The following is a 54,033-nucleotide window of genomic DNA, read 5'->3' as shown; positions in this document are numbered from 1 at the left end:
CGGATCGCCTCTTCGGCCTACGCAAACGCGCCGCGACCGGAGCGCACGAGTTTGACAGACTCTGCGCCTCACTCGATATCGGCCATCGCCTGACCCCGCCAAAATCGCCCCAAACCAACGGGATGGTCGAGAGGTTCAATGGCCGCATCGAGGACGTGCTGCAAAGCCACCACTTCCAATCCGGCGAAGAGCTGGAAACGACGCTGCACCGCTACGTCTGGCTCTACAACCCGCAGCTCCCGCAATCAGCCCTGGGCAGCAATACGCCCTTGCAGGCCATGAAGGACGGGAACAAACTCAAGCCGGAGTTGTTCAAGAAGCAGCCATACTACCTGCCGGGATGTGACAGATACAGACTTTCGAGTCCAAAGGTGCGGATGGCAATTCGAACGATGCTATCAATAAGTAACGGCAAGGTGACGCGGACAATCTCAGACATTTGAGAGAGCCAAGATAAGAGAGACGATTAACTTGGTAGGTGTCGCGATACAACCGCCCCCCACCCTTGCACCTCAGCCCCCCAACGCTTAGGAAAACACCGCGCAACCTGCCACGGGAGGGCCTTTGACGATGCAAGACGACCCCAGGACGCTGGTCTCGACGGACTGGCTGGCCGCGCATCTCAGGGATCCGGACCTGCGCATCCTCGATGCCACCTGGCACATGCCGGGCTCGGGACGGGATCCTCGCCGCGAATACGACGCCGCCCATATTCCCGGCGCGCGGTTCTTCGATATCGACGATGTCAGCGATGCCCGCTCGGACCTGCCGCATATGGTCCCGCCGGTGGAAAAGTTCATGTCGCGGATGCGCGCACTTGGCGTTGGCGACGGGCACCAGATCGTGGTCTATGACAGCTACGGCCTGTTCAGCGCCGCCCGCGTCTGGTGGCTGTTCAAGCTGATGGGGCAGGATGACATCGCCGTGCTCGACGGGGGGCTGCCGAAATGGCAGGCCGAAGGACGGACCATCGAAGACATGCCCCCGGTGATCCGCGACCGCCACATGACCGTGCGCCGCCAGAACCAGATGGTGCGCGATGTCACGCAGGTCTCTGCCGCATCAAAGCTCAAAGACACCGAGATCATCGACTCCCGCGCCCCCGACCGGTTCCGCGGCGAGGTCGCCGAACCGCGCCCCGGCCTGCGCGCGGGCCATATCCCCGGCGCACGGAACGTGCCCTTCAAGGCTGTCCTCAACGACGACGGCACGATGAAATCCCCCGCCGACCTGCGCGCCACCTTCGAAGCCGCCGGCGTCGACCTGAAAAAGCCCGCGATCACCTCTTGCGGGTCGGGCGTCACCGCCGCCATCCTCAACCTTGCCCTGACCCGCACGGGCAAGTCCGACCATTCCCTCTATGACGGGTCCTGGACCGAGTGGGGGCAATTCCCCACCCTCCCCGTCGCCACCGGAGACGCATGATGTTCGAGTCCCTCAAGGAACAGCCCGCTGACAAGATCCTGGCCCTGATGCAGCTGTATCGCGAAGACCCGCGCGACACCAAGATCGACCTTGGCGTCGGTGTCTACAAGGACGCCAGCGGCAACACGCCCATCATGCGCGCCATCAAGGCCGCCGAGAAAATGCTGTGGGACGCCGAGACCACCAAAAGCTACACCGGTCTGGCGGGCGATCCCGGCTTCACCGAGGCGCTGTCGACCCTCGTGCTGGGTGACAGCGTGCCGCGCGCCAACATCGCCGCGGCGGCGACCCCCGGCGGCACCGGTGCCGTGCGCCAGGGCTTTGACCTTGTGCTTCAGGCGAACCCCAGGGCGCGGGTCTGGGTGTCCGATCCGACCTGGCCGAATCATCTGTCGATCCTGAAACACATGGGCATCGCCTTTACCCCATATCGGTATTTTGACGCCGAAACGCGGAGCGTGGATTTCACCCACATGATCGCGGACCTCACGCAGGCGATGCCCGGCGACGTGGTGCTGCTGCACGGCTGCTGCCACAATCCGACCGGCGCGAACCTGACCGGCGCCCAGTGGAAGGCGGTGATCGAGCTGCTGCTGGAAAAAGAGGCCGTGCCGATGATCGACATCGCCTACCAGGGCTTTGGCGACGGGCTGGAACAGGATGCCATGGGGGTGCGCATGGTCTGCGAAAAGATGCCCGAGGTGATCATCGCGGCGTCTTGCTCCAAGAACTTCGGCATTTATCGCGAACGCACCGGGCTGCTGATGGCCGTGGCCAAGGATGCCTCGCGCACCAAGCTGAACCAGGGCACGCTGAACTACCTCAACCGTCAGAACTACAGCTTTCCGCCGGACCACGGCGCGCGGCTGGTGACCATGGTGCTGAACGACCCCGACCTGCGCGCCGACTGGGCCGCCGAGCTGGAAGAGGTGCGCAATTCCATGCTGGGCCTGCGCCAGCAGCTGGCGGATGAACTCAAGCGGCTGACCAATTCGGACCGCTTCAATTTTCTTGCCCAGCACCGGGGCATGTTCTCGCGCCTTGGCGCAACGCCCGAACAGGTCGAAACGCTGCGCCGCGATCACGGCATCTACATGGTCGGCGATTCGCGCATGAACATCGCTGGCCTCAACAAAACCACGATCCCGATCCTGGCCAATGCCATCGTGAAATCGGGCATCTGACCTGAACAGCGGCGCCCCGCACGGGCGCCGCATCGCGTTTCAGCCATGGGTCGCAAGGCTGTCCCGCGGGGCCTCGTCGCGCTCGGACATGCCGTAGTCGCGCAGCACATGGCACACCCGCAGGCGGTAATCGGCAAAAATGCCCTCACGCCCGGCCCGTTGCGCGCCACGATGCGCCGGAAGCTGCCGCCAGCGTTCGACCGCTGCCTCGTCTTCGAAAAAGCTGATCGACAGCAGCTTGCCCGGATTGGTCAGGCTTTCGAAGCGCTCGACCGAGATAAACCCCTCGACCTCTTCGACCATCGGGCGCATCGCCGCGGCAATATCCAGATATTGGGCGCGCCGCCCCTCGGCGGGAATGACTTCGAAGATGATGGCGATCATGGGCTGTCCTTTGGTTTTGGCGATCCTGCGCCGGCCGGTACTGCCGCCGCAAGAGGCGCGGTCAGCACTGGCGCCGCAAGAGGCGCGGTCAGCACTGCCGCCGCAAGAGGCGCGGTCAGCACTGCCGCTGCAAGCGGCGCGGTCAGCACTGGCGCAAAACGTCCGGCGGCGGAACACCAAAAGATCAAACACAAGGGGTGCGCTCGTCCCGGCGTGCGCGTATCTCTAGCCAACGATCAAAGGAGCGCGCATGACACAGGTTTCAAGAGGCATCGTCTATGTCGCCTGGGGGCGCGATCACGTCGACGTGGCGCGCCGATCGGCGGCCAGCGTCAAACAATCCAACCCTTCGCTGGGTACCACGATCTGGTGCAAGCAAGGCGACGACACCAGCGGGTTTGACGCGGCGCGCATCGTGCCCGACGGGCTGAAACGCCCCAAGGTGAACCTGCTGGGCCAAAGCCCGTATGACGAAACGCTGTTCCTGGACAACGACACGCTCGTGCGCTCCGACCTTGGCTCGCTGTTCGATCTGCTGCGCAAATACGAGATCTGTGGCGCGCAGGTGATCCTGTGGCACCGGCCGCGCCACCAGAAACCGATCGCGCTGGAATTGCCGGAGACCTTCCCCGAGATCAACACCGGCGTGCTTTTGTATCGCAAGACCCCCGCCACGCTGGCGCTGTTCGACGATTGGGCCAGCAGCTTTGCCGCCTCGGGGATGAAGATCGACCAGCCCAGTTTCCGCGAGGCGCTGTGGCGCTCGGACGCGGCGTTCTACGTCCTGCCCCCGCAATTCAACAAACGCGTGTTCGAAGCGTCCGAGCTGATCTGGACCGATGCGCCGAAACCGCGAATCCTGCATCTGGAACTGCTGCGCCCACAAAAGAACCGCATCCTGCGCTGGTTGTCGAACCGGATTCGCTGATCCTGACGCCGCGCGCCGTATTGCGCCCGCCCGCCCGCCCGTGCGAACGTCCACCAAAGGACGCCCCGATGACCGAAGCCCAGACCACACAGACCCACCTGCCCCAGACCACGGACCCGCGCAATCCCGGCATGCCGCTGGATATGGACATGGTGATGCGCCGCACCGCCAACCGGTCCGCCATCGAACGGCGCGCGGCCACGCTGCCGGGGCGCCGGACGCTGAAAAAGGATCATCAGGCCGCCTGGCTGGCCCGTGCGATCAGCTGCATCGACCTGACGACGTTGGCGGGCGACGACACGCCGGGCCGTGTCGCGCGGCTGTGCGCCAAGGCGCGTCAGCCGGTGCGCGCCGATCTGCTGGCAGCCCTCGGGCTGGACGGGCTGACCGTCGGCGCGGTCTGCGTCTATCACGACATGATCGCACCGGCGGTGTCGGCCCTTGCGGGCACGAACATCCCGGTCGCCGCCGTCTCGACAGGCTTTCCGGCGGGGCTGTCGCCCTTTGGTCTGCGGGTGGCCGAGATCGGCGAAAGCGTCAGTGCGGGCGCGCGCGAGATCGACATCGTGATTTCCCGCCGCAAGGTGCTGACCGGCGACTGGCAGGGGCTGTACGACGAGGTGAAGACCTTTCGCGAGGCCTGCGGCGATGCCCACATCAAGGCGATCCTGGCCACGGGAGAGCTTGGCACGTTGCAAAACGTCGCGCGCGCGTCGATGGTCTGCATGATGGCCGGGGCGGATTTCATCAAGACCTCGACCGGCAAGGAAAGCGTCAACGCCACGCTTCCGGTCAGCCTCGTGATGATGCGGGCGATCCGCGACTATCACGGGGAAACCGGCTGTCGCGTTGGCTACAAACCCGCCGGCGGCATTTCCAGGGCCAAGGACGCGCTCGTGTACCTGAGCCTCGTCAAGGACGAGCTGGGCGACCGCTGGCTGCGCCCCGACCTGTTCCGCTTTGGCGCCTCGTCGCTGCTGGGTGACATCGAACGGCAGCTCGAACACCATGTGACAGGCGCGTATTCCGCCAGCTGGCGCCACGCGATCGGCTAGACGCATCCGCCCGTTTTTCGGGCACTATTTCGACGGCGCGACCGCACGATGCGATTCTGGCTTGTGGTTGCACGACCTGTTCCCTTACCGTTTGGTCAAAAATTAGACACCAACAGGGGATGGTCCAGATGACCGACAGAAAGACAATGCTTGCCCAGATGACGCGCCGCCGCATGCTGCTTGGCTCTGCCGGGCTGACCGTGGCCTTCGGGATGCTGCCCGGATCGCTGTTCGCCCAGGACCCGATTTCCGTGGCCGGGATTTATACCGTGCCAGTCGAACAGCAGTGGGTCAGCCGCATCCATGTCGCCGCCGAGGCTGCCGCCGAACAGGGGCTGATCACCTATACCTTCAGCGAAAACACCGCCAACACCGATTATCCGCGCGTCATGCGCGAATATGCCGAACAGGGCGTCCAGCTGATCGTGGGCGAGATTTTCGGGGTGGAACAGGAAGCGCGTGAAGTGGTGCTGGATTACCCCGATACCGCGTTCCTGCTGGGCTCGTCCTTCATGCCAGACCCCGAATATCCCAACCTCGCGGTGTTCGACAACTACATCCAGGATGCATCGTACCTGTCGGGCATCATCGCCGGCGCGATGAGCGAGACGGGCAACATCGGCATGGTCGGAGGCTTTCCCATCCCCGAGGTCAACCGCCTGATGCATGCCTTCATGGCGGGCGTGCGCGAAATCAAGCCCGAAGCGGAATTCCAGGTCAGCTTTATCGGGTCGTGGTTCGATCCGCCCAAGGCCAAGGAAACCGCGTTCGCGATGATCGAAAACGGCGCTGACATGCTGTATGCCGAACGCTTCGGCGTGTCCGACGCGGCCCAGGAAAAAGGCATCCTTGCCATTGGCAACGTCATCGACACGCAATCCGATTACCCCGACACGGTCGTCGCCTCGGCCCTGTGGGATTTCGGCCCGACGCTGGCGGCGGCACTGGCCAGGATTGGCGACGGCAGCTTTGCGGCCGACAATTACGGCCTTTACAGCTTCATGAAGGAAGGCGGCTGTTCGCTCGCCCCGCTCGGCACCTTCGACGGCAAGATCCCGCAAGACGCGCTGGATATGGTCGCTGCCAAGCAAGCCGCCATCACGTCGGGCGAATTCACGGTCGAGATCGACGACAGCGAGCCTACCTCGTCCTGATGCCCCCAGAAACGACGGCGCAGGGCCCTGTCCTGCGCCTTTCCGGCATTACCAAACGGTTCGGCCAGCTTACCGCCAACGACGGCATCTCGCTGTCACTGGCGCGCGGTGAAGTCGTCGCCCTGCTGGGCGAAAACGGCGCGGGCAAGACCACGCTGATGAACATCCTGTTCGGGCATTACACCGCCGACGCCGGCACGGTCGAAGTCATGGGCCAGACGCTGCCCCCCGGCCAGCCGGGGGCGGCGCTGAACGCGGGCGTCGGCATGGTGCACCAGCATTTCACGCTGGCCGACAACCTGACCGTTCTCGACAACGTGCTGCTGGGCACGCGCCCGCTGCTGTCGTTGTCGCCTGGACGGGGCGCGGCGCGGCGCAAACTGGCGCAACTGGCGCAGGATTTCGGACTTGCGGTCGACCCCGATGCCCGCATCGCGGCGCTGTCGGTGGGCGAACGCCAGCGGGTCGAGATTCTCAAGGCGCTGTTTCGCGATGCCCGAATCCTGATCCTGGATGAACCGACAGCCGTGCTGACCCCACAAGAGGCCGATGCCCTGTTCGACACGCTACGCCGGATGCTGGCGCAGGGGCTGTCGGTGATCTTTATCAGCCACAAGCTGCATGAGGTGATGGCGATTTCCAGCCGCGTTCTGGTGCTGCGGCATGGCAAGCTGGTGGGAGAAACCGCGACCGATGCGACCGACCGCCACCAACTTGCCACGATGATGGTCGGGGCCGAAATCACCGCCCCCGCCCCCGCCGAGGCCCGCCCCGGCGAAACCCTGTTGAAACTCGACAACGTCAGCACCGCGCGGCAGGGCAACCGCCCCGGCCTGCAAGACGTCGCGCTTGACCTGCGCGCGGGGCAGATCCTTGGTCTGGCAGGCGTGTCGGGCAACGGCCAGGGCGCGCTGGCCGACCTGTTGTCCGGCCTTGAAAGCCCCACCCAAGGCACTCTGACCCTTGCCGACAAACGCCCTGACGCGTGGTCCCCCCGCACCGCCGTTGCGCTTGGCATCGGGCGCATCCCCGAAGACCGGCACAAGACCGGCACCATCGCGGATTTCACCCTGACCGAAAACACGGTGCTGGAAAACTACGCCACAACCGCGCGCGGCGGCTGGATGAACTGGCGCGCCGCCCGCACCGCCACCGATGCCATCATCGACAAATACGATGTGCGCTGCCCCGGCCCCGACACACGCATCCGGCTGCTGTCGGGCGGCAACATGCAAAAGCTGATCCTGGGCCGCGTTCTGGAAGCCGCGCCGCGCATCATCCTGGCCAACCAGCCGGTGCGCGGACTCGATATCGGCGCGGTCACCTATGTGCAGGAACAGCTGATCGCCGCCCGCGACGCAGGCGCCGCCGTGCTGCTGATCTCGGAAGATCTGGATGAGATCCTGACCCTGTCCGACAGCATCCGCGTCATCTCCGAAGGTCGCCTGTCCCCGGAATTCCCACGCGGCACCAAGACGCCGACAGAGCTTGGCCAGTGGATGGCCGGACAAGGATTTGACCATGCGGCCTGACACCTGCCAGACACGCCCCGAAAGGATCGTCCGCTGATGCGGCTGGAACCCATCGCCGCCCCAAGCCATGCGCGCACGCTAGTGCCCCCGGCCATCGCCATCGCGGCCACCATTGCGGTGGCGGGGCTGCTGGCCGCGCTTGCGGGCGCCAACCCGTTGCAAACCTTCGGTCTGATCGTCAAAGGTGCCTTCGGGTCGAAATTCGCGGCGCTTGAAACGCTGAACCGCGCCACTCCGCTGGTCTTTACCGGCCTTGCCGTGGCCGTCGCCTTTCGTGCCCGGCTGTGGAACATCGGGGCCGAGGCGCAGCTATACGCGGGCGCGCTGATGACCGTGCTGATTGGCACGCAACTGGGCCTGCCCGGCCCGCTTGCCATACCGCTGATGGCGCTTGGCGCTGTCATGGCGGGCGCGCTGGTGCTGCTGGGGCCGGTGCTGCTCAAAACCCGTCTTGGCGTAGACGAGGTCGTCACGACCCTGCTGCTGAACTTTGTCATGGCGCTGTTCATTTCCTACCTTCTCGAAGGGCCGCTGAAGGATCCGATGGGTATGGGATGGCCGAAATCGCCGTCACTGCCGCGCGATGCGCGCCTGCCGCGCATCGTCGACGGGCTGCGCCTGCATTGGGGGTTTGGGCTGGCGCTGATCTGCGCCGCCGGGGTCTGGCTGATCCAGACCCGCACCACGCTTGGCTATGAAATCCGCGCGGTGGGCGCCAACCCGCAGGCCGCGCGCTTTGCCGGCATCCCGGTGACCAGGGTCTTGGTGAAGACCGCGCTGCTGTCCGGCGGACTTGCCGCGCTGGCGGGATTTTCCGAGGTGGCGGGCCTCAAGGGGAACCTGACCACCGATCTGTCGGCCAGTTTTGGCTATACCGGCATCGTGGTCGCCATGCTGGCGCTGCTGCACCCCATGGGCGTCGTGATTTCGGCGCTGTTCGTGGCGGGGATCTTTGTCGGCGCCGACAGCATGTCGCGCGCCGCGCAAGTGCCGACCTATATCGCTGACCTGTTGCTGGCCTGCGCGCTGCTGTTCATGGTGCTGGCGATCCTGCTCACAAGGTTCCGGGTGGTGCGCGGATGACCGAAATCGCCGACATCCTGATAAGCGCCAGCTTTTGGGCCGCCATCCTGCGCATCGCCTCTCCGCTGATCTTTGCCACGATGGGAGAGCTGATCTGCGAACGTGCCGGCGTGCTGAACCTCGGGATCGAGGGGATCATGGTCTTTGGCGCCTTTGCGGGCTGGATGGCCGTCTACGCCGGCCTGCCGTTGTGGGGCGGCGTCGCCGTGGCGATGCTGGGAGGCATGGCGTTCGGCGCCTTGCACGGGCTGCTGACCGTTCCCTTTGGCCTGTCGCAGCACGTTGTGGGGCTGGGCATCACCATGCTGGCCACGGCGGCGGCCTATTACGCCTATCGCCTTGCGCTGCCGCAGGTCACCAACCCGCCGCGCATCACCCCGTTTCAGCCGCTCCATATCCCCGTACTGTCGAACCTGCCGTGGCTGGGCCAGGCGCTGTTTTCCCAAACCGCGCTGACATGGGCAGGATTCGCGGCGGCGGGCGCCACCGCGCTGGTACTGTTTCGCACGCCGCTCGGCCTTGCCGTCCGCGCCGCCGGGGAAAACCCGCAGGCCGTCGAGGCGCAGGGCCTGTCGGTCACCGCCATCCGCATGGGCGCGGTGATCGTCGGGTCCGGCCTGATGGCCGTGGGCGGGGCGTTCCTGACCATGTCGGCATTTTCCAGCTTCTTTTTTGAAATGGTCAACGGGCGCGGCTGGATCTGCATCGCGCTGGTGGTGTTCGGCGCCTGGAAACCGGGAAAGGCGCTGCTGGGCGCGCTTTTGTTCGCCGGGTTCGACGCGCTGCAAATCCGGCTGCAACAAACCGGGCTGGGGCAGGTCGTGCCCTATCAGGTGTTCCTGATGATCCCCTATCTGCTGTCCATCCTTGCCCTGATCGCCATGTCGCGGCGCGCCGAAGTGCCCGCCGCCCTGATGACCCCCTTCAATCGCGGAGACCGCTGATGCCCAGTTTCGACATTCTCGTAAAGGGGGGCACCCTGCCCGACGGAACCGTCAAGGACATCGGCATCACCGGCGCCACCATCGCCGCCATCGGCGATCTGACCGGCGGCGATGCCGGCACCGTGATCGACGCGGCGGGGGACCTCGTCTCGCCCCCCTTTGTCGACCCGCATTTCCATATGGACGCGACGCTGTCCTATGGCACCCCGCGCATCAACGCATCTGGCACCCTGATGGAAGGCATCGCGCTGTGGGGAGAACTGAAAGAGATCGCCACCGTCGATGACATGGTGCAACGCGCGCTGGCCTATTGCGACTGGGCCGTCAGCATGGGCCTGCTGGCGGTGCGCAGCCATGTCGACACCTGCGATGACAGCCTCAAGGGGGTCGAGGCGATGTTGCAGGTGCGCGAGATCGTCAAACCCTATCTGGATCTGCAACTGGTCGCGTTTCCCCAGGACGGGTTCTACCGTGACCCCACGGCGCGTGCGAACACGTTGCGCGCGCTGGATATGGGCGTCGATGTGGTCGGCGGCATCCCGCATTTCGAACGCAGCATGGCCGAGGGCGCGGCATCCGTGCGCGAACTGTGCGAGATTGCCGCCGAACGGGGCCTGCCGGTCGATCTGCATTGCGATGAATCCGACGACCCGCTGTCGCGCCATATCGAAACGCTGTGCTATGAAACCCAGCGGCTCGGGCTGCATGGGCGGGTCGCCGGGTCTCATCTGACCTCGATGCATTCGATGGATAATTACTATGTCAGCAAGCTGCTGCCGCTGATGGCCGAAGCGCAGATTTCCGCCATTCCCAACCCGCTCATCAACATCACCCTGCAAGGGCGGCACGACACCTTCCCGAAACGGCGCGGGCTGACGCGGGTCAAGGAAATGCAGGCACATGGCATCACCGTGGGCTGGGGGCAGGATTGTGTGCGCGACCCATGGTATTCGCTGGGCACCGCCGACATGCTCGACGTGGCGTTCATGGGGCTGCATGTGGCGCAGATGACATCCCCGGAAGAAATGCAGCGCTGTTTCACCATGGTGACCGATGAAAACGCCCGCATCATGCAGCTCGGCGATTACGGGCTGGCGGCTGGCAAGGCCGCATCGCTTGTGGTGCTCGATGCCGGGTCGGCGATCGAGGCGCTGCGGCTGCGCCCCGACCGGCTTTGCGTGATTTCCAAAGGCAAGGTGGTGTCGCGGCAGGCGCGCAACGATGCGCGGATCAGCCTGCCGGGGCGTCCGGATTCGGTGCGGCGACGTCACAGGCTGACCTACGGGTAAGCGGCGCCGGATCAGGCAACCATCTTCGCCGCCTTCCTGAGATCGACCGACACCAGCTGCGACACGCCCTGTTCCTGCATCGTGACGCCATACAGCCGGTCCATCCGCGCCATCGTCACCGCGTGGTGGGTGATGATAAGAAATCGGGTATCGGTGCGGCGGCACATTTCGTCCAGCAAATCGCAGAACCGCGTGACGTTGGCGTCGTCAAGCGGGGCGTCGACCTCATCCAGCACGCAGATCGGGGCGGGGTTGGCAAGGAACACCGCAAAGATCAGCGCCAGCGCCGTCAGGGTCTGTTCACCGCCCGAAAGCAGCGACAGCGTGGCAAGCTTTTTGCCCGGCGGCTGGCACATGATTTCCAGGCCGGCCTCTAGCGGGTCGTCGGATTCGACCATCACAAGATTGGCCTCTCCGCCGTTGAACAGGTGGGTGAACAGCAGGCGGAAGTTGCTGTTTACCTGTTCGAATGCGGTCAGCAGCCGTTCGCGCCCTTCGCGGTTCAGCGAGGCGATGCCCGAGCGCAGCGTCTTGATCGCCTCTTCGAGATCGGTCTTCTCGCTGGCCAGCGTGTCGTGCTCATCCTGGATTTCGCGGGCGTCTTCCTCGGCACGCAGGTTGACCGCGCCCAGACTGTCGCGCTGACGCCTGAGCCGGTTGACCTCGGCCTCGATCTGATCCGAGGGCGGCATGTCTTCGGGCAACGCGTCGAGCCGGTCCAACAGCTTTTGCGGCGTCGTTTCCTGTTCTTCCAGAATGCGCGCGGCGGCGGTATCGACGGTTTCGCGCGCGGCCTCAAGACGGGCCTGCGACCCGGCGCGGGCCTCGCGGGCCTCCGACGCGGTGCGTTCGGTGTCGCGCTCGGTGACGATGGCGTCGCGCAGAGCGGTTTCGGCAAGACCCAGCGCCTCGGCGGCGGCGGCGCGGCGGGTTTCGTCGCGCGCGATGGACTCGTTCAATTCCTCGCGCTTTTCCGCCAGTTCGGCGGGAATGGCCGACGCTTCTTCCAGCTCGTCCTCGGCGGCGGCCTTGCGGTCGGCCAGCTCGGCGCTGCGCCTTTCCGCCGTTTCCAGCCGATGACGCCAGCCGGACAGGTCCTTGGCGACGGTCTGCATGCGGGCAGTGCGGGTCTCGCCCTGGCGGCGCAATTCGTCGTGGCCGGACCGGCGGGCCATCATCGTCATGCGCGCCGCTTCGACGGTGACCTTGATGTCTTCGACTTCGGCGCGGGCGGTTTCCAGATCGCCAAGTTCGTCCACCGCGCGCTGTGCCTCAAGCAATTGTCTGCGGGCGGTGGTCGCGTCGTCCTCGTGGCGTGTCACGGCCATGGCAAGGCTTTCCAGCTTGCCTTCGGCCATGTTGCGGTCGGCCTCGGCGCGGTTGGCGGCGCGGACCGCATCGTTCATGCGCTGATCGGCGGCGCGGCGGGCATCGCGCGCCGCCTTGTCGGCGTCGGTCTGGCGGGCAAGCGTGGCCACCAGCGTTTCATGCGTGGCGCGCATGTGATCGACGCGCGCCTCGACCTCGTCCATTTCCTGCGTGAGCCGGTCCAGCTTGTTGATCTGTTCCAGACGCAGGGCGGCGGCCGTGGGCGCGTCTTCGGCCCAGGCCCGGTAGCCATCCCAGCGCCACAGATCGCCGTCGCGGCTGACCAGCCGTTGACCGGGTCTCAGCAGCGGTTGCAGGCGGGGGCCATTGGCGGCGTCCACAAGGCCGATCTGGCCGAGGCGACGGGCAAGCGCGTCGGGTCCGCGAACGTGCCCCGCAAGCGAGGGCAGCCCGGCGGGCAGCGGCTGGGGCGTGTCATAGGGCGGCAGCGCGGTCCATCCGGTGGGGCCGTCCGCATCGACCTCGGGGGCGCGCAGATCGTCCGCCAGCGCAGCGCCAAGCGCCTTTTCAAATCCCCGTTCGACGTGAAGCCGGTCAAGGATCTGCCCACCCCCGGCAGTGTCGCGATCCAGCAGCCGGGCCAGCGCGGTGACCTCGGCGCGCAATGCGTTGAATTCGCCCTCGGCGGCAGAGCGTTCGGCGCGCGCGTCGGCCTCGCGGCTGGCGGTGTCGGACCGCGCGGCGTCGGCTTCGGCAAGGCGCTCTTCGGCGTATTCGGCGGCCTCGGAGGCCTCTTCCGAGGCTTCGCGCGCCGCATCCATTCGGTCTGACGCGCTGGCAAGCGTAGCGCCGGCTTCGGCCACCGCCGCACGGGCGCGCGCGGCTTCGGCTTCGTGGCGGTCGACCTGCCGGGTGGCATCCGCCAGAAAGCGGTGCGCCGACTGGTGGCGGGCGGCAAGGCGCGCGACGTCCTCGGTGCGCTGTGACAGATCCGCCTCGCGCGCACTCAGGATTGCTGCGGCCTCGGACGCGGCCTCGGACGCTTCGGCGACGCGGTCGTCATGGCCTTCGCCCGCTTGTTCTAGCGCGCGCGCTTCGGATTCGAGCTGCGCAATGGTGTCGCCGGCATCGCGGTTCAGACCCGATTCCCGCTCCATATCCCTGCCCATCTGCAAGATGCGGCGACTGAGCGCGTTGATCGTTTCGGCGGCGCGGCGTTCCTGATCGGACAGGGTGTCACGTTGCACCGTCAGACGTTGCAATACCGCTGCGGCGATCGCCTCTTCCTCGCGCAGGGCGGGCAGGATGTCTTCGCGTGCGGCACGTTGTCTGGCGGCGGCGCTGGCGGCGCCTTCGGCCTGCGCGGCAGCGGTGACGCGCGCGCGATAGTCGGCTTCGGCGGCAAGGCGGGCCGCGTCGGCCTCTTTCCAGCGGCGAAACAGCAGCATGCCCTCGGCGCGCCGCAGATCCGCGCCGATGGCCCGGTAACGCGCCGCCTGCCGCGCCTGCCGCGCCAGTTGCCCAAGCTGTCCCGCAAGCTGTTCGACCACGTCATCGACCCGCAGCAGGTTCGTTTCGGTGTTCTTCAGTTTCAGTTCCGCCTCGTGACGACGCTGATACAGCCCCGAAATACCTGCCGCCTCTTCAAGGATACGACGGCGATTCCTGGGCTTGGCGTTGATAAGTTCGGAAATCTGCCCCTGCCGCACCAGCGCGGGCGAGGTCGACCCGGTGGACGCGTCCGCAAACAGCATCTGCACATCGCGCGCCCGCGTGTCCTTGCTGTTGGCCTTGTAGGCCGACCCGACATCGCGGGTGATGCGCCGCACGATTTCCAACTGGTCGGAATCGTTGAACCCGGCCGGCGCGAGACGATCCGAGTTGTCGATGGTCAGGCACACCTCGGCAAAGTTGCGCGCCGGGCGGGTGGACGTCCCGGCAAAGATCACGTCCTCCATCCCGGATCCACGCATCGCCTTGGCGCGGGTTTCGCCCATCACCCAACGCAGCGCCTCCAGCAGGTTGGATTTGCCACAGCCGTTCGGACCGACAACACCGGTCAACCCGTCGGAAATGACAAGGTCTGTGGGATCGACAAAACTCTTGAAGCCCGTGAGCCTGAGGCGTGAGAACTGCACCTAAACCTGCCCTGATTCCATGCGTCTGGGCAGTTTGGCTGCCCAATCCGAAGTCTGTCAAACCGTTTGGGCCGCATGTCGCGGGAACCAACGGGTTATCCACAATATCTTGCGTGAATCCCGACAAACTAAGGGATTGACCGACGTGATGCCAGCGCGTTTCATCCCGAGGCTGGAAAGGAACTGCCGATGCCGCTTTCTATAAAACCCGTCTCGCCGCGCGATCCACGCGCCATCGCCTTGCTAAGCGAAAGCCACGCGCTGATGGAATCGCTGTTTCCCCCGGACGAGAACACCTGCCTCGACAGCGATGCGCTGTGCGCCGACGGCATCACCTTTTACGGCGCCGAAGAAGATGGCGAGCTGCTGGGCTGTGCCGCTCTTGCGCGTCGCGACGGCTATGGCGAGGTCAAGTCGATGTTCGTCGCCCCGGTGGCGCGGGGCATCGGCGTGGCGCGCCGCCTTCTGGCGCATCTGGAGACCGAGGCGAAAGCCGAAGGGCTGACCCTGCTGCGCCTGGAGACCGGCAACAAACTGGCGGCGGCGGTATCGCTATACGAGCGCCACGGCTACATCCGCCGCCCGCCCTTTGGCGCCTACCGATCCAACGGCTCCAGCCTGTTTTACGAAAAGACCGTCTGCGCAACGGTCCAAGAAGCTTAGTATTCCGTGCATTCCAGCGTCGCTTGCCCGCCAAGGCGATCATTGATGTAACTGCCCATGATGTCACAGGAAACCGTCTTGCGGCGCGGCTCTGGCGGGGCCGGTTTCCCGTTGCAGCTCAGCCCCATGACCATAACGGCCGGATCGCCGCTCACCCATGCGGGCTTGCATCCGGTTTCCAGAAAGACAGCCTTCTGCGCGCGGGCCGCGATCGGGCCGTAGCGCGCCGGAAATTCCGGGCTGGTGCGGATGGCTTCGGCCATGTCATTCTTGACGCGAATAACAAAGCTTGACCCTTCGACATCGCGTTTCACCGGCGCGACACCGTAAAATCCCGGCCCCCCCATGTTGCAGGCTGCAAGAAAAAAGAGCGGCATCAGCAGGGCGTGTTTCATGGGGTCACCTAAGCAGAAACGGCGTTAACAAACGATTAACACCGCCACGTCGCACCCCCCGCCCTGCCCATCACGCATAGCTGATGCGACGTTTCGCCATGGAACCGCCCCCCCGCGCAGCGGTTGGATTGACAGAGCAAGGAGTGTAACCATGGCTGACCAGACGAACCGGACCGACCGCAAGGACACGGCACCCTCTCGCCCAGATTGGCGTTGGATGCTGATTCTGGGTGCCCTGTTGATCGTGGGGGGGGTCATGGCGTTTGTGAACCCGTTTGCGGCCTCGCTGACCGCCGTGGCAATCGCCGGGGGCATCTTTGCCATGGGTGGTGCCATCCAGATGTGGATCGCCTTTCGCGACGAGGGCGGCGCGCCGGGCCGTTGGCTGTCGGGCGTGTTGGGCCTGTTGCTTCTGGCCTTCGGGATCGCGCTGATCGCCAATCCGCTGGCCGGGATCGTATCTTTGACGCTGATCATCGCCGGGTTCTTCATCGCCTCGGGCCTGTTGCGCATCTGGCTGGGGATCGATCTGCGCCATCACACCGGATGGGGCTGGCTTGTCGGCGCCGGGGCCGTGTCGGTGGTGCTGGGCCTTCTGGTGATCCTTGCGCTTCCGGCGGACCCGGGAAGCTTGCTCGGCCTGTTTCTTGGCATCGACCTGCTCAGCACGGGCATCGGCGTGACAGCCCTGTCGCTGAAGATGCGCGCGCGGCGCTAGATCAGAACCGCACGGTCACGCCCGGAAGGTTGATCGTGGACATCAGGTCGCGCAGCTCTTGCCGTGCCGCCACGTTCGAGATGTTCAGCGCCCGAACCCCGATGTCGCGCAGATCCAGCAGCGTCAGCCCGCGTGGAAACAGTTCGCGAAAGATCACCCGTTCGGAAAATCCCGGCGCGATGCGAAACCCGATACGGCGCGACAACCGTTCCAACGCGCTTTCCATCCTTTGCTTGTTGATCATCTGCTGCGCCCCGAGCCGGTTGCGCAACACGATCCAGTCGATCGGCGGCAGCCCCTGTTGCGCGCGCAACTGACGCGCGCCCCACACCATTTCCGAATAGACCGAGGGTCCAAGGATCCGGTCCGTCGCCCCGTCGATCCGTGCCAGCAGGTCAAAGTCGATGAAGCTGTCGTTGAGCGGCGTAATCAGCGTGTCGGCCATGGAATGCGCCACCTGACTGAGCCGGGTATGCGAGCCGGGGCAGTCGATCAGGATGAAATCGGACTGAGGGCGCAGGATCGCCATCGCCTCGGTCAGACGGCGGTCGTTGATGTTTTCGTCGGCTCCCAGCATCTCCGGCGCGATCTCGGGCAGTTCGATGTAATACGGCGAAGGCAGATCGACGCCCTCGCCGGCCAGAAAGGCACTGCGGTTGGCGCAATAGCGCCCCATGGTCTTTTGCCGCATGTCCAGATCAAGCGTGCCGACCCGGTGTCCCATGCGCACCAGCGCCGTTGCGACGTGCATCGAGACGGTGGATTTGCCCGCCCCGCCCTTCTCGTTTCCGACAACGATGATATGCGCCACGTCTTGCCTCTTTATTTTCCGGGGTCCGGGTCTGCTGCCCGGTCCCTGCTGCGCTACCGTATCGGGGCGGGATCGGCAAGATCCCGCCCCGATACGCGCCCGGAAACCCGGCCCGCGAAACAACAAAGCCCGACCTGAAGGCCGGGCTTTCGCGACGTCGGTCGGTGTCGCGGATCAGTGAAGCTTGGCACCCACTTCGTCGATCGACTCGTCGATCATGCGATCCTTGTCGGCCGCCGAGGTCACCTGCGCAATCACATCGCGCGCGGCGGCCACGGCCACCATCGCGGCCCGGTCGCGCACATCCTTGACAGCCGACGCCTGGGCAGAGGCGATCCGCTCTTCGGCGGACGCCATGCGGCGCGCGATGGTGGCATCCAGATCCTTGTGGGCCTGAACGGCGGCAGTTTCGGCTTCGGTCCTGGCGTTGGCGACGATCTTGTCCGCCTGATCTGCGACCTCTTTCTGCTTGCGCTCATAAGAGGCAAGCAGGGTCTGGGCCTCTTCCCGAAGCGCACGCGCCTCGTCAAGTTCATCGCGGATTCCCTGCGCACGCTTGTCAAGCAGCCCGCCCAGCAGTCCGGGCACCTTGAAATACGCCAGCACGGCAAGGAACAAAAGGAAGCCCAGCAGCACCACGAAATCGGTGTTGCGCAGGGAAAAGAACGGACCCGTCGCCGCCAGTGCGGGGCTGGCGATCACGGCGGCAAGGCCGCTGGAGAGGATCAGCTTGCGCATGTTCGTCACCCTTTCATCCGGCTGTCGACGGCCCTGGACACGGTCTCTTGATCGGCAGTGGCACCAAGCGCCGCGACAATCGCAAGCGCGGTGTCCTTTGCCACGATTTCGATGTTGGCAACCGAAGAGGCGCGGATCTCGTCAATCGCGGCTTCGGATTCGGCGGTCTTGGCGGCGATCTTGGCGTCCGCATCGGCCACGGCGGTATCCAGCTGTGCCTTGATGTCGTCGCGGGTCTGCTGACCGATGGCCTGCGCTTGGGCACGCGCGTCTGCCAGCGCCCTGTCATAGTCTTTTTCAGCTTCGCCCGCCTGGCGCTTGAGCTCTTCGGCGGCGGCGATGTCGTTGGTGATCGTGCCGGTGCGCTCGGCCACGACCGACGCGATCCGCGGCAGGGCGATGCGCGACAGGATGAAGAAAATCACCACAAGCGTGATGACCAGCCAGAAGATCTGGTTCGGGACCCAGTCCGCGCAAAGCTGCGGCATCCCGATGGCGGAGCCGTGATCGTCGACGCAGATGCCCGGTAGATCTTCGGCGAGTTGTGTTGTCGCCATGTCGTCCTCCGTCGGAACGTTGTCTTTCGGGCGGCCTCTCAGTCCGGGGGCCGCCCGTGCGTAAGGATGTCGGTATCCGTCTTAGACGGCGAACATCAGCAGCAGAGCGACGAGGAAGGAGAAGATGCCCAGAGCTTCGGCGAATGCGATGCCGATGAACAGGGTCGCGGTCTGCGATGCGGCTGCCGACGGGTTGCGCAGCGCGCCCGACAGGAAGTTGGCGGCAACATTGCCAACGCCAAGGGCGGCAAGGCCCGTGCCGAGACCTGCGAGACCTGCGCCGATGTGTGCGAGTTGACCTTCCATGGGGGTATCTCCTTACGTCTGGAAGTTGATCGTGTGTTGGGGTGTGCGGTTGGGTCGGGCCAGCGTGGCCCGCCCGAAATCAGTGATGCGGATGCAGCGCGTCCTTGAGGTAGACGCAGGTGAGGATGGTGAACACATAGGCCTGGATAAAGGCCACCAGCACCTCAAGCCCGTAGATCGCGGTGATCGCGACGATGGTCAGCGGCGACACGGCGGCGACAGCGGCAAAGCCCGCAAACACCTTGAGAACCGCGTGGCCGGCCATGACGTTGCCCGCAAGACGAATGGAATGGCTGACCGGGCGCACGAAATACGAGATGATTTCGATGATCGCCAGGATCGGACGCAGCGCCAGCGGCGCCGAGCTGACCCAGAACAGCGACAGGAACGACGGGCCGTTCTTGACGAAGCCAAGGATGGTCACGGTCAGGAACACCGCCAGCGCCAGCACGATGGTCACCGCGAAATGCGACGTGGTGGTAAAGCTCATCGGGACCAGACCAAGAAAGTTGGCGGTGACGATGAACATGAACAGCGTCATGATATAGGGGAAATAGCGCAGGCCGTCCTTGCCGGTAACGTCTTCGATCATCTTGTAGATGAAACCATAGGCCAGTTCGGCGACCGACTGGCTGCGCGACGGCACGATGGCGCGACGCGAGGTGCCCAGCACCATCAAAGCAAAGATCGCCAGGATCGCAAGCCCCAGCCACAGGGTCACGTTGGTGATGGTGAACATGCCCACGTCGCCATGGCCGAACAGCGGCTTGACGATGAACTGGTCCATCGGGTGAAAGACAAGGCCAGACGCCTGTTCGGCCTGGCCTGCGCCATGGTCCGCCATCTCTGCACCGTGCGCTGTTTCAGTCGCCATCTCGGTCCCTCTTTTCGATCTCGGTGCCCTGGTCGGCCACCTGTCCGCCGGCCTGCAGGGCCAGCTGTTTTTCCTGAATCTCGGCGGCAGAGCGGATCATCACGCGAACGCCGGCCACGAGCCCCAACACTGTGAACAGCACCATCATCCAGGGCAGCGTTCCGAAAAGCGCGTCCAGCCCGTATCCGATACCAAAGCCGATCCCGAGACCGGCCACCATTTCCGTCACCATCCGCCAGGCAAGGTTCGCCTGTGAATAATGCTCCTCCTGGTGGGCCGTGGTTTGCTCCCGAGCGGCTTTCACCGCCGCGATCTTCGCCTCCAGCGCCTTCATTTGCTGCGTCGGATCGGGATCGCTCACCTTGCCTGCCCCCTGGGGAGTTCCGGGATGTTGCTAAGGGCTGGGGCGCCGTGAGTCAAGAAGCGGTGAAGCAATCCCGAGCAAGGGTCAACCAACTGATTTTAGTATGATAAATTTTGCCCGGCGCGGGCAGATACTGCCAGCGGGCCACGCGTTAGCGCCATCGGGGCGGCAATCGCATATTCAACCCCGCGGTTGATCTTGGCCGACCGGCGCTTGACGCGCGGCGTTGCGCAACGGCTTATGCCAGCATGACCGACACGCTTTCCGCCGTCTTTGCCGCGCTTGCGGACCCGACCCGCCGCCGCATTCTGTCGATGCTGCTCGAAGACGACATGGCCGTCACCGACGTGGCCGAGCCGTTCGACATGTCGCTGGCGGCGATTTCAAAACATCTCGCGATCCTCGCGGCGGCGGGCCTTATCAGCCAGACCAAACACGGCCGCGTAAAGTGGTGTCAGCTGGAACCGGACGCGCTGCGCGAAGCATCGGTGTGGATCTTTGGCTTCGGGCTGGTGGAACCGGTCAATCTGGACGCCTTCGAACGGTTCCTTGCGGCGGAACTGGACGTGCCGCCCGAAGACCCCTGAGCGCGATCATTCCTGCTTGAGCAGCAGCACGAGCGCGCCCCCGGTCATCGCAACGCCCGCAAAGATGATCCCCGGCGGCAACCCGTGCCCAAGCGCCATTTGCCACAGGATCACCCAGGACGGGGTAAGGTAAGTGTAGGCCATCACCTTGGCCGCGGGCAGGCGAAGGGCCGCGAATTGCAGCAGCACAAAGGTCGCCGCGGTCGCCGCGACGGCGGTGTAGACGATGGTCAGCCAGACCACGCCGGGCAGCGCCAGCCAGTCGGTCGCCATGATTTCGGGCCAGCCGATCACAAGCAGCAGCGCGGTGCCCGCAAGATTGGTCCACAGGGTAAAGACCAGCGCCGGCTCGCCGCGATTCAGCCGCGTGACCAGCGGCGCGTACAGCGCATGCGCCGCGCATCCGATGAAATACACCGCCTCGCCCCGCCCGATCCCAAGGCGCAGCACGCTGGCCAGATCGCCGCCAAAGATCACCCACAGCGCCCCGATGGCGCCCACCGCCAGTGCCAGCATCATCCGTGGCGTCAGGCGCTGACGCACGATCAGCCAGCCGAACCCAGCGGCCATCAGCGGTGTCAGCGTGAACACCGCCGACAGGCTGATCGGCGCGGCGGTCTTCAAGCCTTCGAACATCAGAACGAAATAGGCGATCATCAGCCCGCCCAGTACGAGGTAGCGCCAGGGCGCGCGCACCGACCCCCGGTCGACCTTGCCGCTGGCCAGCGCCACCGCCGCAAGCAGCGCCCCCGCGATGACAAAGCGCACCGCGTTCAGGGCCACCGGCGCGATCTGCGGTGCCGCCAGCGATCCCAGCGCAAAAGACCCCGCCACCAGTGCCGAAAAGCAAAGCATCGCAAGATGCCCCTGTGCCTGCGGACTCATCAGCAGCCGAGACCGGCGGAATAAGTCTTGAGATGGCGCAGAAAGGCCTGCACCTTAGGCGTGCGATGCAGATCGACATGGGTCACCAGCCACATCGGCGACGACCATTCCTCACGCGAGGGCAGGATTTGCACCAGTTCCGGATCGTTCTCAGCCTCGTGCACCGGCACGAACCCCAACCCCGCTCCGGCCCGGACCGCGGCTTGCTGCACCCGCCCGTCTTCGGTCCGGAACACGATCCGCGCATCGGGCACATTCGCCCGCATCCACATCGCGAACGGGGCGCGCGAGTCCAGATCGTCATGGCCGACAAAGGCGTGACGGGCCAGGTCCGGCCCTTCGGTCGGGATTCCGTGCGCGTCTGTGTAGCTGCGCGCCCCGTAAAGCGCGATGGCCTGCCGGGCAAAGCTTTGCACCACGTTGTCGGGTTCCTGAGGGGCGGCCCCGGCGCGCAGCGCGACATGGGCCTCGCCGTATTCCAGCCGGAACAGCCGCGCCCCGGTCAGGTAGCGCACGACGATGTCCGGATAGGCGGCGCGAAACGACGCCAGCGCGCCGACCATCAACGGGAAGAAATTGACCAGAGAAGTGACCAGAAGTTCGCCGGACACACCTTCGCCCTGCCCCTTGATGCGACCTGCCAACTGCTGGAACTGATCGTCGGTGGTCTGCGCGACGCGGGCCAGATCGCGCCCCGCTTCAGTCGGGATATAGCCGCGCGCGTGGCGCTGGAACAGCTTGACGCCCATGCGCTGTTCAAGCGCGTCAATGTGGCGGATGACCGTGGCGTGATGCACGCCCAGCACCTCGGCCGCGCCGCTTACGGTTCCAATCCGCGCCACCTGAAAGGCGGTGCGGATCTCGTCCCAATTGGTCATCATGCCTGGCACCTGTGCATATGGTCACTTTTGCCGCCGATATGAGGCGGTTTGGTTCGCAAATGCAATAGTCGTCACAGAGGCTTGCCCATGCGGATCTTGGGGGCGCGCACCCGTCGCTGAACATGGAAAACGCCCGGATTTCTCCGGGCGCTTTCGAAAAGTCAATACTGATGCAGAGCGGTAGACCGCCCCGGGGTCGTCTATCAGTTGGCGGTGCCAGTGCTGCTGGTCGTACCGGGGGAATCGCTGGAGCTGTCGTCGCCGTCGGACGACGCAAGGACCGCGATCAGTACTGCGGCACCACCCAGGGCTGCCAGCGCGTCGGTGGGGATCTCGACACCGTTCGAGGTCACGGCATAGGGGTCATCGACGGTGACGACGGCAACCGGCTCTTGTGCGAAGGCGGCCGAGGTCGACAGAGCGGCAACGAGAGCGGCCGAAGTCATAAGAGTTTTCATGGTGCATCACCTTTGAAATGCGTGTTTCTAGGTCAGGTCTTAGCGCTTTTCAGTCGAATCAGCCAGCCCGTTTTTCTGCAACGGCAAACATCCGCGACAATCCGGGGCCACTGTGACCTGCTTGCGCAATTTACGGTCACTTGCTTGCGAAACAAGGGCCGCAACGGACAAATAGCGCCGAACCTGGCCCCGCCCACCGGACGGCGCGAGGGAATCGGTACCGCGCCCGCGCCCGGGATGCAACGAAAACAGGGGCCGATGCCCTGCAATCCTTGACTCAGACGTTGCAAGTCGGTAACTCGCGGGCAATTCCGGATGCCGTCACCGTGCCTCCGGTCCCTTGGGCCCTGCCCGGGATCGCCCTCCGTCAGCGCGTTGCGCCCACGGAGGCCTTTCCGCTTTGGCCTATTGGCAAACGCGACGCCGTCCCCACATCGGGGGCACAGGATCAACAGACGAAAGGCTCAGCGCCCCATGTTCGAGAATCTTTCCGAGCGCCTCGGCGGCGTGTTCGACCGGCTGACGAAACAGGGCGCGCTGTCAGAGGATGACGTCCGCACCGCACTGCGCGAGGTGCGCGTGGCGCTGCTGGAGGCGGACGTGTCGCTGCCCGTGGCGCGCCAGTTCGTCAAGGCGGTTGAAAAGAAAGCCACCGGCGCGGCGGTCACCAGGTCGATCACGCCGGGCCAGCAGGTCGTCAAGATCGTGCATGACGAACTGATCGCGACGCTTGCGGGCGAGGGCGATCCGGGCAGCCTGCGCATCGACACGCCGCCCGCGCCGATCCTGATGGTGGGCCTGCAGGGCGGCGGCAAGACGACGACAACGGCGAAGCTGGCGAAACGGCTGAAAGAGCGCGACAAGAAAAAGGTGCTGATGGCATCGCTGGACGTCAACCGCCCCGCCGCCATGGAACAGCTGGAAATCCTTGGTCGCCAGATCGGCGTCGACACGCTGCCCATCGTCAAGGGCGAAGACCCGGTCGCCATTGCCAAACGCGCCAAGACGCAGGCCGCGCTTGGTGGCTATGATGTCTATATGCTGGACACCGCCGGCCGTCTGTCCATCGACGACGAGCTGATGGCCCAGGTCGAGGCGGTGCGCGACGTTGCCAACCCGCGCGAAACGCTGCTGGTGGTCGACGGTCTCACCGGCCAGGACGCCGTGCACACGGCGGAGAATTTTGACACCCGCATCGGCATCACCGGCGTCGTGCTGACCCGGATGGATGGCGACGGGCGCGGCGGCGCGGCACTGTCGATGCGCGCCGTCACCGGCAAGCCCATCAAGTTCGTCGGTCTTGGCGAAAAGATGGACGCGCTGGAAACCTTCGAACCCGACCGCGTCGCGGGCCGTATCCTGGGCATGGGCGACATCGTCGCGCTGGTGGAAAAGGCGCAGCAAACGCTGGAGGTCGAGCAGGCCGAACGCATGATGCGCCGCTTTTCCAAGGGTCAGTTCAACATGAACGACCTCAGGATGCAGCTTGAGCAGATGATCAAGATGGGCGGCATGGGCGCGATGCTGCAAATGATGCCGGGTGCGGCCAAGATGGCCAAGCAGATGGACGACGCAGGCATGGACGACAAGATCCTGCGCCAGCAGATCGCGCTGATCAATTCCATGACCAAGAAGGAACGCGCCAACCCCGCGCTGCTTCAGGCGTCGCGCAAGAAGCGCATCGCCAAGGGGTCGGGTATGGACGTGTCGGATCTCAACAAGCTGCTCAAGATGCAGCGGCAGATGTCGGACATGATGAAAAAGATGGGCAAGATGGGCAAGGGCGGCATGCTGAAACAGGCCATGAAGGGCATGTTCGGTAAAGGCGGCATGCCCCCCGAAATGGCTGGCGGCATGGATCCTGGCCAGATGGACCCCAAGCAGATCGAGGCCGCCGCCAAGGCGATGGGCCAGCGCCTGCCCGGCGGCATGGGTGGCATGCCCGGCGGCGGGCTGCCCCCCGGCCTCAGCGGGTTCGGCAAGAAGAAATAGATGCCCGCCCCCATCCTTCATACGCCGCGGCTGACGCTGCGGGGCCACACGCTGGCCGATCTGACGGCGCTTTGCGCGCTGCTCGGGACAGAGCGCGCGCGCTACATGGGCGGGGCGATCCCGCATCTGGAAGCCTGGCGCTGGATGGCGTCCGAGATGGCGATGTGGGACCTGATGGGCCACGGCGCCTGGGGGATCGAAACCCGCGAGGGCGTGTTTCTGGGCCAGGTCGGCATTTGCCAGCCGCCGCATTTCCCCGAACGTGAAATCGGCTGGACGCTGTTGGACACCGCCGAGGGCAAGGGCTATGCGTTCGAGGCCGCGACCGCCGCCCTGCACTGGGCCTGGGCACAGGGCTTTGACACGCTGGTGTCCTATGTCGATCCGGCCAACACCCGGTCGCGCGCGCTGGCCGAACGGCTTGGCGCGGTCCACGACCCCGCCGCCGCCCTGCCCGGTGGCGATACGCCCACCGATTGCCTTGTCTTCCGTCACAGCCCCGATTCCGATGGCAGCCCAGAGGCCTACGCATGACCCTTGTCGCCGCCCCGGTTCTGGAAACCGACAACCTGATCCTGCGCGGCCCCATCGCGTCGGATGCCGAACACGTCATCACCTTTCTGATGGACCGGCCCCGCTCTGACGGGTTTGGCGGCAGCGATACGCGCGCCGATGCCTGGCGCTGGTTCTGCACCAACCTTGGTCATTGGCAGATGCGCGGCTACGGCTATTTCACCATAGAAACCAAGGCCGAAGGCACGCCCGCCGGGATCTGCGGCATCTGGAACCCCGAAGGCTGGCCCGAACCGGAAATCGGCTGGGTCGTGTTCGCCGGCTTCGAGGGCCGCAGCATCGCGCATGAGGCCGCGCTGCGCGTGCGCCGCTATGCCTACGAAGACCTTGGCCTGACCACGCTGACCTCGAACATCGTGCCGGGCAACGAGCGGTCGGCGCGTCTTGCCGAGCGGCTGGGCGCCTGGCACGAGCGCACCTACCAGAACGTCACCATGGGCGAGGAACGCCTGTTCCGCCACCCCGGCCCGGACGAGGCGCTGGGATGACCGCCGCCTGCGAACAGCACCGCCCCGGCCCCGGCGCGCGCGCCGCCGCCCGCCTTGGCGGACGCGTGCCGATGATCGACACCACGCGGCTGCAACTGCGCGGCCCGCGGATCTATGATTTCAAGGCCTTCTCCGACATTTTCTGCTCGGACCGGGCCGAAGCCATCGGCGGCCCCTTTGCCCGCAACGAGGCCTGGTCCGTGTTCAGCCAGTACACCGCCCAGTGGATGCTGCACGGCCACGGGCTGTGGACAGTGGATGCACAGACGCAACCGTCGGCGGGCTTTGTCTTGCTGGGGTACGAATACGACGACCCCGAGGCCGAACTTGCCGTCTACATGACCGAAGAAGCCGAATCCAACGGCTACGCGTTCGAGGCCGCGCAGGCCGCGCGCGCATATGCCTTTGACACCCTGCGCTGGGACAGCGTCGTGTCCTACCTTGATGCATCGAACAGCCGCGCCAATGCCCTGATGCTGCGGCTGGGCGCGGTGCGCGACATGGCCGCCGAGACCACTCAGGGCGACGGTACCCAGATCTGGCGCCACGCCAGGGGGGCCGCATGATCATCCCCACGCTCGACACCCCCCGCCTGCGCCTGTCGGCCCCCTCGCCCGAGGATTACCCGGATTTCAAGGCGACCTTCGCCTCTTACCGGTCCCGGTTCATGGGCGGACCGCTGAACCCGTATGAAACCTGGATGCTGTACGCCGCCGAAATCGGCCACTGGGACATCCGGGGATTCGGCATGTGGATGGTCCATTTGAAGGATTCCGGCGAAACCGTCGGCATGGCGGGGGGCTGGTTTCCCGCCAAATGGCCCGAACGCGAAATCGCCTGGATCATCTGGCCCGGAAAGGCCGGCCGCGGCTTTGCGCTGGAAGCCACCCACCGGGTGCGGGCGCATCTGTACCGGCACATGGGCTGGGACGGCGCGGTCAGCTACATCGACCCCAAGAACCTGGATTCCATCCGCCTTGCCGAACGGCTTGGCGCGACCAAGGACACCGCCGCGCCGTCGATCGACGGCACCGATGCAGTGTACCGCCACCCGACGCCCGCCGCGCTGCACGGCACGCAGCTGGCGCATGGCATCGACATGGAGATCGCGAATTTCGCCGATCCCCTTTTCAAACCGAAAGGCCGGGCCATTGACTGACACCATTGATCCGGTCGCGCGTGCCGCGACCCTGCTCAAGGGACATCGCGAAAGCATCGACAGGCTGGATGCGATCCTTGTCTTTACGCTGGCCGAGCGGTTCAAGCATACGCAATCCGTGGGCGTGCTCAAGGCCACCCACGACCTGCCCCCATCCGATCCCGCGCGGGAAGAACAGCAGATCGCGCGGCTGAGGGATCTGGCGAAACAAGCGGATCTGGATCCGGAATTCGCCGAGAAATTCCTGAATTTCGTCATTCAGGAAGTCATCAAGCACCACGAACGTCACCAATCCTGACGGCCCACCCGTCAGCACACGCCATTCACAAGGAGAACTTACAATGGCTCTTAAAATCCGGCTCGCCCGCGGCGGTTCCAAGAAACGCCCCCACTACGCCATCGTTGTCGCCGATTCGCGCATGCCGCGCGACGGCCGTTTCATCGAAAAGGTCGGCACCTACAACCCGCTGCTCGCCAAGGATGACGAGCGTCGCGTGAACATGGACGTCGAGCGCGTTCAGCACTGGATCGGCCAGGGCGCCCAGACCACCGACCGCGTGTCGCGTTTCCTCGAAGCGGCTGGCGTTGTCGAAAAGAAAACCCGCAACAACCCCGACAAGGCAAAGCCAGGCAAAGCCGCCACCGATCGCGCCGAAGCCAAGGCCGCCAAGGTCGCGGCCGCGTCGGAAACCACCGAAGAGGCTGCGGCAGAGTAATTACTGTTGCATCCTTGCAAGCAGGCGCGCGGGAGTTCATCCCGCGCGCCTTTGTTGTTTGCAAGGTACGGTGATTCCGTGTCAGACGCGCTCGTCTGCAACTCACACCGCATTTCGGGATCGCTGCCAATGATCACCTCGCGCTTCGCCTGTTCCCTGACGCTTGTCGGCGTGCTGCTCGCCAGCGGCGCGGCCGCTCAGGATCGGCTTTCGACCCAGGGCAACCAGCCCGGCGTCGCCTTTACGCTGCGCGGTGGCGTGGCCTCTGCGCCCGATTATTTCGGGTCCGAGGATTACACGGCCGTTCCCGACATCGCGTTCAGCTTTGACGGGCTGACGCTGAGAAACGGGCGCAGCTTCGGCGACAGCGACCCCTGGGTCGACGCGCTTGGCTTTGGCATGCGCGGATCGTTCCGCTATATTTCCGAACGCGACAGTTCCGACCATGGCACGCTGCGCGGCATGGACGATGTCGATGCCGCGGTCGAGCTTGGCTTTGGCGTCAGCTTCACGAGCCGCAGCTATGAGGTGTTTGCCGACATGCGGCGCGGGCTTGGCGGCCATGAAGCCTGGGTCGGAGAGGCCGGGATGGACCTGATCGCCCGCCCCGACGACCGCTGGAAACTGACGATCGGTCCCCGCCTGTTTTGGGGCAGCGACGATTACGCCGACACCTATTTCGGCGTGGATTCGGACGAGGCGACCGCCTCGCGGAGCAGCTATGACGCCGACGGTGGCCTGCTGTCCGCAGGCGTAGAAATGGGCGCGCGCTACCGGCTGACCGACGACTGGGGGCTTGAGGGCGCCGTGACCTGGGAAAACTACCGCAACGACGCCGCCGACAGCCCGATTGTCGACGATCCCGACCAGTGGACCGTTCGGTTCGGCGTGACCCGCGCCATGCGCCTGCGCTTCTGAGTTTGCGCACAAGATTGCAAATGCTCCGGGCGCTGGTTTATCCAGTGACCCGGAGTTTTCATGCGCGGGGACAAGCAACATGAGCGAGACGATCTGCGTCGGCGCGATTTCGGGCGCCTTCGGCGTGCACGGTGAAGTGCGGCTGAAAAGCTTTACCGCCGACCCCGAGGCCATTGCCGACTATGCCCCCCTGACAACCGAGGACGGCGCGCGCCGCTTTGACGTTCAGCTGACCGGGCAGGTCAAGGGCGGCTTTGCCGCGCGCCTGTCCGGCGTGCGTACCAAGGAAGACGCGGATGCGCTGAACGGTGTGCGGCTGTTCGCCCCGCGCGACCGCCTGCCCGCCCTGCCCGATGACGAATACTATCACGCCGACCTGATCGGCCTTGCGGTGTTCGACACCGGCGGCGCCGAAATCGGCCGGGTCAAGGCGGTACACAACCACGGCGCCGCCGATCTGCTGGAACTGGTGGTGCCCGGCGGGTCGAAAACCGTGCTGATGCCGTTCACGCTGGCGGTGGTGCCGACGGTCGATCTGGCCTCCGGGCGCATCGTCGCCGACCCGCCAGAGGGCTTGCTGGAATGACGCGGGTCGTCGTTCACGCGGGATTTCACAAGACCGGCACCAGCACCGTGCAGCATGCTCTGGCCCAGAACCGCGACGCGCTTGCCCCGCATCTGCGCATCCACCTGCGCGAGGATTTCGACCCGCTGACCGCCTCTGCCCGCAGCTGGTCGGTCACGCGGTCCGACAAGCATTTCGCCGCCATCGGGCGCAACGCATTGCGGTTTTTCCGCAGCATCGGGCGCGAGGACACGCGCCCCGTGCTGATGTCTTCCGAGGATCTGTGCGGCCATATGCCGGGGCGCAACGGCATCGCCGCCTATGATGCCGCGCCCGACATCCTGCGCGTGATCGCCGATAACGCGCGGCACTGGTTCGGCCCCGCGCTGGACCTGGTGATTTATTTTTCGACCCGCGCGCCGGACCCGTGGCTGCGGTCGACCTGGTGGCAGAACCTGCGCTCGACCCGGCTGACCAAGGACCTTGATCCCTATGCCGACGACCTGCCCCGCGCCGCCGACCTGTCGGCCGTTGTCGATGCGGTGCGCGCCGCCGTGACCGCGCAGGTCGTCACCGCACCGCTGGAAGACAGCGCCGCGCGCCCCGAAGGTCCGCTTGCCCCGCTGCTGGACCTGACCGATGTGCCAGCCGATGTCCGCGCCGCGCTGGGGATCCCCCCCCCCGTGAACGCCCAGCCCGATCTGGGCATGGCCGAGGTGCTGCTGGCACTGAACCGCAGCGGTCTGGATGATGAGGCGCTGTCCGATGCCAAACGCACGATCCGCAGACTGGCCGTCAAGCGATCCAACCTGTCCCCCCACGCTTGAGCCGCGCCCGGCAAGCGCGTAAGGCAATGTTCATGACCGACACCCCGCCCCCTTCGATGCCTCCCGCAAAACCGCCCCCCAAGTCGCCCCCGAAATCGCACGGGCGCAAATCCGTGCGCCCCAGCCTCAAGCCGCGCCAGCTGATGGACAGCCACCCCATGCTCGCCCACGCCTGGACCGCGCAGGTCATCACCCTGTTCCCCGAGGCGTTTCCCGGCGTGCTTGGCCTGTCGCTGACAGGCAAGGCGATGCAGGAGGGACGCTGGCAGCTTGACACCATCCCCCTGCGCGACTTCGGCATCGGCAAGCACCGCAACGTCGATGACACTCCGGCGGGCGGCGGCGCGGGCATGGTGCTGCGCCCCGATGTCGTCGGCTCCGCGGTCGAGGCCGCGCGCGCCCGCATCCATCGGGCCGCACCGATCCTGTACCTGTCACCGCGCGGTCGCCGATTCGATCAGACCATGGCACGCGATCTGGCGACCCGCCCTGGCGTAACCCTGCTGTGCGGACGTTTTGAGGGGCTGGATGAACGTGTGATTGAACATTACGGCATCACCGAGGTGTCGCTGGGCGATTTCGTGCTGACCGGGGGCGAGCTGGCGGCGCAGGCCCTGCTGGATGCAACGGTCCGCCTTCTGCCCGGTGTGCTGGGCAACGCGGATTCGACCGAAGAGGAAAGCTTTTCCAACGGCTTGCTGGAACATCCGCAATACACCCGTCCCGCCCAGTGGAACGGTCACGACATCCCCGCGGTGCTGATGTCGGGCCATCATGGGGAAATCGCCAAATGGCGCCGCGCCCGGTCCGAAGAGATCACCAGGGCCCGCCGCCCCGATCTGTGGGCCACATACGAGGACACGCCATGATCATCCGCCCCGCCACCCGCGGACGATCTGACCGCCATCGTCACGCTGCTGGCGGATGACCCGCTGGGCGCCGCGCGCGAAGATCTTGGGCCGCCGCTGGCGGATAGCTATCACACTGCTTTCGATGCGATCCACGCCGACCCCAACCAGTGCCTCGTGGTGGCCGAGGACAACGGCAGCGTGGTGGGCACGCTTCAGCTGACCCTGACGCCGGGCCTGTCGCGCAAGGGTGCGCTGCGCGGCACGATCGAAGCGGTGCGCGTGCACGCCACCTGCCGCAGCCGGGGCCTTGGGGCCCGTCTGATCGACTGGGCCACGGATGAGGCCTCGCGCCGGGGCTGTGTTCTGATGCAACTGACCACCGACGCCAGCCGCAACGCCGCGCATCGCTTTTACGACCGGCTTGGCTTCACGCCCAGTCACATCGGATACAAGAAGCTGCTCTAGCCCGCCCCGGCCCATATTTTCCTTGCTCCAAGCGCGCGCAGCGCCTATACGCAGCGCGTCTGCGGGGCCAACGAGTCGCGCGGGCTTCTTCGGTGTTGCCTGACCCGCTGCTTCGGCGGACCCTGACGGCCCCGAAGACCGCATAAACGAGAACGCCGTCGATAGCCTCCTGCGGGCGCCCCGGACCTTCCGGCGCGGACCCGAACGAAGACCGGAGCTCTGGGACGCGAGACATCTTCACGGGCCAACCGTGAGCCATCAGGAGTAGCGTCAGATGAATCTGATCGCACAGATCGAGGCGGAACAAATTGCCGCCCTGGGGAAAACCATCCCCGACTTCAAGGCCGGCGACACCATTCGCGTCGGCTACAAGGTGACCGAGGGCACCCGTACCCGCGTGCAGAACTACGAAGGCGTCTGCATCAGCCGCAAGAACGGCAAGGGTATCGCGGGCTCGTTCACCGTTCGCAAGATTTCCTTTGGTGAGGGCGTCGAGCGCGTCTTCCCGCTGTATTCGACCAACATCGACTCGATCGAAGTCGTGCGCCGTGGTCGTGTGCGCCGCGCCAAGCTGTACTACCTGCGCGAGCGTCGCGGCAAGTCGGCCCGTATCGCCGAAGTCACCAACTACAAGCCGCTCGCCGGCGCCAGCGCGTAAGGAGAGACGTCATGAAAAAGGGCATCCACCCCGACTACCACGTCATCGACGTCAAGATGACCGACGGCACCATCTACCAGACCCGCACCACCTGGGGCAAAGAAGGCGCCCAGATGTCGCTGGACATCGACCCCACCGTGCACCCGGCCTGGACGGGCGGCAATTCGCGCCTGCTGGACGCTGGCGGTCGCGTGTCGAAGTTCAAGAAAAAATACGAAGGCCTGGGTTTCTGATCCTCGCTTCATATGGTCGTTCAAACGCCGCTCCTTCGGGGGCGGCGTTTTTCGTTGGAACGGCGGCGTGCAGGGGCCGCGCCATGTGGCATCCGGCACGCGGCGAAGCCCTGCTGCGACAATAAACCATGTGAACAAACAGGCGGCATCCCTGCTGCGGGCCAGACGTCGGGCGAAACGCGCCCTGGACATTCGCAGGGTCGACGACGCCATCGCTGTGGTCCCGCAGATCGCCCCCGCCGGCTATCGTGCGACCGCCCCGATGACGCGGGCGCCGACCGGACAGGCCTGCGTCGCATCGCTGCGCGCGGAACCGATCCAGCCGCCGGTTTGTTGGACGGCGATGCCGCAAGGCCGGGAATGGATGGCGCCGCCCACAACCGCGATGCCACAATGACGCAGACGCCCCGCTCGGACAGGGTTCAGCACCGAAGTCCCTTCAATAATTCTAACCTTGGAATATAAGGTGGGGCGCCGGAGACCGCCCACGGCCTCCGGCGCCCCACCTTGCCGCATTCAGGACGTCGCCGATGACCCTACCGCCGCTTTCCCGCTACCTGCCCATCCTGACATGGGGGCGTGCCTATACGCGCGACACCGCCACGGCGGACCTTGTGGCGGCGGTCATCGTGACCATCATGCTGATTCCGCAGTCTCTGGCCTATGCGTTGCTGGCCGGGTTGCCCGCCGAAATGGGCCTGTATGCGTCGATCCTGCCGTTGGTGGCCTACGCCATCTTCGGCTCGTCGCGCACGCTGGCGGTGGGACCGGTTGCGGTGGTGTCGCTGATGACCGCTGCCGCCATCGGACAACTGGGCCTGAGCGATCCCGGCGACATCGCGCTGGCGGCGATCACGCTGGCGTTCATCTCGGGGGGGATCCTCACGCTGCTGGGGGTGCTCCGGCTGGGGTTCATCGCCAATTTTCTAAGCCATCCTGTCATCGCCGGGTTCATCACCGCGTCGGGGGTGCTGATCGCTGCGTCTCAGCTCAAACATATCCTTGGGGTAGATGCCGAGGGCGAAACGCTGATCAAGCTGGTGCCGTCGCTGATCGCCCATCTGGGACAGGTCAACATCCCGACTCTGACGATCGGTGCGGCGGCCACCGCGTTCCTGTTCTGGGTCCGCAAGGGGTTGAAACCCTTGTTGATGTCGCTTGGCATACCGCACAAGCTGGCCGAAACCGGGGCCAAGGCCGGACCGGTGGTCGCCGTTGTCGCGACCACACTGGCGGCGTGGCTGTTCAACCTTGGGGATCACGGTGTCAAGCTGGTGGGCGAGGTGCCGACCGGCCTGCCTCCGCTGTCGGCCCCGTCGTTCGACCTGACGATGTGGGGCGCGCTGTTGCTGCCCGCCGTGCTGATTTCGATCATCGGGTTCGTCGAATCCGTGTCGGTGGCGCAGACGCTCGCGGCCAGGCGTCGCCAGCGCATCGACCCGGATCAGGAACTGATCGGGCTGGGCACGTCGAACCTTGCGTCGTCGCTGTCGGGCGGGTTTCCGGTGACGGGCGGGTTTTCCCGGTCGGTTGTGAACTTCGACGCCGGCGCCGAAACCCCAGCCGCCGGGGCCTATACCGCCGTCGGCATCGCGGTGGCAACGCTGGCGCTGACGCCGCTGTTGTTCTTTCTGCCCAAGGCGACGCTGGCGGCGACGATCATCGTCGCGGTGCTGGGGCTTGTCGATGTCTCGATCCTGAAAAAGACATGGATCTACAACAAGGTGGATTTCGCCGCCGTTGCCGCGACCATCGTTCTGACGCTGACACTGGGGGTGGAAACCGGCGTGTCGGCGGGGGTGCTGCTGTCGATCTTTCTGCATCTTTACAAGACATCGAAACCGCATGTGGCCGAGGTCGGCCTTGTCCCCGGCACGCATCACTTCCGCAACATCCACCGCCACAAGGTCGACACGCTGCCCCATGTGCTGACCCTGCGGGTCGACGAAAGCCTGTATTTCGTCAATGCCAGGTTCCTTGAGGAATATGTGCTGAACCGCGTGGCCGAATGCGCCGACCTGCGACATGTGGTGCTGATGTTCCCGGCGGTCAACGATGTCGACATCAGCGCGCTGGAAACGCTCGAAGAGCTGAACACGCGGCTGGGCGAAGTGAACATCACCCTGCACCTGACCGAGGTCAAAGGCCCGGTGATGGACCGGCTCAAGCGGTCGCGTTTCCTGGATGATCTCAGCGGGCAGGTATTCCTGTCGCAATACGATGCCTGGTGCGCGCTGGGGCCCTGCCCCGATGATCCGCGCGACGATCCGATCGCCGCCGCGCCATAAGGCTACAGCGCGCGGCGGCCGTTTGCGCCAAGGGCATAGCCCTTGCGCCCCTCGATCACGCAGGGCACCAGCGGGCGGCCATAGCCCGCCCCGCCGTCAAGGTTGATGCGGTTCACATAGGCTTCGGGCGCTTGCAGCGCGGTGTGCCCATGCACCACGACGCGCCCCCAGTCGGTGGTATCGCTCAGGAACGGCTCGCGGATCCAGACCAGATCGCTTTGTTCCTGATCGTGCAGCGCGACGCCGGGACGCAGCCCGGCATGGACAAAGATCTGGTCCTGGGTTTCGTAGATAAGCGGCAGCCCGGCGATCCAGTCCAGATGCGCCTGCGGGATCGCCTTGTGCGCGTCGGCATGGATGTCTTCGGGCCAGCGGCGCACATCCACGTCCACCCCGTAGCTTTCCAGCGTTTTGTCGCCTCCGATCGGCGGATCGGTATAATAGAGCGGGCGCGATGTACGTCGGTCCTGATAGGCAAGAAAATCAAGATAACGCAGCAGATAACGGTCGTGGTTGCCCAGCAGGCAGACCCAGGGGCGCCCCTGCGCCTGTCCCTGCATCAGCGTCTCGATCACGCCGCGGCTGTCGGGGCCGCGATCGACGAAATCCCCGGTAAAGACGGTGGTCGCCCCGGTGCCGCCCTCGCGTTCGATGGTCTCAAGCGCCAGGTGAAGCTGGTCGAGATAGCCGTGAATGTCACCGACGGCGAAAATCGGTTGCATGGGAATGTCCTTGTCTGCTCGGTCTATAGTTGGCCTTGCCGCAGCGCACCGCAAGGCCGGGGCGCGGAAATGTCAGCGCCGCATGGCACGGATGCCACCGCCGATCCCCATGAAAAGGGCGCCCCGAGGCAAGCAGGGCGCCCATCGTCGTCATACCTCTCTGGCGCCCGGTTTACGACATGTCGAACTGAAGCGGCTTCACCTGACGGAACAGCCCGGTGTCCTTGAGCGCCTTGACCGCCGAGTCCTTCATCGGCTCGTCAAGATAGGAAATGGCGATGGCCTCGCCGCCCTGCACAGACCGGCCCAGCGTAAAGTTCGCAAGGTTCACCTTGTGCTCGCCCAACATGGTGCCAAGCGTGCCGATGATGCCGGGGATGTCTTCGTTGGTGGTATACAGCATGTGCTCGCCGACCTCGGCGTCGATGTTGATGCCCTTGATCTGGATAAAGCGCGGCTTGCCGTCGCTGAACACCGTGCCCGCGATCGACCGTTCCTTGGTCGGGGTGGTGATGGTCACCTTGATGTACCCTTCGAACACGCCCGATTGCGCCTGATTGGTGGTCGCGATCTGGATGCCGCGATCCTTGGCAAGCGCGGGGGCCGACACCATGTTCACCTCGGGGTTGATCGACTTCATGATGCCCGCGATCAGCGCGCAGTTCAGCGCCTGAAGATTCATGGTCGACGCTTCGCCGTCATACACGATGTTGATCGCCTTGATCGGCTCGTCATCGGTCATCTGGCCGAGAAAGTTGCCCAGGTGGCCCGCGGTCTTGATCCATGGCCCCATGACCTTGGCTTCTTCGGCGGTCACGGACGGCATGTTCAGCGCGTTGGTCACAGCGCCGGTCAGCAGGTAATCCGACATCTGTTCGGCGACCTGAAGCGCCACGTTTTCCTGCGCCTCGGTGGTCGATGCACCAAGATGCGGGGTGCAGACCACGTTCTTCAGACCGAACAGCGGGTTTTCCTTGGCCGGTTCTTCGGCGAACACGTCAAAGGCGGCGCCCGCGACATGGCCGGATTTCAGCAGCTCGGCCAGCGCGTTTTCATCGACAAGACCGCCACGGGCGCAGTTGATGATCCGGACGCCCTTCTTGGTCTTGGCCAGGTTTTCCGCCGACAGGATATTGCGGGTGCCATCGGTCAGCGGCACATGCAGGGTGATGAAATCGGCGCGCTTGAGCAGAACATCCAGTTCGACCTTTTCGATCTGCATCTGCGCGGCCTTTTCTTCCGACAGGAAGGGGTCGTAGGCCACGACCTTCATCTTGAGACCGCGCGCACGGTCACACACGATGCCGCCGATGTTGCCCGCGCCGATCACGCCAAGGGTCTTGGCCGTCAGCTCGACCCCCATGAATTTCGACTTTTCCCATTTGCCCGCCTGGGTCGAGGCATCGGCCTCGGGGATCTGGCGCGCGACCGAGAACATCATGGCGATGGCATGTTCGGCGGTGGTGATCATGTTGCCGAAGGGCGTGTTCATCACGATCACGCCCTTTTTCGACGCGGCTTCCTTGTCGACGTTGTCGGTGCCGATGCCAGCGCGACCGACGACCTTGAGGTTGGTGGCATGCTCCAGCAGCGACGGCGTCACCTTGGTGGCGGAACGGATGGCGAGGCCGTCATACTGGCCGATGATCTCGGCAAGCTTGTCCTTGTCCTTGCCGACATCGGGCAGGTAGTCGACCTCGATACCGCGATCGCGAAAGATCTGAACGGCGGTTTCGGAAAGCTTGTCGGAAACGAGAACCTTGGGCATGGTCTGGGTCCTTTGGGATATATGGGGGGTGTGCGGCGGGCCGTGCGGGGCCCGCCGTCGTGCAATTTGGTGAAGGGATGGCGATCAGGCGGTCGCGGTCTGCTCTTCGAGCACCGTCTCGAACGCCCATTTCAGCCAGAGGGTCAGCGCCTCGACATCCGACGATTCGATCGTCGCGCCGCACCAGATGCGCAGGCCAGCGGGGGCATCGCGATAGGCGCCCACGTCCAGCGCCACGTTGTAGTCTTCAAGCTTCCTGGCGACGGCCTTGGCAAAGCTTGCGCCATCCTTGATGCGATCATCCGTGAACTTCAGGCAGACCGACGTGTTCGACCGCGTCGCCGGGTCGTTGGCAAGGTTCGCGATCCAGTCGTGACGGTCGCAGAAATCCCACAGCACCCTGGCGTTGGCATCGGCGCGGGCCATCAGCTTGGGCAGGCCGCCAATCTTGCGCGCCCAGTCCAGCGCGACGAGGTAATCCTCGACCGCGAGCATGGACGGCGTGTTGATGGTCTCGCCCCTGAAGATGCCGTCGATCAGCTTGCCGCCCTTGGTCAGGCGAAAGATTTTCGGCAGCGGCCATGCGGGGGTGTAATTTTCCAGCCGTTCAACCGCGCGGGGCGACAGGATCAACATGCCATGCGCCGCTTCGCCGCCCATCACCTTTTGCCAGGAAAAGGTGGTCACATCCAGCTTGCCCCACGGCAGATCCTGCGCAAAAGCGGCGCTGGTGGCGTCGCAGATGGTCAGGCCGGCGCGATCCGCCGGGATCGCATCGCCATCGGGGACGCGCACGCCAGAGGTGGTGCCGTTCCAGGTGAACACGACATCGGTGTCGAAATCGACGGTCGCAAGATCGACGATCTCGCCGTAATCGGCGGTCATCACCTCGGCGTCGATCTTGAGCTGCTTGACCACATCGGTCACCCAGCCTGCGCCGAAGGATTCCCAGGCGACCATGGTGGCTTTGCGTTCGCCCAGCAGCGACCACATCGCCATCTCGACGGCGCCGGTGTCGGACGCGGGCACGATGCCGATCCTGTAGTCGGCGGGGATGCCCAGGATCTCGCGGGTGCCTTCAATGGCGGCGGCAAGCTTTTCCTTGCCGATCCTGGCACGGTGCGAGCGTCCAAGCGCGGCATCCGAAAGCATATCGACAGTGAAATGGGGGATCTTGGCGCAGGGGCCAGACGAAAAACGCGGATTCGCCGGGCGCGCGGTGGGGTGTTTATCAGCCATGTAGCCTAACCTTACAGATAGATGCCCTTCGTTGGGGAAGGGTGTCCCGCCGATGCACTTATGCGGGCCGCCGACGAAAAGCAACAGGTTTTGTCGGGGGGTGCATTCCGCACAACGGGGCTGGCGCAAATGCGGGATGCGGCGCAAGGGCATGGGGTGTATCCGGTTGATCGGGCTCGATCATCGCATCCATGCGCCTTCGGCTATGCCCGCCCGGACGCCTGTAGTCTTGCACGCCGCACGCTCATGATGGTTAACCGCCTTCGGGGTTTCCGACAGGTTACAAAACGCCTCCGAACGCGCGCTGCGGGGCCTTGAAGCAGGCGGGCCACCCGGCCCCGATTGCCGCCGGGCGCCGATTTCGCTACCCCTTTCGGCCAGCAAGGGGGCGCGCAGATGACAGCGATCATGATTCAGGGGACCGGGTCCAACGTCGGCAAATCGTTGCTTGTCGCTGGGCTGTGCCGCGCGGCGCGCCGAAGGGGGATCGACGTGGCGCCCTTCAAGCCACAGAACATGTCGAACAACGCCGCCGTGACCAGCGATGGCGGGGAAATCGGCCGCGCGCAGGCGCTTCAGGCGCTGGCCTGCGGGCTGACGCCGCACAGCGACATGAACCCCGTGCTGCTGAAACCGCAAAGCGACACCGGCGCCCAGGTCATCGTGCAGGGCCGGCGGCATGCCACCGCCGAGGCGCGCGATTACGGCACGCTGGCGCCGCGCCTGCTGGGGGCGGTGACCGACAGTTTCGCCCGGCTGACCGAGCGCCACCAGCTTGTCATCGTCGAAGGTGCGGGCAGCCCCGCCGAAATCAACCTGCGCCCCCGCGACATCGCCAATATGGGCTTTGCGCGCGTGGCCGGGGTGCCGGTCGTGCTGGCGGGCGACATCGACCGGGGCGGTGTGATCGCCCAGATCGTCGGCACGCAGGCGGTGCTGGACCCGGACGATGCCGCGATGATCGCAGGCTTTGTGGTGAACCGCTTTCGCGGCGACCCGGCGCTGTTCGGTGACGGCTACGCCGCCATCGCGCGGCGCACCGGCTGGCGCGGCTTTGGCGTGCTACCCTGGTTTGCCGATGCCTGGAAACTGCCCGCCGAGGATGCCCTGGACCTTGCCGCCCCGCGCCGCGACACCGGGCTGCATGTGGTCTGCCTGTCCCTGCCGCGCATCGCGAATTTCGACGATCTGGACCCGCTGGCGCAGGAACCGGGGGTGCGGCTGACGATGCTGGGGCCGGGGCGGGCGCTGCCGGGGGATGCGGATGTCGTCATCATTCCCGGCACGAAATCCACCCGCGCCGATCTGGGTTTCCTATACGCCCAGGGGTGGGATGTGGATATTGCCGCGCATCTGCGCCGCGGCGGGCACCTGCTTGGTATCTGCGGGGGCTACCAGATGCTGGGAAGCACCATCGCGGACCCCCAGGGGATCGAAGGTCCGCCGGGCGCCGATCCCGGCCTTGACCTGCTGAAGATCGACACGGTGATGACCGGCGACAAGCGCCTGACTGAAACCCGCGCCATCCATGCCGCCACCGGCACGGGATTTGCCGGTTACGAGATCCACATCGGCAGCAGCGAGGGCGCCGACCGCGCGCGCCCTTTTGCCCATATCGACGGACGCCCCGAAGGCGCCGTGTCGGCGGATGGCCGCATCGCGGGCAGCTATCTGCACGGCATGTTCCGAAACGACACGTTCCGCGCGGCCTGGCTGGCGGATCTGGACGCGCCCAGCCACGGCGGCTACGGCGCTGCTGTCGAAACCGTTCTGGACGCGCTGGCGGATCACCTTGAAACGCATCTTGACGTCACCGGCCTGCTGGCGTTGGCGCGGTAATCCCCGCTGCACACGGAATTGACCCTTTGGACTCCATGGGGTAACGCTGCGACATCACCCCGACGCAAGACAGCGCCCCTCCGGCCGCGCAATCCAGCACGATCGGCCGCATGAGGGACAGTCTGATGACATTCGACACGCGGGGGCTATTGCTCCTGACCACGGCGCTGTGCGCCGCCACCGCCGCAAGCGCGCAAGACAGCGAGCCGACCTTTCTTGGCACGCTGCGCATCGAAGGCGCCGCCGCGCAAAGCCTGCTGGGCAACACCGAGATCACCGAGCAGGACATCGAACACCGCAACCCCGCGACCGTTGCCGACGTGTTCGCCGGTGAAAGTTCGGTCACCGTCAGCGGTGGCGCCGCCATGGCACAAAAGGTCATGGTGAACGGCATCGAGGAATCGCTGCTGTCGGTCACCATCGACGGCGCGCGGCAGAACAAGGGCGCGTTCCACCACACTGGCAACGTGCTGCTCGACCCCGCCTTGCTGAAATCTGTCGAGGTCAGCGAAGGCCTTGCCCCCGCGGACGCCGGGCCGGGCGCGCTTGCCGGCGCCCTGGCCTACACCACGAAAGACGCGCGCGACCTGCTGGATCCGGGCGATCCGTTCGGTGGCACGCTTACCTTCAGCGGTGGCGGCAACGGCACGGGCCTGCGCAGCAATCTGGCGCTGTTCGGCCAGCAGGGCGGGCTGGAATGGCTGCTCAGCGGCACCCGTCAGCGGGGCGACGATTATCGGGACGGCGACGGCGACACGGTCGACGGCACCGGCGCCGAGCTGGACGACTATATCGTCAAGCTGGCCTATACCACGGCCAGCGGCAAGCGGCTGGCCTTTTCCGCATCTCAAACCGAAGATACCGGCCCGCGCGCCTCGCAGGGCGGCTATATCCGGGCGGATTTCGGCGGCCTGACCTCGGCCGCGCGCCCGACCGAAATCATCGGCGGCTACGCGCGGCGCAGTTCCTACACGCTGACCTACACCGACGAGGCACCGATGGGCTGGTTCGCCCCGACCGCGCAACTGACCTACAACGAGCAAGAGGTCGACGTGGGCGCGGTGAGCGGCGTCAACTACAGCCTTTCTGGCACGATCAAGAACGAATTCCAGCTTGCCAACGGCACGCTGACCGCGGGCCTCGACATGTTCGACGAAGGCGCCAAGGCGACCGAGGGCACATCCGGAAGCGAAAGCCATCGCAACCTTGGCCTGTTCGTTCAGGCACGCCAGGACCTGACCGACCGCGTGTCCGTGAGCTATGGCGCGCGCTATGATTACCAGTGGTTCGACGGCGTGAACGACGCGGATTTCGAAGACGGCGGCTTCAGCCTGAACGGCGCGGTGGATGTCGTGCTGACCGACGCGCTGACGCTGAACGCGGGGTTGGCATCGACCTTTGGCGGCTACGCGCTTGGCGAAGCGGCGCTCATCAACGTGCGCGGCACCGACTGGACCTATGACGGCTTTGGCACGTCGCATTCCAACGCCGCGCGCATCGGGCTGCGCTACGAAACCGGGCCCTGGGCTGTCAGCGGCGCGCTGTTCCAGACCGAAATCACGAACATCAACGCCGTGCTGCCCTCGGGCGGCGACCGGGGGGCGCAGGCGGACATGGTGTCGCGCGGCTTTGACGGGTCGGTCGCCTACACCGGCACGCGCGGTTTTGTAAGGCTGAACTACACCCACGCCAACGTCGAACTGGATGACGACACCATCAGCGGCACCTCCTATTATCTGGGCCGCCCGGTGGGCAGCATCGCGGCGCTGGAAGCCGGCTACGACATCCGGGACAACTGGCGCATCGGCGGTACCGCCGAGATCGCGCTGGAAAACGACGCGACCGACCCCGATCTGCCGTCCTATGAGGTGCTTGACCTCTACACCACCTACCACCCTGCCGCGCTGGCCGGGTTGGAGCTGCGGCTTGACGTGAAAAACGTCTTTGATGCGCGATACGCCAGCCGCAGCTCGGACGGGCTGGATTCCACCGGATCGGTGATCCCGCTTTATGAACCGGGGCGCACGGCTCTGGTGACCGCAACCATGCGATTCTGATATCCGGACAGGCGCCGCCCCGGTAGCGCCTGCCCCGCGACGGGGGGCGGCGAATGGCACGCTCTTGAAGTTGATCGTTTACGTTGGTTTTCTGGTTGAAGCCGCCTCCCCCTGTCCCTTATCACTGATCATCATCCGCGAAGCCGGCGCCTGCGCCATGCCACGCCCACCCCGGTACCGGAGACTCCACATGCGTCCGATCCTTCTGGCAGGGCTGATGGCCTGCGCCACCGCCGTTCCCGCGCTTGCCCAAGACGTCACCATCGATACGGCCACCGGTCCGGTGACCCTGACGCAAGCACCGCAAAGCGTCGTCGTCTTCGATGCCCCCTCGGTCGATACCATATCGGCGCTGGGGCAGCCGATCGCTGGGCTGCCGTCGCCGCTGTACATGGGCAGCATTGGCGGCATGGCCAGGGTTCTGGACGCGGCGACCCCGGTCGGCACCCTGTTCGAACCCGATTTCGAAGCCCTGGCGGTGATGGGCCCCGAGCTGATCGTCGCGGGCGGGCGGTCCTCGACCCAACTGGGTCCGCTTTCGCGCATCGCACCCACCATCGACATGACCGTCGACGGCGCGGGCGGCAACATGGTGTCCCAGACCCGCGGCCGCATCGCCGCCTTCGGGGCGCTGTTCGACCGCGAAGACGCCGCCGCGGAGCTGACCGAGGCGCTGACCGCCAAGCTGGACGAGGCCGCAGCGGCGGTCAAAGGCAAGGGCAAGGCACTGGTGATCCTGACCAATGGCGGCAAGATCTCGGCCTTTGGATCGGGCAGCCGCTTTGGCTGGCTGCATGACGCGGTCGGCCTGCCGCAGGCGCATCCGGGGTTGCAGGCCGAGACCCACGGCCAGGCGATCAGCTTTGAATTTCTTGCGCAAACCGATCCGGACTGGCTGCTTGTGATCGACCGTGGCGCGGCCATCCAGGCGGACAGCCAGGCGGCGCGGGCGACGCTGGACAACCCCATCGTGGCGCGCACCAGGGCGGCACAAAACGACCGGATCGTCTATCTGGACGCCGCGCCGATCTATATCTCGGGCGGCGGTGCCAGGTCGATGATGCACACGCTGGACGAGCTGATCGCCGCCTTTTCCGGCGCCGAAGGCTGACCCCTTGCGCGTCTGGGCCATAGCGCTTGTCGCGCTGGCGGCGCTGATTTCGGTCAGCCTTTGTCTTGGGGCGGCCAACCTTGATGGCGAGGGCTGGCTGCTGACGGTCAGCCGCATTCCGCGCACCATGGCCGCGCTGCTGGCGGGCGCGGGGCTGGCGCTGGCGGGCGTGGTGGTGCAACAGGTGGTGCAGAACCGGCTGGTCGAACCATCGCTGACCGGCGCGCCCGAGGCGTCGATGCTGGGCCTGCTGGCGGTGACGCTGATCGCGCCCGGCATGGCGGTGGCGGGCAAGATGCTCATCGCCGCGGCCTGCGCGCTGCTGGGCATGACAGGCTTTCTGGCGCTGGCCCGTCGCATCCCGCGCGAAGACCCGATGCTGCTGCCCATCGTCGGCATCGTCTACGGGGGCATCCTTGGCGCTGTCTGCGTCTGGTTCGCCTGGGCCAAGGACCTTGTGCAGTATCTGGGCGCATGGCGGCTGGGCGAATTTTCCGGTGTCATGATGGGGCGCTACGAGTGGCTGTGGGCCATCGCGGCTTTGGCGGGGCTGCTGTATCTCGTGGCGGACAGGATCACCATCCTGGGGCTTGGGGAAACGCAGGCGCGCAGCCTGGGGCTGGATTACGGTCAGACGCGGGCGCTGGGGCTGGTGGTGGTGTCGGTGATCACCGCGCTGGTGCTGGTGACGGTCGGCGCGTTCCCGTTTGTCGGGCTGGTTGCGCCGAATCTGGTGGCCCGCTGGCGCGGCGACAACCTGCGCGCCAACCTGCCGCTGGTCGCTGTGGGCGGCGCGGCGCTGCTGCTGGCAGCCGACGTGATCGGGCGCGCGATCCGGTACCCGTTCGAAATTCCCGCGGCCACCGTCATCGCGGTGTTCGGCGCGGGGGTGTTTTTGTGGCTGCTGCACGCGGCCCCCGGCGCCCGGCATGGCTGAGCGGCGGGTTCTCTGGCTGGGCCTTGGGCTGATGCTGCTGTCGGCAGGGTTCCTGGTTTGGCAGATCCGCGCGCCCTACGGGTTCATTCTGGAACTGCGCGCGGCCAAGCTGGGCGCCCTGATCTGCGTTGGTGCCGCGACCGGCGCCGCGACCGTGCTGTTCCAGACCGTTGCGGGCAACCGGCTGCTGACGCCGGGCCTTGTGGGGTTCGACGCGCTGTTCGTGTTGCTTCAGACGGTGCTGGTAGCCGGGCTTGGCGGCGTGGGGTTTGCGCAGATCCCGACCGCCCCGCGGTTTCTGATCGAGGCCGCGACCCTTGGCGGGGGCGCGACGCTTCTGTTCGGCCTGTTGCTGCGCCGCGACGCCCAGGACGTCATGCGGATGATCCTGACCGGGATCATCCTGGGTGTGCTGCTGAGGGGCAGCGCGGAAATGGTCCAGCGCCTGATGGACCCGTCCGATTTCGCCGTGGTACAACAGGCGATGTTCGCCAGCTTTGGCGCGGTCGATGCAGGCCAGCTGGGCGTGTCCGCGGTCGTGCTGCTGGCGGCGCTGGCGCTGTCGTTGCGACTGGCGCCCGCGCTGGACGTCTGCGCGCTGGGGCGCGACACGTCACGCGGGCTGGGGTTGCACCATGACAGGCTGGTGATGATCGCGCTGCTTCTGATGGCCGCGATGGTGTCGGTGTCGACGGCACTGGTCGGGCCGGTGACCTTTCTGGGTCTGCTGACCGCCAGCCTCGCGCGCCACCTGACCGGCACCCATCGCCACGCGGTGCTGATTCCGGCGGCGGCACTGCTGGGGGCGCTGATCCTTGTCGCCGGGCAGTTCCTGTTCGAACGGCTGCTGGGCAGCGCCTCTGCGCTGGCGGTGATCGTGGAATTCTGCGGGGGGCTGACGTTCCTGTTCCTTGTGCTGAAACGGAGACGGCGATGATAGAGATCAACGGCCTGAGTTACCGCATCGACGGGACGAAAATCTTGCATGATGTGACGATGCGGCTGGAAAGCGGCGGCATCACTGCGCTGATCGGGCCGAACGGGGCCGGAAAATCGACCCTGCTGCATTGCATTTCCGGCCTTGAAACGCCCGAACGCGGCACCGTGCGCATCGACGGGCTGGACCCGTTCGCCGCGCCCGCGCGCGACCGGGCCCGCGCCGTGGCGCTGCTTCGGCAATCTCCCGCGCTGGTCAGCCGGCTGAGCGTGCGCGAGCTGGTCGGCTTTGGCCGCTGGCCGCACCACCAGGGCCGGCCCGGAGCGGCAGATCGCGACGCGGTGGACCGCGCGCTGGGGGCGTTTGCGCTGGCCGACCTTGCCGGGCGCAGCATCGCCACCCTGTCGGGCGGCCAGCGCCAGCGGGCGTTCATCGCGATGACCTGGGCGCAGGAAACGCCATGGATGTTGCTGGATGAACCCCTGAACGCGCTGGACCCGCGCCACGCCCGCGACCTGATGGCGCGGCTGCACGCGCTGTCGCGCGACGCCGCGCGCAGCATCGTCATCGTGCTGCACGACATCAACGCCGCCGCCGGCTGGGCTGATCGTATCGTCGCGATGAAGGCCGGGCGCATCGTGGCGCAGGATGCCTGCGCCGCCCTTCTGACCGAAGACACCCTGCGCGAGGTGTTCGACACCCCGTTCGAGCTGCTGGAGCATCGCGGGCGCAAGGTGGTGGTCGCGCGCTGATCCAGAGCCCGCCAGCGGTACGGTACGCGGGAACAGGCGGCGACACTGCCCGCTCAGCAGATCCTGGGCAGTTGTTCGCCCACCAGCATGTCGACGATGCGCGTGCCGCCAAAGGCCGACCGCATCGTCACCGGCACCGTACCCCGTGCCGCCGCGCGCCCCACGACCGCCGCCCCCTGCCCCGCCGGCACCGACCGCATCGCGGCCAGCGCAGCGTCGGCTTCGGCCTGCGGTACGAACAGCACCAGCGCGCCTTCGTTGGCAAGGTACAGCGGATCCAGGCCGAGGATCTCGCACATCCCCCTGACCTCGGGGCGAATCGGCAGCGCGGACTCGTCCAGTTCGACCGACACGCCCGCCGCCATGGCCATTTCGTTCAGCGCCGAGGCCAGCCCTCCCCGCGTCGCATCCCGCGCGGCGCGCAGGCCGGGGCAGGCCGTCAGCACCGCCTGCATCAGATGCCCCAGCGACCGGCAATCCGATTGCAGCGGGGCCGACAGCGCAAGATCTCCGCGCGCGGCCAGGATCGTGGCGCCGTGATCGCCCAGCATGCCGTTGACGATGGCGACGTCTCCGGGGCGGATGTGCTCGGCCCGCAGATCGTCGCCCGGCGCGATCACGCCGACGCCCGAAGTCGTGATGAACACCGTGTCGCAGGAACCCTTTTCGACCACCTTGGTGTCGCCGGTCACGATAGAGACACCCGCCGCGTCGGCCTCGCGCGCCATGCTGGCGACAAGGCGGCGCAGCAGGGCGATGTCGCAGCCTTCCTCGATGATGAAACTGGCCGACAGCCACAGCGGCACCGCGCCCCCCACGGCCAGATCGTTGATCGTGCCACAGACGGCGATCTTGCCGATGTCTCCCCCGGGAAATTCGACCGGGGTCACCACATAGCCATCCGTTGTCAACGCCAGCCGCGCGCCGGGCTGCTGCAACGCCGGGGTCATCAGCCGGGCCTGATCTTCGGCGCTGTCGGGTTTGAAGACGCTGGTGAACAGCTCGTCGATCAGAACACGCATGGCGCGCCCGCCGCCGCCATGCGCCAGGGTCACACGGCCCCCGCGCAGGCGCGATGGTGATGGTCTGCTGGCGACGGTCATTGCGCAGCCTCCGTCGCGCGGGCGCCGCCATAGGTCCAATAGGCCGCGCAGGCGCCTTCGGAACTGACCATCAGCGCACCAAGGGCGGTGTCGGGCGTGCATCCGCGCCCGAATTGCGGGCAGGCGGTGGGCTTGATCCGGCCGGTCATCACCGCGCCGCATTCGCAGCCATCGGGTTCCCTGACCGGCGCGCGACCCACGGCATAGCCGATGCCGAATTTCTCTTCGGCATCCCAGGCGCGATAGGCGTCGCGAATGCGCAAGCCACTGGCGTCGATTTCGCCCAGACCCCGCCATTCGAAACTGGGCCGCACTTCATACACGTCGGCCATTGCCGCAAGGCTGAGCGGGTTGCCATGTTCGGGCACCACGCGGGCGTACTGGTTTTCGACCTGCGCGCGGCCATCCCGGATCTGATTCAGCACCATCAGCACCGATTGCAGCAGATCCAGCGGTTCGAACCCCGCTACGACGATCGGCTTGCCGTAATCGCGCGCAATGAAATCGTAGGGATGGATGCCGATGACCATGCTCACATGCCCCGGCCCGACGAAGCCGTCCAGCCTCATGTGGGGATCGTCCAGCAGCGCCTTGATGGGCGGCGGCACGGTGATGTGGTTGCAGAACACGCTGAAATTCCCGACGCCGTCGCGGTGCGCCTGTTGCAACGTCAGCGCGGTCGAGGGCGTGGTGGTTTCGAAGCCGAGGCCAAAGAACACCACCTCGCGCGCGGGGTTGCGCCGCGCCAGGTCCAGCGCATCCAGCGGCGAATAGACCATGCGGATATCCGCCCCGTCCGCCTTGGCCTGACCCAGGGATTTCTGCGATCCCGGCACCCGCATCGCATCGCCGAACGTGGTAAAGATCACGCCGGGGCGCTGTGCGATCTCGACGCATTCATCGACGCGCGACATCGGCAGAACGCAGACCGGGCAACCGGGGCCGTGGATGAAGTCGATGCCCTCATGCACCAGCCTGTCCAGCCCGTAGCGAAAGATGGCATGGGTGTGCCCGCCGCAGATTTCCATGATGCGGACAGAGTCCTGCGCCGTTGCGCCGATGTCACCGGCGACGCGCGCGATGGCGCCAAGCACGCCTTTCGCGGCCTTGGGGTCGCGGAATTCCTCGACATATCTCATGCAGAGTCTCCCCCGTCAGAGGCGGGGTCGGCAAAGGCACGTTCGCCTTCCGCCATGGCCTCCAGCGCCTCTTGCGCCTCGCCAAGGTCGTGCAGGGCGATAAGCGTCTGCGCCGCCTCGTCCGCGTCGATCACCGCCATGGCAAAGCCGACGTGGATCAGCACCCATTCGCCCAGCAGCTCCGTCAACGGACGCTCCGCGACCGGGGCCAGCGACACCTCGCGGCGCACGCCCGACACCTCGGCCACCGCCATCTGACGGGGCGCATCGGTAATCTCGACAATCTGTCCTGGAATGCCCAGACACATGGCTTAATCCTCCTCGGAGACGGATGCGTGGGGTTCGATCCCGTAGCGATCCAGCTTTGCGCGCAGCCCGACGCGCGACAGCCCCAGTTCGGCCGCCGCTCTGGACTTGTTCCATTTCAGACGGGTCAGGGTTTCGCCCAGTATCCGCATCTCCATCAGTTCGACACGGTCTTTCAGGGTGCCCTCCAGCGTGCACGGATCTGTGCCCATGACCGCGTCGTTTCGATCCGAATGCCCCGCCTGAAGAATATGGCGCGAGATCAGTTCCGGCCCCAGAGTCATGTCCTGCGCCAGGATCAGCATCCGCGTCACCTCGTTGCGCAATTCGGGCAGATTGCCGGGCCAGTCATGCGCCACCAGAAAATCCAGCGCAGGTTGCGACAGGCCCCGCACCGGCTTGCCATGCGTCTCGGCGGCCTCGTGCAGCAGGCGTTCGGCCAGCATCGGCAGATCGTGCACGCGGGCGCGCAGCGGTGGCACCGACAGTTCCGTCACCGCCATTTCGAAGAACAGATCGCCGCGGAATTGCTGTGCCGCGACCATCGCGCGCAGATCGCGATGCGCCCCGAACAACAGCCGCGCCGCGCTGGTCAGGGTTTCATGCCCGCCCAGCGGCTGAAAGCCCCCCGTGGTGACCACATTCAACAGCGCAAGCTGCATCGCCGGGCCCAGCGTGTCGATGCCGTTCAGCATCAATGTGCCCCGGTCGGCCTTTTGCAACAGCCCCGCGCGGGCCTGCACGGCGCCCGCCACAGCGCCGCGCTTGGCCCCGAACAATTCGACCCCCAGCACATCGTCGGACATGCCCGCGCAGTTGATCGCGTAAAACGGCCGGTCAGACCGCAACGAGCCATAGTGCATGGCGCGCGCGATGTCGGTCTTGCCGGTGCCCGCCTCGCCGGTAATCAGCACCGGCACCTCAAAGCTGGCGTATTGACGGGCAAGCGCGATGGTCTGGTTCAGCGGGCTGGCCGTGCCCCGCAGCACCTTGTCAAAGCCGCCCGCCTGTTGCGCCTGCACCCGGCGCGCCTGCAGTTTCTGCGCCGCCGTGGACCCAAGATACCGCATTTCCAGCGACATGCGTTCGTGATCGCGGCTAAGCTCGAACAATCTGGCGGCGTTGCGCACCGCCATCAGGAATTGTTCGGGGTGCCAGGGCTTGGTGATGAACTGATAAATGCCCGCGCTGTTGATCGCCTCGATCATGTCGGCGCTTTCGGTGTAGCCGGTCACGATGATGCGCACGGTTTCGGGCCAGCGGTCGCGCACGTCCGACAGCAGCGCCACCCCGGTGCGCCCCGGCATCCGTTGATCGGACACCACCACCTGCACCCAGTTTTCCTCCATCAGGCGCCAGGCGTCATCGGCCGAGGTCGCCTCCAGCACCTGAAAATCGTCTTCCAGCGCCATCCGCATCGAGGCGACGGAAAACGGTTCGTCATCGACGACCAGAACGGTGGGAAGCGCCGGGGCGGCCATCTACCCGGCGGCCCGCGCCGTGTGTTTGGCCGACGACCCGGCGCGCAGCCAGCCAAGCCAGGCGTCCAGACCTTCGCCAGTGCGGGCCGAGACGCGGATGATGTCGATCGTCGGGTTCACCCGGCGCAGGTTGGATTCATACAGATCGAGATCCACGTCGCAATGCGGCGCCAGATCGGTCTTGTTCAGCAGGGCGATGCGCGCTGCGGTGAACATGTCAGGGTATTTCAGAGGCTTGTCTTCGCCTTCGGTGACCGACAGGATCGCGACCTTGGCATCCTCGCCCAAATCGAACGCCGCGGGGCAAACAAGATTTCCGACGTTTTCGATGAACAGCATGTCCCCGGAATGCAGGTGCAGATGGTCCAGCGCATGCCCGACCATGTGCCCGTCCAGATGGCAGCCCTTGCCGGTGTTGACCTGCACGGCGGGGGCGCCGGTTTCGCGGATGCGCTCGGCGTCGTTGCTGGTTTGCTGATCGCCTTCGATCACCGCCGCCCCGCCACCCATGGCACGGATCGTCGCGCACAGAAGCGTGGTCTTGCCCGATCCCGGAGAGCTGACAAGGTTCACGCAAAACACCCCCATCGCCGTCAGCTTCGCGCGATTGCCGGCGGCATAACGGTCGTTTTCCGACAGGATGCCGGTTTCGATCTCGATCAGCCGCTCCTGGGTCATGTTGCCCACCGCGACCCCGGCCAGCCCTTGCCCAAAGTGAATATCGCCATGGGCATGGTGACCGTGCCCGTCGCCGTTACCATGACCTTCGACCTCACCGTCCGAACAGCCGCAAACCGTACACATCAGAGCACCTCCATATCCTTGATCCGCATCTCGTCGCCCCCGTCGGGCATCAGCTTGCCGCTGCCGCAGTTCGGGCAGGGATCAAGCCTGTGGTCAATGCTGACAGTGGCCATGCAGTCATAGCAAAGCGCGCGGCCCGGCAGGTCGATCATTTCCAGCGTCGCGCCTTCGGCTTTCGATCCGCGCATGACCACGGCCCAGGCAAATTCCAGCGCGGGCTTTTCCACCCCGGCAAAGCGCCCGATTTCCAGCCGCACCCGCGTCACGCGGGTGATATCGCCCGAGCCCGCCACCTGATCGACCACCCGCCGGATGCCTTCACACAGCGACATTTCATGCATGATGCACCTGTTGCAACGCGACCGGGCTGCACGGGTCCAGAATATCCAGCAACAGCGCGCCCAGCCCGGCCTTGGCGGCGGGCAGCGTTTCAAGGCAGCGTTGCAGAATGCCGCCCGGCGCCAGCAGCGCGTCGGTCGGGGTTACGCGGGCGAAATCGGCCACGCGGTTCTGCGCCACCACGATGCGTATGGCATAGCTGCCGCGCGCGGCGGGTACCATGGCCCAGGCGGCGCCGCTTTGAATAGCGGGAATATTTCCCAACGCCATCGCTTCGATGTCATAAAGCCGGGCGGCGGCGCGCCACAACGGCCCCCGGCCCCAGGCGGTTTCCAGATGCTGCATCACCGGGTGGTGCAGATGCCGCGCGGCGACCGAATTTTCAATATCGGATTTCGCCCAGATCAGATCGGACGACACCGGGGGAAACCGCCCGGTCACTGCCTCACCCGGGGCAAAGGCATCGCGGATGCGCGCCATGACCGGCGCCACCGGCATGTCGCGACGCGCCAGAAAGGCATCGAACGCCGCCACGCTGGCCGGTGCTTCGCCGGCGCGCCCAAAAAGCCATGCGAGCAGCCGGCGCCCGCCCTTGTCCCAGTCCGGCGGCAGGGGCTGCGGCGCAAGCCCGACAAGCTTCGGCCAGGTCGCGTAGAGCTTGAGCAGATGGTCGCGCAGGATTTCACGCGCGATGGCGCTGGCGGCGTCGCGGTGGCAGCCCTCCCCGATGGCCACCGAAACCGCCGTTGCCTGCGCGCCCCGGCACAGGTTGAACAGCCGCGGCAGCAGCATCTGGACCTCGTTCACCGGACGCCCCATCACCAACTGCGCTACCGGAAGCCGGGGCGCGGGGCGGGCCATCAGGCAGGCTGGCGCGCGAAGGGTCATCCGTCGGACCCGTCCGGCCGGTCTTCGGTCAGCGTCAGACCGCCGGTGATGACCGCGCGGCGGGTCGGCGCGGGATCGTTGTCGGCCTCGTCTTCGGCAGCGTTCACAGCGGCAACGTGATCTTCGCGCGCCGCCCGGATGTCGGCCGCGCGGTCGGTTTCGGCGCGGTTTTCATCCTGAAACAGCGCGATCCTCACCGCGCGGGCGACATCGGTCGCATCCTTGTGCCGCTTGAAATCATGCATCGGCGAGAACAGCGAGCAGGCCTTGTAGCCGCCGATCGTCTCGCGGGTGTTGTGGATGAATTCATACTCGCCCGACGGAAACGAGACGACCTCTTTCCTGCCCGCCTTCAGCCCCGACCAGTCCTGCCCCGCATCCGGCAGCAGGATCAGGTTCATGAACCACGGGCTGACCAGCACGCCCAGCAGAGTGTCGCCGTGTCTGGCAAACCCCACCGCCTCGACCTGCAACGACTTGTTGACGATGGGCACGTCGCGCATCTTGGCGTTGTAGATTTCGCGGAAGTCGGCCTCAAGCCGACGCGTGATCGCGCCGATGCGGTTGGCTTCCAGCAGACTGGCCGCGCCGGGGTCTTCGCGCACCATGAACTGCTCTTTCGGCGCGCAACAGGTCGGGCAGGACCAGTCCCCGGGCAGGTCGGCAAAGGGCACGCCCGCGTCGATCTGCCGGGTGTCGTCGCCCTCGGACGGATCGTAGGGCGTCCAGCAGATCTTGCATTCCATGATAGCCAGGTCGGAAATCCGGTCGTTGGCGCCCATGTAGCTGCCCTCGAAACTCATCGGATCGCCTCCAGCACGTCGCGCAGGCGGGCGGCGCTGTCGGCCAGGTCTTCGCCCGCGGCGATGGCAACCTCGGGCATGTCGGTGACCTCGAACGTATCAAGGATCAGCGTATCCATCGAGTTGAAAAATTGCACCCGCCAGACATGAGGCGTGGCGGTCGCGGTGACACGGCAGTTGCCATAGCCGCGCGACAGGATGTCGGTCGACCCAAGGCCAAGGCGCTTGTCCAGCCAGGCCAGATCGCCCTCGGTATGCGGCAGCAGGGTCAGGTTGACCACATGTACATTCCGACTGGCACGATAGTTGCCGGATTTGTCCAGCAGTTCGACCAGCAGCGGCGGGGCGTTGACCACGCCCATGCCCGCCCCGTCAGGGGTGGCCGGGCGAACGGGTTCAAAGGCGCGCGCCTTGGCCTGCGCGGGGGCCTGAGCGACCTCGATCACGTCCATCCCGGCGGCGCCGAGCCCCCAGATGCCAGCAAACACCGATTCCTGAACGCGGATTGCGGGCACGCCGCGGATCTTCATCGCGACCTCGCCTTCGCCCATGGTCTCGGCGATCAGCCCGCGATTGGCGGCATCCAGCGTCGACAGATCGAAGCGTTCGGGCGCACCGCCCCGCGCCACGCGGTCGGCGGCATTGGCGACCTCGGCCATCAGGCCAAGCGCCGCGCCAAGGCCGGAAACATCGTCGACCTCGGGGAAATGCGCGGTAAAGGTGCGCATGTCCTGCGGCATGGACATGTAATCGAAGCTGTCGTCTTCGGGTTGCGATCCGGGCCCGTAACCGACCGGAGGCATATGGAAATTTGTCACCATGTCGTGTCTCCGTCAGGCGGCGCGGGGGTTTAGGATCCGGGGAATGCGCGCGATGTAATCATCCCAGTCGCGCACCTTGGGGATGCCGCCAAGCGGCAGACCATCGCGGTAAAAGATCAGCGACGGCGTCTTGAGCACATTGGCCGCCGTGCGCACCTGCGTTTCGATCGCGTCCGCGACCACGGCGCAATCGAAGGCGCGCTGAAAGGTCATGTGCAGTTCGGGCAGGATCACCGCCACATCGGCGGATTCAAGGTTGCGCCTGGGATCGCCCGGAACAAACAGGCAATGCGCGCCCGGAGCCGCGACAAAGGCGGCGACGTCGTGCATGGTGGACAGGCGTGGCCAGTCAAAGTCTGTCACAAGGCGGTCGATCAGAGGATGGCTCATCTGCGGGGTCCTTCAGCCAGTGGCCTTGCCCGCCGCCAGCGCGTCGGCAAGATGCGGCGGCAGTTGCGGCGCGCGATTTTCGATATCGGCAAAGGCATCGCCGACCCCGGCCCCGTTCATCACCGCGCGCAGACCGCACAGCGCCTTTCCGATCAACGCGGCCTCCTGCGCGGAAATCACCT

The 54,033-nt window shown here is 65.7% G+C and carries 59 protein-coding genes and 1 pseudogene (1 of these 60 running past the window's edge); 34 read left to right on the top strand and 26 right to left on the bottom strand.

What is annotated here, in order from left to right; genetic code table 11:
- The 3 genes and pseudogenes from ATI53_RS04200 to ATI53_RS04190 all read left to right on the top strand — a co-directional run.
- Positions 1–347, top strand: a pseudogene (locus ATI53_RS04200) (integrase core domain-containing protein); the annotation flags it as partial.
- Between the two features lie 223 nt (positions 348–570).
- A complete protein-coding gene (gene sseA, locus ATI53_RS04195; RefSeq protein ID WP_009505672.1) occupies positions 571–1,425 on the top strand; it encodes a 3-mercaptopyruvate sulfurtransferase in 855 nt (284 codons plus the stop codon).
- Positions 1,425–2,609: an amino acid aminotransferase gene (locus ATI53_RS04190; RefSeq protein ID WP_009505671.1), complete on the top strand. Its 1,185-nt coding sequence runs from the start codon at positions 1,425–1,427 to the stop codon at positions 2,607–2,609. Before sseA ends, ATI53_RS04190 begins: the two co-directional genes overlap by 1 nt.
- Before the next feature lie 39 nt (positions 2,610–2,648).
- Here ATI53_RS04190 and ATI53_RS04185 read toward each other — a convergent pair whose 3' ends face one another.
- Positions 2,649–2,993, bottom strand: a complete 345-nt coding sequence (locus ATI53_RS04185) for an antibiotic biosynthesis monooxygenase family protein (protein ID WP_009505670.1) — start codon at positions 2,991–2,993, stop codon at positions 2,649–2,651.
- 250 nt (positions 2,994–3,243) lie between these two features.
- Here ATI53_RS04185 and ATI53_RS04175 point away from each other — a divergent pair, with 250 nt between their 5' ends.
- The 7 genes from ATI53_RS04175 to ATI53_RS04145 all read left to right on the top strand — a co-directional run bounded on the left by ATI53_RS04175 (position 3,244) and on the right by ATI53_RS04145 (position 10,978).
- A complete protein-coding gene (locus ATI53_RS04175; RefSeq protein ID WP_009505669.1) occupies positions 3,244–3,921 on the top strand; it encodes a putative nucleotide-diphospho-sugar transferase in 678 nt (225 codons plus the stop codon).
- Positions 3,922–3,989: 68 nt separating this feature from the next.
- The gene (gene deoC, locus ATI53_RS04170; RefSeq protein WP_111549787.1) at positions 3,990–4,976 is read left to right on the top strand and encodes a deoxyribose-phosphate aldolase; all 987 of its coding nucleotides are present in this window, start codon (positions 3,990–3,992) and stop codon (positions 4,974–4,976) included.
- A gap of 128 nt (positions 4,977–5,104) precedes the next feature.
- Positions 5,105–6,130 carry a BMP family protein gene (locus ATI53_RS04165; protein ID WP_034453027.1) on the top strand — a complete coding sequence of 342 codons (1,026 nt, stop codon included), beginning with the start codon at positions 5,105–5,107 and terminating at the stop codon, positions 6,128–6,130.
- The gene (locus tag ATI53_RS04160; RefSeq protein WP_111549786.1) at positions 6,130–7,662 is read left to right on the top strand and encodes an ABC transporter ATP-binding protein; all 1,533 of its coding nucleotides are present in this window, start codon (positions 6,130–6,132) and stop codon (positions 7,660–7,662) included. Before ATI53_RS04165 ends, ATI53_RS04160 begins: the two co-directional genes overlap by 1 nt.
- 36 nt (positions 7,663–7,698) lie before the next feature.
- Positions 7,699–8,745, top strand: a complete 1,047-nt coding sequence (locus tag ATI53_RS04155) for an ABC transporter permease (RefSeq protein ID WP_009505665.1) — start codon at positions 7,699–7,701, stop codon at positions 8,743–8,745.
- The gene (locus ATI53_RS04150; protein ID WP_009505664.1) at positions 8,742–9,689 is read left to right on the top strand and encodes an ABC transporter permease; all 948 of its coding nucleotides are present in this window, start codon (positions 8,742–8,744) and stop codon (positions 9,687–9,689) included. Before ATI53_RS04155 ends, ATI53_RS04150 begins: the two co-directional genes overlap by 4 nt.
- A complete protein-coding gene (locus ATI53_RS04145; protein WP_009505663.1) occupies positions 9,689–10,978 on the top strand; it encodes an amidohydrolase family protein in 1,290 nt (429 codons plus the stop codon). The genes ATI53_RS04150 and ATI53_RS04145 overlap by 1 nt, the downstream gene beginning before the upstream one ends.
- Before the next feature lie 11 nt (positions 10,979–10,989).
- Here the strand turns inward: ATI53_RS04145 and ATI53_RS04140 are convergent, their stop codons facing one another.
- The gene (locus tag ATI53_RS04140) at positions 10,990–14,445 is read right to left on the bottom strand and encodes a chromosome segregation SMC family protein (protein WP_111549785.1); all 3,456 of its coding nucleotides are present in this window, start codon (positions 14,443–14,445) and stop codon (positions 10,990–10,992) included.
- Positions 14,446–14,634: 189 nt separating this feature from the next.
- On the opposite strand from ATI53_RS04140, the gene ATI53_RS04135 reads away from it, so the two are divergent.
- Positions 14,635–15,108: a GNAT family N-acetyltransferase gene (locus ATI53_RS04135; protein WP_111549784.1), complete on the top strand. Its 474-nt coding sequence runs from the start codon at positions 14,635–14,637 to the stop codon at positions 15,106–15,108.
- Here the strand turns inward: ATI53_RS04135 and ATI53_RS04130 are convergent.
- Positions 15,105–15,503: a hypothetical protein gene (locus tag ATI53_RS04130; RefSeq protein ID WP_111549783.1), complete on the bottom strand. Its 399-nt coding sequence runs from the start codon at positions 15,501–15,503 to the stop codon at positions 15,105–15,107. The two genes, ATI53_RS04135 and ATI53_RS04130, sit on opposite strands and share 4 nt — an antisense overlap.
- Before the next feature lie 151 nt (positions 15,504–15,654).
- On the opposite strand from ATI53_RS04130, the gene ATI53_RS04125 reads away from it, so the two are divergent.
- Positions 15,655–16,221 carry an HdeD family acid-resistance protein gene (locus ATI53_RS04125; RefSeq protein WP_009505659.1) on the top strand — a complete coding sequence of 189 codons (567 nt, stop codon included), beginning with the start codon at positions 15,655–15,657 and terminating at the stop codon, positions 16,219–16,221.
- A gap of 1 nt (position 16,222) precedes the next feature.
- On the opposite strand, the gene ATI53_RS04120 is transcribed toward ATI53_RS04125, so the two are convergent.
- The 6 genes from ATI53_RS04120 to ATI53_RS04095 all read right to left on the bottom strand — a co-directional run bounded on the left by ATI53_RS04120 (position 16,223) and on the right by ATI53_RS04095 (position 19,868).
- Positions 16,223–17,032: a division plane positioning ATPase MipZ gene (locus ATI53_RS04120; RefSeq protein WP_009505658.1), complete on the bottom strand. Its 810-nt coding sequence runs from the start codon at positions 17,030–17,032 to the stop codon at positions 16,223–16,225.
- Between the two features lie 174 nt (positions 17,033–17,206).
- Positions 17,207–17,770, bottom strand: coding sequence for a F0F1 ATP synthase subunit B (locus tag ATI53_RS04115; protein WP_009505657.1), 564 nt, complete (start codon positions 17,768–17,770; stop codon positions 17,207–17,209).
- Between the two features lie 5 nt (positions 17,771–17,775).
- Positions 17,776–18,327: a F0F1 ATP synthase subunit B' gene (locus ATI53_RS04110; RefSeq protein WP_009505656.1), complete on the bottom strand. Its 552-nt coding sequence runs from the start codon at positions 18,325–18,327 to the stop codon at positions 17,776–17,778.
- Between the two features lie 81 nt (positions 18,328–18,408).
- Complete coding sequence (locus ATI53_RS04105) at positions 18,409–18,633, bottom strand: F0F1 ATP synthase subunit C (RefSeq protein WP_009505655.1); 225 nt, start codon at positions 18,631–18,633, stop codon at positions 18,409–18,411.
- A 79-nt stretch (positions 18,634–18,712) separates the two neighbouring features.
- Complete coding sequence (locus ATI53_RS04100) at positions 18,713–19,507, bottom strand: F0F1 ATP synthase subunit A (protein ID WP_009505654.1); 795 nt, start codon at positions 19,505–19,507, stop codon at positions 18,713–18,715.
- Positions 19,497–19,868: an AtpZ/AtpI family protein gene (locus ATI53_RS04095; protein ID WP_009505653.1), complete on the bottom strand. Its 372-nt coding sequence runs from the start codon at positions 19,866–19,868 to the stop codon at positions 19,497–19,499. The genes ATI53_RS04100 and ATI53_RS04095 overlap by 11 nt, the downstream gene beginning before the upstream one ends.
- 251 nt (positions 19,869–20,119) lie before the next feature.
- Between ATI53_RS04095 and ATI53_RS04090 the strand changes: the two genes are divergently transcribed.
- Positions 20,120–20,458 carry an ArsR/SmtB family transcription factor gene (locus ATI53_RS04090; RefSeq protein WP_111549782.1) on the top strand — a complete coding sequence of 113 codons (339 nt, stop codon included), beginning with the start codon at positions 20,120–20,122 and terminating at the stop codon, positions 20,456–20,458.
- Positions 20,459–20,464: 6 nt separating this feature from the next.
- Here the strand turns inward: ATI53_RS04090 and ATI53_RS04085 are convergent, their stop codons facing one another.
- The 3 genes from ATI53_RS04085 to ATI53_RS04075 all read right to left on the bottom strand — a co-directional run bounded on the left by ATI53_RS04085 (position 20,465) and on the right by ATI53_RS04075 (position 22,682).
- A complete protein-coding gene (locus ATI53_RS04085; protein WP_009505651.1) occupies positions 20,465–21,313 on the bottom strand; it encodes a DMT family transporter in 849 nt (282 codons plus the stop codon).
- A gap of 29 nt (positions 21,314–21,342) precedes the next feature.
- A complete protein-coding gene (locus ATI53_RS04080; RefSeq protein ID WP_034453024.1) occupies positions 21,343–22,221 on the bottom strand; it encodes a LysR family transcriptional regulator in 879 nt (292 codons plus the stop codon).
- A gap of 206 nt (positions 22,222–22,427) precedes the next feature.
- Positions 22,428–22,682, bottom strand: a complete 255-nt coding sequence (locus ATI53_RS04075; RefSeq protein WP_051989503.1) for a hypothetical protein — start codon at positions 22,680–22,682, stop codon at positions 22,428–22,430.
- A 474-nt stretch (positions 22,683–23,156) separates the two neighbouring features.
- On the opposite strand from ATI53_RS04075, the gene ffh reads away from it, so the two are divergent.
- From ffh to ATI53_RS03995, 15 genes are all read left to right on the top strand, one after another.
- Entirely contained in the window at positions 23,157–24,674 is a 1,518-nt protein-coding gene (gene ffh / locus ATI53_RS04070; protein ID WP_111549781.1) for a signal recognition particle protein, read from the top strand.
- Positions 24,675–25,208: a GNAT family N-acetyltransferase gene (locus tag ATI53_RS04065; RefSeq protein WP_009505647.1), complete on the top strand. Its 534-nt coding sequence runs from the start codon at positions 24,675–24,677 to the stop codon at positions 25,206–25,208.
- Positions 25,205–25,735, top strand: coding sequence for a GNAT family N-acetyltransferase (locus ATI53_RS04060; protein ID WP_009505646.1), 531 nt, complete (start codon positions 25,205–25,207; stop codon positions 25,733–25,735). Before ATI53_RS04065 ends, ATI53_RS04060 begins: the two co-directional genes overlap by 4 nt.
- Entirely contained in the window at positions 25,732–26,301 is a 570-nt protein-coding gene (locus ATI53_RS04055; protein WP_009505645.1) for a GNAT family N-acetyltransferase, read from the top strand. The genes ATI53_RS04060 and ATI53_RS04055 overlap by 4 nt, the downstream gene beginning before the upstream one ends.
- Positions 26,298–26,894, top strand: a complete 597-nt coding sequence (locus ATI53_RS04050) for a GNAT family N-acetyltransferase (RefSeq protein WP_009505644.1) — start codon at positions 26,298–26,300, stop codon at positions 26,892–26,894. Before ATI53_RS04055 ends, ATI53_RS04050 begins: the two co-directional genes overlap by 4 nt.
- Positions 26,887–27,192, top strand: coding sequence for a chorismate mutase (locus tag ATI53_RS04045; RefSeq protein ID WP_111549780.1), 306 nt, complete (start codon positions 26,887–26,889; stop codon positions 27,190–27,192). Before ATI53_RS04050 ends, ATI53_RS04045 begins: the two co-directional genes overlap by 8 nt.
- Before the next feature lie 43 nt (positions 27,193–27,235).
- Positions 27,236–27,610, top strand: a complete 375-nt coding sequence (rpsP, locus tag ATI53_RS04040; RefSeq protein ID WP_009505642.1) for a 30S ribosomal protein S16 — start codon at positions 27,236–27,238, stop codon at positions 27,608–27,610.
- A gap of 129 nt (positions 27,611–27,739) precedes the next feature.
- Positions 27,740–28,528 carry a MipA/OmpV family protein gene (locus ATI53_RS04035; protein WP_009505641.1) on the top strand — a complete coding sequence of 263 codons (789 nt, stop codon included), beginning with the start codon at positions 27,740–27,742 and terminating at the stop codon, positions 28,526–28,528.
- Between the two features lie 79 nt (positions 28,529–28,607).
- A complete protein-coding gene (gene rimM / locus ATI53_RS04030) occupies positions 28,608–29,114 on the top strand; it encodes a ribosome maturation factor RimM (RefSeq protein WP_009505640.1) in 507 nt (168 codons plus the stop codon).
- Positions 29,111–29,920, top strand: coding sequence for a hypothetical protein (locus ATI53_RS04025; protein ID WP_111549779.1), 810 nt, complete (start codon positions 29,111–29,113; stop codon positions 29,918–29,920). Before rimM ends, ATI53_RS04025 begins: the two co-directional genes overlap by 4 nt.
- 32 nt (positions 29,921–29,952) lie before the next feature.
- Positions 29,953–30,789 carry a tRNA (guanosine(37)-N1)-methyltransferase TrmD gene (gene trmD / locus ATI53_RS04020; RefSeq protein WP_223870681.1) on the top strand — a complete coding sequence of 279 codons (837 nt, stop codon included), beginning with the start codon at positions 29,953–29,955 and terminating at the stop codon, positions 30,787–30,789.
- Between the two features lie 27 nt (positions 30,790–30,816).
- Complete coding sequence (locus ATI53_RS04015; protein ID WP_111549778.1) at positions 30,817–31,236, top strand: GNAT family N-acetyltransferase; 420 nt, start codon at positions 30,817–30,819, stop codon at positions 31,234–31,236.
- Positions 31,237–31,510: 274 nt separating this feature from the next.
- Positions 31,511–31,894 carry a 50S ribosomal protein L19 gene (gene rplS, locus ATI53_RS04010; RefSeq protein WP_009505635.1) on the top strand — a complete coding sequence of 128 codons (384 nt, stop codon included), beginning with the start codon at positions 31,511–31,513 and terminating at the stop codon, positions 31,892–31,894.
- A gap of 11 nt (positions 31,895–31,905) precedes the next feature.
- Positions 31,906–32,127, top strand: a complete 222-nt coding sequence (gene rpmE / locus ATI53_RS04005; RefSeq protein ID WP_009505634.1) for a 50S ribosomal protein L31 — start codon at positions 31,906–31,908, stop codon at positions 32,125–32,127.
- Between the two features lie 530 nt (positions 32,128–32,657).
- Entirely contained in the window at positions 32,658–34,415 is a 1,758-nt protein-coding gene (locus ATI53_RS03995; protein WP_111549777.1) for a SulP family inorganic anion transporter, read from the top strand.
- Between the two features lie 2 nt (positions 34,416–34,417).
- Here the strand turns inward: ATI53_RS03995 and ATI53_RS03990 are convergent, their stop codons facing one another.
- The 3 genes from ATI53_RS03990 to ATI53_RS03980 all read right to left on the bottom strand — a co-directional run bounded on the left by ATI53_RS03990 (position 34,418) and on the right by ATI53_RS03980 (position 38,144).
- Positions 34,418–35,137, bottom strand: a complete 720-nt coding sequence (locus ATI53_RS03990; RefSeq protein WP_009505631.1) for a metallophosphoesterase family protein — start codon at positions 35,135–35,137, stop codon at positions 34,418–34,420.
- A gap of 172 nt (positions 35,138–35,309) precedes the next feature.
- Positions 35,310–36,905 (bottom strand): phosphoglycerate dehydrogenase, encoded by a 1,596-nt coding sequence (serA, locus tag ATI53_RS03985; protein ID WP_009505630.1) that lies wholly within the window; start codon positions 36,903–36,905, stop codon positions 35,310–35,312.
- An 84-nt stretch (positions 36,906–36,989) separates the two neighbouring features.
- Entirely contained in the window at positions 36,990–38,144 is a 1,155-nt protein-coding gene (locus ATI53_RS03980) for a phosphoserine transaminase (RefSeq protein WP_111549776.1), read from the bottom strand.
- A 396-nt stretch (positions 38,145–38,540) separates the two neighbouring features.
- Between ATI53_RS03980 and ATI53_RS03975 the strand changes: the two genes are divergently transcribed.
- The 6 genes from ATI53_RS03975 to ATI53_RS03950 all read left to right on the top strand — a co-directional run bounded on the left by ATI53_RS03975 (position 38,541) and on the right by ATI53_RS03950 (position 45,777).
- The gene (locus ATI53_RS03975; RefSeq protein ID WP_009505628.1) at positions 38,541–39,983 is read left to right on the top strand and encodes a cobyric acid synthase; all 1,443 of its coding nucleotides are present in this window, start codon (positions 38,541–38,543) and stop codon (positions 39,981–39,983) included.
- Between the two features lie 125 nt (positions 39,984–40,108).
- On the top strand, positions 40,109–42,040 hold the full coding sequence (locus ATI53_RS03970) for a TonB-dependent receptor domain-containing protein (protein ID WP_009505627.1): 1,932 nt from the start codon (positions 40,109–40,111) through the stop codon (positions 42,038–42,040).
- A 190-nt stretch (positions 42,041–42,230) separates the two neighbouring features.
- Positions 42,231–43,151, top strand: a complete 921-nt coding sequence (locus tag ATI53_RS03965) for a siderophore ABC transporter substrate-binding protein (RefSeq protein WP_111549775.1) — start codon at positions 42,231–42,233, stop codon at positions 43,149–43,151.
- Between the two features lie 4 nt (positions 43,152–43,155).
- A complete protein-coding gene (locus ATI53_RS03960) occupies positions 43,156–44,088 on the top strand; it encodes an iron chelate uptake ABC transporter family permease subunit (protein WP_111549774.1) in 933 nt (310 codons plus the stop codon).
- Positions 44,081–45,025 carry an iron chelate uptake ABC transporter family permease subunit gene (locus ATI53_RS03955; protein ID WP_009505624.1) on the top strand — a complete coding sequence of 315 codons (945 nt, stop codon included), beginning with the start codon at positions 44,081–44,083 and terminating at the stop codon, positions 45,023–45,025. The genes ATI53_RS03960 and ATI53_RS03955 overlap by 8 nt, the downstream gene beginning before the upstream one ends.
- Positions 45,022–45,777: an iron ABC transporter ATP-binding protein gene (locus ATI53_RS03950; protein ID WP_009505623.1), complete on the top strand. Its 756-nt coding sequence runs from the start codon at positions 45,022–45,024 to the stop codon at positions 45,775–45,777. The genes ATI53_RS03955 and ATI53_RS03950 overlap by 4 nt, the downstream gene beginning before the upstream one ends.
- 53 nt (positions 45,778–45,830) lie before the next feature.
- On the opposite strand, the gene hypE is transcribed toward ATI53_RS03950, so the two are convergent.
- The 11 genes in view from hypE to ATI53_RS03895 are tightly spaced (at most 12 nt apart) and all read right to left on the bottom strand, a layout consistent with a single transcriptional unit that may run on beyond the window.
- Positions 45,831–46,880, bottom strand: a complete 1,050-nt coding sequence (gene hypE, locus ATI53_RS03945; RefSeq protein WP_111549773.1) for a hydrogenase expression/formation protein HypE — start codon at positions 46,878–46,880, stop codon at positions 45,831–45,833.
- Positions 46,877–48,019: a hydrogenase formation protein HypD gene (gene hypD, locus ATI53_RS03940; protein ID WP_009505621.1), complete on the bottom strand. Its 1,143-nt coding sequence runs from the start codon at positions 48,017–48,019 to the stop codon at positions 46,877–46,879. The genes hypE and hypD overlap by 4 nt, the downstream gene beginning before the upstream one ends.
- On the bottom strand, positions 48,016–48,327 hold the full coding sequence (hypC, locus tag ATI53_RS03935) for a HypC/HybG/HupF family hydrogenase formation chaperone (RefSeq protein ID WP_111549772.1): 312 nt from the start codon (positions 48,325–48,327) through the stop codon (positions 48,016–48,018). The genes hypD and hypC overlap by 4 nt, the downstream gene beginning before the upstream one ends.
- Positions 48,328–48,330: 3 nt before the next feature.
- On the bottom strand, positions 48,331–49,806 hold the full coding sequence (locus tag ATI53_RS03930) for a sigma-54-dependent transcriptional regulator (protein ID WP_009505619.1): 1,476 nt from the start codon (positions 49,804–49,806) through the stop codon (positions 48,331–48,333).
- On the bottom strand, positions 49,807–50,610 hold the full coding sequence (gene hypB / locus ATI53_RS03925) for a hydrogenase nickel incorporation protein HypB (RefSeq protein ID WP_111549771.1): 804 nt from the start codon (positions 50,608–50,610) through the stop codon (positions 49,807–49,809).
- Entirely contained in the window at positions 50,610–50,951 is a 342-nt protein-coding gene (hypA, locus tag ATI53_RS03920; RefSeq protein ID WP_009505617.1) for a hydrogenase maturation nickel metallochaperone HypA, read from the bottom strand. Before hypA ends, hypB begins: the two co-directional genes overlap by 1 nt.
- The gene (locus tag ATI53_RS03915) at positions 50,944–51,837 is read right to left on the bottom strand and encodes a hypothetical protein (protein ID WP_009505616.1); all 894 of its coding nucleotides are present in this window, start codon (positions 51,835–51,837) and stop codon (positions 50,944–50,946) included. Before ATI53_RS03915 ends, hypA begins: the two co-directional genes overlap by 8 nt.
- The gene (gene hybE, locus ATI53_RS03910) at positions 51,834–52,640 is read right to left on the bottom strand and encodes a [NiFe]-hydrogenase assembly chaperone HybE (protein WP_009505615.1); all 807 of its coding nucleotides are present in this window, start codon (positions 52,638–52,640) and stop codon (positions 51,834–51,836) included. The genes ATI53_RS03915 and hybE overlap by 4 nt, the downstream gene beginning before the upstream one ends.
- Positions 52,637–53,461 (bottom strand): hydrogenase expression/formation protein, encoded by an 825-nt coding sequence (locus ATI53_RS03905; protein ID WP_111549770.1) that lies wholly within the window; start codon positions 53,459–53,461, stop codon positions 52,637–52,639. The genes hybE and ATI53_RS03905 overlap by 4 nt, the downstream gene beginning before the upstream one ends.
- A gap of 12 nt (positions 53,462–53,473) precedes the next feature.
- Positions 53,474–53,851 carry a thioredoxin domain-containing protein gene (locus ATI53_RS03900; RefSeq protein WP_009505613.1) on the bottom strand — a complete coding sequence of 126 codons (378 nt, stop codon included), beginning with the start codon at positions 53,849–53,851 and terminating at the stop codon, positions 53,474–53,476.
- A gap of 12 nt (positions 53,852–53,863) precedes the next feature.
- On the bottom strand, positions 53,864–54,033 hold the 3' portion of the coding sequence (locus ATI53_RS03895) for a HypC/HybG/HupF family hydrogenase formation chaperone (RefSeq protein ID WP_111549769.1). It continues 151 nt past the right edge of the window; 170 of the gene's 321 nt are visible here — the last part of the coding sequence; its start codon lies off the right edge, out of view — the gene reads right to left on this strand; the stop codon is at positions 53,864–53,866.

Source organism: Salipiger aestuarii, from assembly GCF_003259905.1.
Taxonomy (GTDB): domain Bacteria; phylum Pseudomonadota; class Alphaproteobacteria; order Rhodobacterales; family Rhodobacteraceae; genus Salipiger; species Salipiger aestuarii.
This window is presented reverse-complemented; position numbering and strand designations above follow the sequence as displayed.

Excerpts from the sequence above, each read along its gene's own strand:
- sseA (WP_009505672.1), top strand. The coding sequence starts at position 571 with ATGCAAGACGACCCCAGGACGCTGGTCTCGACGGACTGGCTGGCCGCG.
- ATI53_RS04190 (WP_009505671.1), top strand. The coding sequence starts at position 1,425 with ATGTTCGAGTCCCTCAAGGAACAGCCCGCTGACAAGATCCTGGCCCTG.
- ATI53_RS04185 (WP_009505670.1), bottom strand. The coding sequence starts at position 2,993 with ATGATCGCCATCATCTTCGAAGTCATTCCCGCCGAGGGGCGGCGCGCC.
- ATI53_RS04175 (WP_009505669.1), top strand. The coding sequence starts at position 3,244 with ATGACACAGGTTTCAAGAGGCATCGTCTATGTCGCCTGGGGGCGCGAT.
- deoC (WP_111549787.1), top strand. The coding sequence starts at position 3,990 with ATGACCGAAGCCCAGACCACACAGACCCACCTGCCCCAGACCACGGAC.
- ATI53_RS04165 (WP_034453027.1), top strand. The coding sequence starts at position 5,105 with ATGACCGACAGAAAGACAATGCTTGCCCAGATGACGCGCCGCCGCATG.
- ATI53_RS04160 (WP_111549786.1), top strand. The coding sequence starts at position 6,130 with ATGCCCCCAGAAACGACGGCGCAGGGCCCTGTCCTGCGCCTTTCCGGC.
- ATI53_RS04155 (WP_009505665.1), top strand. The coding sequence starts at position 7,699 with ATGCGGCTGGAACCCATCGCCGCCCCAAGCCATGCGCGCACGCTAGTG.
- ATI53_RS04150 (WP_009505664.1), top strand. The coding sequence starts at position 8,742 with ATGACCGAAATCGCCGACATCCTGATAAGCGCCAGCTTTTGGGCCGCC.
- ATI53_RS04145 (WP_009505663.1), top strand. The coding sequence starts at position 9,689 with ATGCCCAGTTTCGACATTCTCGTAAAGGGGGGCACCCTGCCCGACGGA.
- ATI53_RS04135 (WP_111549784.1), top strand. The coding sequence starts at position 14,635 with ATGCCGCTTTCTATAAAACCCGTCTCGCCGCGCGATCCACGCGCCATC.
- ATI53_RS04130 (WP_111549783.1), bottom strand. The coding sequence starts at position 15,503 with ATGAAACACGCCCTGCTGATGCCGCTCTTTTTTCTTGCAGCCTGCAAC.
- ATI53_RS04125 (WP_009505659.1), top strand. The coding sequence starts at position 15,655 with ATGGCTGACCAGACGAACCGGACCGACCGCAAGGACACGGCACCCTCT.
- ATI53_RS04115 (WP_009505657.1), bottom strand. The coding sequence starts at position 17,770 with ATGCGCAAGCTGATCCTCTCCAGCGGCCTTGCCGCCGTGATCGCCAGC.
- ATI53_RS04110 (WP_009505656.1), bottom strand. The coding sequence starts at position 18,327 with ATGGCGACAACACAACTCGCCGAAGATCTACCGGGCATCTGCGTCGAC.
- ATI53_RS04105 (WP_009505655.1), bottom strand. The coding sequence starts at position 18,633 with ATGGAAGGTCAACTCGCACACATCGGCGCAGGTCTCGCAGGTCTCGGC.
- ATI53_RS04100 (WP_009505654.1), bottom strand. The coding sequence starts at position 19,507 with ATGGCGACTGAAACAGCGCACGGTGCAGAGATGGCGGACCATGGCGCA.
- ATI53_RS04090 (WP_111549782.1), top strand. The coding sequence starts at position 20,120 with ATGACCGACACGCTTTCCGCCGTCTTTGCCGCGCTTGCGGACCCGACC.
- ATI53_RS04085 (WP_009505651.1), bottom strand. The coding sequence starts at position 21,313 with ATGCTTTGCTTTTCGGCACTGGTGGCGGGGTCTTTTGCGCTGGGATCG.
- ATI53_RS04080 (WP_034453024.1), bottom strand. The coding sequence starts at position 22,221 with ATGACCAATTGGGACGAGATCCGCACCGCCTTTCAGGTGGCGCGGATT.
- ATI53_RS04075 (WP_051989503.1), bottom strand. The coding sequence starts at position 22,682 with ATGAAAACTCTTATGACTTCGGCCGCTCTCGTTGCCGCTCTGTCGACC.
- ffh (WP_111549781.1), top strand. The coding sequence starts at position 23,157 with ATGTTCGAGAATCTTTCCGAGCGCCTCGGCGGCGTGTTCGACCGGCTG.
- ATI53_RS04065 (WP_009505647.1), top strand. The coding sequence starts at position 24,675 with ATGCCCGCCCCCATCCTTCATACGCCGCGGCTGACGCTGCGGGGCCAC.
- ATI53_RS04060 (WP_009505646.1), top strand. The coding sequence starts at position 25,205 with ATGACCCTTGTCGCCGCCCCGGTTCTGGAAACCGACAACCTGATCCTG.
- ATI53_RS04055 (WP_009505645.1), top strand. The coding sequence starts at position 25,732 with ATGACCGCCGCCTGCGAACAGCACCGCCCCGGCCCCGGCGCGCGCGCC.
- ATI53_RS04050 (WP_009505644.1), top strand. The coding sequence starts at position 26,298 with ATGATCATCCCCACGCTCGACACCCCCCGCCTGCGCCTGTCGGCCCCC.
- rpsP (WP_009505642.1), top strand. The coding sequence starts at position 27,236 with ATGGCTCTTAAAATCCGGCTCGCCCGCGGCGGTTCCAAGAAACGCCCC.
- ATI53_RS04035 (WP_009505641.1), top strand. The coding sequence starts at position 27,740 with ATGATCACCTCGCGCTTCGCCTGTTCCCTGACGCTTGTCGGCGTGCTG.
- rimM (WP_009505640.1), top strand. The coding sequence starts at position 28,608 with ATGAGCGAGACGATCTGCGTCGGCGCGATTTCGGGCGCCTTCGGCGTG.
- ATI53_RS04025 (WP_111549779.1), top strand. The coding sequence starts at position 29,111 with ATGACGCGGGTCGTCGTTCACGCGGGATTTCACAAGACCGGCACCAGC.
- trmD (WP_223870681.1), top strand. The coding sequence starts at position 29,953 with ATGACCGACACCCCGCCCCCTTCGATGCCTCCCGCAAAACCGCCCCCC.
- rplS (WP_009505635.1), top strand. The coding sequence starts at position 31,511 with ATGAATCTGATCGCACAGATCGAGGCGGAACAAATTGCCGCCCTGGGG.
- rpmE (WP_009505634.1), top strand. The coding sequence starts at position 31,906 with ATGAAAAAGGGCATCCACCCCGACTACCACGTCATCGACGTCAAGATG.
- ATI53_RS03995 (WP_111549777.1), top strand. The coding sequence starts at position 32,658 with ATGACCCTACCGCCGCTTTCCCGCTACCTGCCCATCCTGACATGGGGG.
- ATI53_RS03990 (WP_009505631.1), bottom strand. The coding sequence starts at position 35,137 with ATGCAACCGATTTTCGCCGTCGGTGACATTCACGGCTATCTCGACCAG.
- serA (WP_009505630.1), bottom strand. The coding sequence starts at position 36,905 with ATGCCCAAGGTTCTCGTTTCCGACAAGCTTTCCGAAACCGCCGTTCAG.
- ATI53_RS03980 (WP_111549776.1), bottom strand. The coding sequence starts at position 38,144 with ATGGCTGATAAACACCCCACCGCGCGCCCGGCGAATCCGCGTTTTTCG.
- ATI53_RS03975 (WP_009505628.1), top strand. The coding sequence starts at position 38,541 with ATGACAGCGATCATGATTCAGGGGACCGGGTCCAACGTCGGCAAATCG.
- ATI53_RS03970 (WP_009505627.1), top strand. The coding sequence starts at position 40,109 with ATGACATTCGACACGCGGGGGCTATTGCTCCTGACCACGGCGCTGTGC.
- ATI53_RS03965 (WP_111549775.1), top strand. The coding sequence starts at position 42,231 with ATGCGTCCGATCCTTCTGGCAGGGCTGATGGCCTGCGCCACCGCCGTT.
- ATI53_RS03955 (WP_009505624.1), top strand. The coding sequence starts at position 44,081 with ATGGCTGAGCGGCGGGTTCTCTGGCTGGGCCTTGGGCTGATGCTGCTG.
- ATI53_RS03950 (WP_009505623.1), top strand. The coding sequence starts at position 45,022 with ATGATAGAGATCAACGGCCTGAGTTACCGCATCGACGGGACGAAAATC.
- hypE (WP_111549773.1), bottom strand. The coding sequence starts at position 46,880 with ATGACCGTCGCCAGCAGACCATCACCATCGCGCCTGCGCGGGGGCCGT.
- hypD (WP_009505621.1), bottom strand. The coding sequence starts at position 48,019 with ATGAGATATGTCGAGGAATTCCGCGACCCCAAGGCCGCGAAAGGCGTG.
- hypC (WP_111549772.1), bottom strand. The coding sequence starts at position 48,327 with ATGTGTCTGGGCATTCCAGGACAGATTGTCGAGATTACCGATGCGCCC.
- ATI53_RS03930 (WP_009505619.1), bottom strand. The coding sequence starts at position 49,806 with ATGGCCGCCCCGGCGCTTCCCACCGTTCTGGTCGTCGATGACGAACCG.
- hypB (WP_111549771.1), bottom strand. The coding sequence starts at position 50,610 with ATGTGTACGGTTTGCGGCTGTTCGGACGGTGAGGTCGAAGGTCATGGT.
- hypA (WP_009505617.1), bottom strand. The coding sequence starts at position 50,951 with ATGCATGAAATGTCGCTGTGTGAAGGCATCCGGCGGGTGGTCGATCAG.
- ATI53_RS03915 (WP_009505616.1), bottom strand. The coding sequence starts at position 51,837 with ATGACCCTTCGCGCGCCAGCCTGCCTGATGGCCCGCCCCGCGCCCCGG.
- hybE (WP_009505615.1), bottom strand. The coding sequence starts at position 52,640 with ATGAGTTTCGAGGGCAGCTACATGGGCGCCAACGACCGGATTTCCGAC.
- ATI53_RS03905 (WP_111549770.1), bottom strand. The coding sequence starts at position 53,461 with ATGGTGACAAATTTCCATATGCCTCCGGTCGGTTACGGGCCCGGATCG.
- ATI53_RS03900 (WP_009505613.1), bottom strand. The coding sequence starts at position 53,851 with ATGAGCCATCCTCTGATCGACCGCCTTGTGACAGACTTTGACTGGCCA.